Annotated in this window: 40 protein-coding genes, 2 tRNA genes and 1 pseudogene (1 of these 43 running past the window's edge); 30 read left to right on the top strand and 13 right to left on the bottom strand. The window is 54.5% G+C overall.

Features of this window, described 5'->3' with window-relative positions; all coding sequences use genetic code 11:
- The 3 genes and pseudogenes from TRESADRAFT_RS16600 to secA form a co-directional block, all read right to left on the bottom strand.
- Nucleotides 1-1,531, bottom strand: the 5' portion of a protein-coding gene (locus TRESADRAFT_RS16600; protein ID WP_002703727.1) for a DNA methyltransferase. 1,298 nt of this gene lie to the left of the window's left edge; 1,531 of the gene's 2,829 nt are visible here — the first part of the coding sequence; its start codon is at nt 1,529-1,531; its stop codon lies off the left edge, out of view.
- A 317-nt stretch (nt 1,532-1,848) separates the two neighbouring features.
- Complete coding sequence (locus TRESADRAFT_RS16815) at nt 1,849-1,968, bottom strand: SEC-C metal-binding domain-containing protein (RefSeq protein WP_425358242.1); 120 nt, start codon at nt 1,966-1,968, stop codon at nt 1,849-1,851.
- 218 nt (nt 1,969-2,186) lie between these two features.
- A pseudogene (gene secA / locus TRESADRAFT_RS05760) lies at nt 2,187-4,695 on the bottom strand (preprotein translocase subunit SecA); the annotation flags it as partial.
- 123 nt (nt 4,696-4,818) lie between these two features.
- Here secA and TRESADRAFT_RS05755 point away from each other — a divergent pair.
- From TRESADRAFT_RS05755 to TRESADRAFT_RS15005, 23 genes are all read left to right on the top strand, one after another.
- Entirely contained in the window at nt 4,819-6,036 is a 1,218-nt protein-coding gene (locus tag TRESADRAFT_RS05755) for an LIC_12708 family protein (RefSeq protein WP_002703723.1), read from the top strand.
- Between the two features lie 10 nt (nt 6,037-6,046).
- A complete protein-coding gene (locus tag TRESADRAFT_RS05750) occupies nt 6,047-6,646 on the top strand; it encodes a hypothetical protein (protein WP_002703721.1) in 600 nt (199 codons plus the stop codon).
- Nucleotides 6,647-6,681: 35 nt separating this feature from the next.
- Nucleotides 6,682-7,182: a hypothetical protein gene (locus TRESADRAFT_RS05745; protein WP_002703720.1), complete on the top strand. Its 501-nt coding sequence runs from the start codon at nt 6,682-6,684 to the stop codon at nt 7,180-7,182.
- Between the two features lie 962 nt (nt 7,183-8,144).
- Nucleotides 8,145-11,741, top strand: a complete 3,597-nt coding sequence (locus TRESADRAFT_RS05740; protein ID WP_002703719.1) for a hypothetical protein — start codon at nt 8,145-8,147, stop codon at nt 11,739-11,741.
- 85 nt (nt 11,742-11,826) lie between these two features.
- Nucleotides 11,827-16,212: a leucine-rich repeat protein gene (locus TRESADRAFT_RS15010; RefSeq protein WP_002703718.1), complete on the top strand. Its 4,386-nt coding sequence runs from the start codon at nt 11,827-11,829 to the stop codon at nt 16,210-16,212.
- A gap of 657 nt (nt 16,213-16,869) precedes the next feature.
- Nucleotides 16,870-17,571, top strand: a complete 702-nt coding sequence (locus TRESADRAFT_RS05730) for an iron-sulfur cluster assembly scaffold protein (protein ID WP_002703717.1) — start codon at nt 16,870-16,872, stop codon at nt 17,569-17,571.
- A 24-nt stretch (nt 17,572-17,595) separates the two neighbouring features.
- Nucleotides 17,596-18,633, top strand: a complete 1,038-nt coding sequence (locus TRESADRAFT_RS05725) for a GGGtGRT protein (RefSeq protein ID WP_002703716.1) — start codon at nt 17,596-17,598, stop codon at nt 18,631-18,633.
- Between the two features lie 206 nt (nt 18,634-18,839).
- On the top strand, nt 18,840-19,586 hold the full coding sequence (locus TRESADRAFT_RS05720; RefSeq protein ID WP_002703714.1) for a DUF4912 domain-containing protein: 747 nt from the start codon (nt 18,840-18,842) through the stop codon (nt 19,584-19,586).
- 188 nt (nt 19,587-19,774) lie between these two features.
- On the top strand, nt 19,775-21,394 hold the full coding sequence (locus TRESADRAFT_RS05715; protein WP_002703712.1) for a 1,4-alpha-glucan branching protein domain-containing protein: 1,620 nt from the start codon (nt 19,775-19,777) through the stop codon (nt 21,392-21,394).
- 50 nt (nt 21,395-21,444) lie between these two features.
- Nucleotides 21,445-21,519: transfer RNA gene (locus TRESADRAFT_RS05710), tRNA-Val, on the top strand.
- Between the two features lie 8 nt (nt 21,520-21,527).
- Nucleotides 21,528-21,600 (top strand) — tRNA-Gly (locus TRESADRAFT_RS05705).
- A 442-nt stretch (nt 21,601-22,042) separates the two neighbouring features.
- On the top strand, nt 22,043-23,182 hold the full coding sequence (locus tag TRESADRAFT_RS05700) for an FIST signal transduction protein (RefSeq protein ID WP_002703711.1): 1,140 nt from the start codon (nt 22,043-22,045) through the stop codon (nt 23,180-23,182).
- 1 nt (nt 23,183) lies between these two features.
- Entirely contained in the window at nt 23,184-24,071 is an 888-nt protein-coding gene (locus tag TRESADRAFT_RS05695) for a methyl-accepting chemotaxis protein (protein WP_002703709.1), read from the top strand.
- Between the two features lie 4 nt (nt 24,072-24,075).
- Nucleotides 24,076-25,263: a hypothetical protein gene (locus TRESADRAFT_RS05690; protein WP_002703707.1), complete on the top strand. Its 1,188-nt coding sequence runs from the start codon at nt 24,076-24,078 to the stop codon at nt 25,261-25,263.
- 181 nt (nt 25,264-25,444) lie between these two features.
- Nucleotides 25,445-26,824, top strand: coding sequence for an SH3 domain-containing protein (locus tag TRESADRAFT_RS05685; protein ID WP_002703705.1), 1,380 nt, complete (start codon nt 25,445-25,447; stop codon nt 26,822-26,824).
- Between the two features lie 79 nt (nt 26,825-26,903).
- Nucleotides 26,904-28,595 carry a dihydroxy-acid dehydratase gene (gene ilvD, locus TRESADRAFT_RS05680; protein WP_002703704.1) on the top strand — a complete coding sequence of 564 codons (1,692 nt, stop codon included), beginning with the start codon at nt 26,904-26,906 and terminating at the stop codon, nt 28,593-28,595.
- Nucleotides 28,596-28,798: 203 nt separating this feature from the next.
- A complete protein-coding gene (locus TRESADRAFT_RS05675) occupies nt 28,799-29,671 on the top strand; it encodes a YitT family protein (RefSeq protein WP_002703702.1) in 873 nt (290 codons plus the stop codon).
- A 69-nt stretch (nt 29,672-29,740) separates the two neighbouring features.
- On the top strand, nt 29,741-29,914 hold the full coding sequence (locus TRESADRAFT_RS16220) for a hypothetical protein (RefSeq protein ID WP_002703700.1): 174 nt from the start codon (nt 29,741-29,743) through the stop codon (nt 29,912-29,914).
- On the top strand, nt 29,915-30,232 hold the full coding sequence (locus TRESADRAFT_RS05670) for an ATP-dependent Clp protease adaptor ClpS (RefSeq protein WP_002703697.1): 318 nt from the start codon (nt 29,915-29,917) through the stop codon (nt 30,230-30,232). It begins immediately after the preceding gene.
- A 3-nt stretch (nt 30,233-30,235) separates the two neighbouring features.
- A complete protein-coding gene (locus TRESADRAFT_RS05665; RefSeq protein WP_002703694.1) occupies nt 30,236-32,530 on the top strand; it encodes an AAA family ATPase in 2,295 nt (764 codons plus the stop codon).
- Nucleotides 32,520-33,239, top strand: coding sequence for a leucyl/phenylalanyl-tRNA--protein transferase (gene aat / locus TRESADRAFT_RS05660; protein WP_002703692.1), 720 nt, complete (start codon nt 32,520-32,522; stop codon nt 33,237-33,239). The genes TRESADRAFT_RS05665 and aat overlap by 11 nt, the downstream gene beginning before the upstream one ends.
- A gap of 65 nt (nt 33,240-33,304) precedes the next feature.
- Nucleotides 33,305-34,315 (top strand): M23 family metallopeptidase, encoded by a 1,011-nt coding sequence (locus tag TRESADRAFT_RS05655; RefSeq protein ID WP_159100035.1) that lies wholly within the window; start codon nt 33,305-33,307, stop codon nt 34,313-34,315.
- Between the two features lie 3 nt (nt 34,316-34,318).
- Nucleotides 34,319-35,209, top strand: a complete 891-nt coding sequence (locus tag TRESADRAFT_RS15005) for an FHA domain-containing protein (RefSeq protein ID WP_002703688.1) — start codon at nt 34,319-34,321, stop codon at nt 35,207-35,209.
- A 310-nt stretch (nt 35,210-35,519) separates the two neighbouring features.
- Here TRESADRAFT_RS15005 and TRESADRAFT_RS05645 read toward each other — a convergent pair whose 3' ends face one another.
- From TRESADRAFT_RS05645 to TRESADRAFT_RS05635, 3 genes are all read right to left on the bottom strand, one after another.
- Nucleotides 35,520-36,110, bottom strand: a complete 591-nt coding sequence (locus TRESADRAFT_RS05645) for a 3'-5' exonuclease (protein ID WP_141607194.1) — start codon at nt 36,108-36,110, stop codon at nt 35,520-35,522.
- A 182-nt stretch (nt 36,111-36,292) separates the two neighbouring features.
- The gene (locus TRESADRAFT_RS05640) at nt 36,293-38,074 is read right to left on the bottom strand and encodes a phospho-sugar mutase (protein WP_002703684.1); all 1,782 of its coding nucleotides are present in this window, start codon (nt 38,072-38,074) and stop codon (nt 36,293-36,295) included.
- 50 nt (nt 38,075-38,124) lie between these two features.
- Nucleotides 38,125-39,978 carry a phosphoglucomutase gene (locus tag TRESADRAFT_RS05635; RefSeq protein WP_245534332.1) on the bottom strand — a complete coding sequence of 618 codons (1,854 nt, stop codon included), beginning with the start codon at nt 39,976-39,978 and terminating at the stop codon, nt 38,125-38,127.
- A 330-nt stretch (nt 39,979-40,308) separates the two neighbouring features.
- On the opposite strand from TRESADRAFT_RS05635, the gene mnmA reads away from it, so the two are divergent.
- The 3 genes from mnmA (at nt 40,309) to TRESADRAFT_RS05620 (ending at nt 45,338) form a co-directional block, all read left to right on the top strand.
- Nucleotides 40,309-41,472 (top strand): tRNA 2-thiouridine(34) synthase MnmA, encoded by a 1,164-nt coding sequence (gene mnmA / locus TRESADRAFT_RS05630; protein ID WP_002703682.1) that lies wholly within the window; start codon nt 40,309-40,311, stop codon nt 41,470-41,472.
- Between the two features lie 128 nt (nt 41,473-41,600).
- Nucleotides 41,601-42,758 carry a lipoprotein TP_1001-related protein gene (locus tag TRESADRAFT_RS05625; protein WP_002703681.1) on the top strand — a complete coding sequence of 386 codons (1,158 nt, stop codon included), beginning with the start codon at nt 41,601-41,603 and terminating at the stop codon, nt 42,756-42,758.
- A 276-nt stretch (nt 42,759-43,034) separates the two neighbouring features.
- The gene (locus tag TRESADRAFT_RS05620; RefSeq protein WP_002703680.1) at nt 43,035-45,338 is read left to right on the top strand and encodes a peptidase U32 family protein; all 2,304 of its coding nucleotides are present in this window, start codon (nt 43,035-43,037) and stop codon (nt 45,336-45,338) included.
- Between the two features lie 111 nt (nt 45,339-45,449).
- Here the strand turns inward: TRESADRAFT_RS05620 and TRESADRAFT_RS15000 are convergent, their stop codons facing one another.
- Both TRESADRAFT_RS15000 and TRESADRAFT_RS05610 read right to left on the bottom strand, forming a co-directional pair.
- Nucleotides 45,450-45,917 carry a single-stranded DNA-binding protein gene (locus tag TRESADRAFT_RS15000; protein ID WP_002703679.1) on the bottom strand — a complete coding sequence of 156 codons (468 nt, stop codon included), beginning with the start codon at nt 45,915-45,917 and terminating at the stop codon, nt 45,450-45,452.
- 187 nt (nt 45,918-46,104) lie between these two features.
- On the bottom strand, nt 46,105-48,063 hold the full coding sequence (locus tag TRESADRAFT_RS05610; RefSeq protein ID WP_040842358.1) for a hypothetical protein: 1,959 nt from the start codon (nt 48,061-48,063) through the stop codon (nt 46,105-46,107).
- Between the two features lie 106 nt (nt 48,064-48,169).
- Between TRESADRAFT_RS05610 and TRESADRAFT_RS05605 the strand changes: the two genes are divergently transcribed.
- The 4 genes from TRESADRAFT_RS05605 to TRESADRAFT_RS05590 all read left to right on the top strand — a co-directional run bounded on the left by TRESADRAFT_RS05605 (nt 48,170) and on the right by TRESADRAFT_RS05590 (nt 52,869).
- Nucleotides 48,170-49,339 carry an SLC13 family permease gene (locus TRESADRAFT_RS05605; protein WP_002703676.1) on the top strand — a complete coding sequence of 390 codons (1,170 nt, stop codon included), beginning with the start codon at nt 48,170-48,172 and terminating at the stop codon, nt 49,337-49,339.
- The gene (locus TRESADRAFT_RS05600; RefSeq protein WP_002703675.1) at nt 49,336-50,670 is read left to right on the top strand and encodes an MATE family efflux transporter; all 1,335 of its coding nucleotides are present in this window, start codon (nt 49,336-49,338) and stop codon (nt 50,668-50,670) included. The genes TRESADRAFT_RS05605 and TRESADRAFT_RS05600 overlap by 4 nt, the downstream gene beginning before the upstream one ends.
- Nucleotides 50,671-50,874: 204 nt before the next feature.
- On the top strand, nt 50,875-52,026 hold the full coding sequence (locus TRESADRAFT_RS05595; RefSeq protein WP_002703674.1) for a pyridoxal phosphate-dependent aminotransferase: 1,152 nt from the start codon (nt 50,875-50,877) through the stop codon (nt 52,024-52,026).
- Between the two features lie 150 nt (nt 52,027-52,176).
- Nucleotides 52,177-52,869, top strand: coding sequence for a metallophosphoesterase family protein (locus tag TRESADRAFT_RS05590; protein WP_002703673.1), 693 nt, complete (start codon nt 52,177-52,179; stop codon nt 52,867-52,869).
- A 65-nt stretch (nt 52,870-52,934) separates the two neighbouring features.
- Here the strand turns inward: TRESADRAFT_RS05590 and TRESADRAFT_RS05585 are convergent, their stop codons facing one another.
- The 5 genes from TRESADRAFT_RS05585 to TRESADRAFT_RS05565 are packed head-to-tail and all read right to left on the bottom strand — an operon-like array spanning nt 52,935 to nt 57,013.
- Nucleotides 52,935-54,017, bottom strand: a complete 1,083-nt coding sequence (locus TRESADRAFT_RS05585) for an NAD-dependent epimerase/dehydratase family protein (RefSeq protein ID WP_002703671.1) — start codon at nt 54,015-54,017, stop codon at nt 52,935-52,937.
- 1 nt (nt 54,018) lies between these two features.
- Nucleotides 54,019-54,825, bottom strand: a complete 807-nt coding sequence (locus TRESADRAFT_RS05580) for a glycosyltransferase (RefSeq protein ID WP_002703670.1) — start codon at nt 54,823-54,825, stop codon at nt 54,019-54,021.
- Nucleotides 54,822-55,616, bottom strand: a complete 795-nt coding sequence (locus tag TRESADRAFT_RS05575; protein WP_002703669.1) for a hypothetical protein — start codon at nt 55,614-55,616, stop codon at nt 54,822-54,824. Before TRESADRAFT_RS05575 ends, TRESADRAFT_RS05580 begins: the two co-directional genes overlap by 4 nt.
- A complete protein-coding gene (locus TRESADRAFT_RS05570; protein ID WP_002703668.1) occupies nt 55,606-56,142 on the bottom strand; it encodes a haloacid dehalogenase-like hydrolase in 537 nt (178 codons plus the stop codon). Before TRESADRAFT_RS05570 ends, TRESADRAFT_RS05575 begins: the two co-directional genes overlap by 11 nt.
- The gene (locus TRESADRAFT_RS05565; RefSeq protein WP_002703667.1) at nt 56,135-57,013 is read right to left on the bottom strand and encodes a glycosyltransferase; all 879 of its coding nucleotides are present in this window, start codon (nt 57,011-57,013) and stop codon (nt 56,135-56,137) included. The genes TRESADRAFT_RS05570 and TRESADRAFT_RS05565 overlap by 8 nt, the downstream gene beginning before the upstream one ends.
- Nucleotides 57,014-57,671: the final 658 nt, after the last annotated feature.

Genomic DNA, 57,671 nt, shown 5'->3' with positions numbered 1-57,671 from the left:
GCGCCGTGCCGTCCACCTGCGTAGTGAAGCCCGCAAACAGTCCGCCGATGTCGTTGTTGCCGTCTTGCGGTTTCAGCGTCTTCCAGTCCGTTCGGAGCGCGTTGCCTTCCACAATAAACGCGTTCGTCGTCAGTGGCAAAAAGTCGATGTTCTGGCTCAAAATCGCTTCGGTTTCGGCAATCATCTGGCTTTCGGCAATCCACAGCGCAGTTTTGGCAACGGTTACGGCAAAGTCGTTGATTTCGATGCCAAAAAACTGGTTGATGTGCACTTTTATGAACTCGTCAAAGCCAAGAACTGTTTCGCCATTGTTCAGAATCGAGATGACGCGGTTTTCAAGTCGTCTGAGCGAAAGGTATGTTTCTGTGAGGAAGTTGCCCGAACCGCAAGCGGGGTCAAGGAACTTCAAAGAGCCGAGTTTTTCTTGAAATTTCAGCAGTTTGTCCGTTTTGGCTTTTGCTTGTTTTGTGTCGCAAATTGTTTCAAGCTCTTTTTCAAGGTCGTCCAAAAACAGCGGGTCGATGACTTTGTGAATGTTTTGAATGCTTGTGTAGTGCATTCCGCCCTTGCGCCTTGTTTCGGGGTTGAGAGTGGACTCAAAGACTGCGCCGAAGATTGTGGGGGAAATCTCGCTCCAGTTGAAAGGCGCGCACTCTTTCACGATGACGTCTATTATCTCTTTCGTGAAGTTTGGGATTTCGATGTTCTCGTCTTTGAACAATCCGCCATTGACGTAAGGGAACGGCTTTAGTGTTTCGTCGTATTGGTCGCGCTCGGCTTCTTTTGTGTCGAGCGCCTTGAAGAGCTCAATCAAGCCCTTCCGCACGTTCGGCAGGTTGAAGCTCTTGAGATAATCCTCGAAAGCTGTCCGTGTTGCGAAAAGTCCAGCGTCCTCGGCATAAAGGCAAAAGACGATGCGGACGCAGAGGATATTCAGGCTTCGAAGGCTTTTTTCGTTTAGCTCTTTGTACTGTGGCAAGATGGCAGAATAGAGCTTGTCGACGAGTTTTCCCGCCTCAATCGAAAGCGCTTCTTCGCGCCTTATGTTCTCGTTCTTCTCGTCAATCAAAAACTGCAATCGATAATATTCTTTGCCCAAGTCTTTCAGGAAAATCTGCTCTGCCTCTGCTTCAGGCGTTTCAAGGTCGTAAACCAGAAATTCGGCAAAATTGCAGACAACAATCCATCTCGGCTTTTCGCTCGCCTTCATTTCGCTAACGTATCGCTTTGCCTGCTCGAACGGGGTAAGAACTGCGCCGTCTGACTGCTCATATGATTTGTGCAAGTCGATTTTTGCGCCTTTTTGCTCAATCAAAACTTTTGTGTCTGCGATATAAGCGTCGATGTAGCTTGTGTGGCTCAATTTTACGCGCTTTTCAAACTCGATGTAATTGGCAGGGCTTACAATGCCGAAGACATCGCCCAGAAGTCCAATCCAAAACCGCTGCGACTCCTGTTTTTCGTCGCCCTTGTCTTTCCAAAAGTCCGCGAACTCCGCCGCAGCCTTTCTTTGCTCACTTTCAGTTTTCATAATGCAATCATATCAGACCCCTCAAAAAAAATCCCCGCCACCACTGTTGATACGGCATCGGTATCATCGTTGATATAGCAGATTAACCAGAAAAAATTGTGGTGGCGTTACGAAAGCCGTCCGGAATGACCGGGTGGAAGCCAATGAATAATGCGGGCAACAAAAAAGCACGGGCAAAATACCCGTGCCTTCAAAAATCCCTTTTTCAGGTCATCGCAAATCCCAAGGCAAGCAAACCCTTGCAGGGGAGGAACTCCGTTCCTCCCGCGCCCGCTCCGGAAATCGGATGACCCTACTCAAGGAAAGCGGGCGCCAGCCTACCGACCGTGGCAGTTCTTGAATTTCTTTCCCGAGCCGCAGGGGCAGGGGTCGTTCCTGCCTATCTTGTCGGTGGGGCGGATAACCTGCACAGGGCGTCCCGTCGAGGCTCCCGCCATCGTCCGCGCCGCCTGCTGCTTGGCGTTGTCCATCAGCTTGCTCGCCGCCTGCGCCTGCTGGCTCATCGACTGCGCTTCCTGATGCTGCGCCGACATCTCGCGGATGAGGCCCTTCTGCTGCAGCTTCATCACCATCTCGGGCGTGAGCTGAACCTGGAGGCTCCTCGTCTTGAGGATGTTCCCCACGACGGTCAGGCGGATTTTCTCGATAGCGTCGTCGAATTTGTTGAACCCGTCGATTTTGTATTCCGTGAGCGGGTTCTTCGAGCCGTACGAGCGGAGGTGGACCGCCTCGCGGAGCCCGTCGAGGTATTCGAGCTGGTCGAGCCACGTGCTGTCGATTTCGCGGAGGTACTTGTAACGGATGAACCTGTTGAACTCGCTCTTTCCCGACGGCGCCTCGTCGCTGTCCTCAAGCGCGCTCTGGAGCTTCGCGAGCGCGTCGAACGACTGCTCTCGCGACTTGATTTCCGTCTGGATGATGGTGTTGACCTTCTCCTCGTCGAGCTCCTCGGGCGGAAGTTGGAAGCCGAACGCCTCGCGGATGTTGTCGAGTATCCGCTTCTGCGCGTCCTTGTCCTTGCGGCTCCTGTCGTACTCGGCGAACCATGAGGCGACGTATTCCTTCGCGGTGTCCGTTATGCGCTCCGCCAAATCCTCGTCGGTGAGAATCTCGTCGCGCTGCTGGTAGATGAACTCGCGCTGCTCGTTGAGGACGTCGTCGTAGTCGATGAGGTTCTTTCGTATCTCGAAGTTGCGCTCCTCGACCTTCTTCTGCGCGTTCGCGATTCCCTTGTTGAGCCACGGGTGGTCAATCGGCTCGCCCGGCTGCATTCCGATTCTCGTCATGATGTTCTTCATGCGGTCGCCGCCGAAGAGGCGCATGAGGTCGTCGTCCATGCTGATGAAGAATTTCGAGCGTCCCGGGTCTCCCTGGCGTCCCGAGCGCCCTCGCAGCTGGTTGTCGATGCGCCGCGACTCGTGCCGCTCGCTTCCGATGACGTACAGGCCGCCGAGGTTCTTCACCTCCTCGTAGTCCTTCTGCCAGTTCTCCCTCTCGATTTTGAGCGCGCTCTCGTACTGCTCGGGCGTCGCGTCCGTGCCGCACCGCTTTCTCGCCCTCATCTCGGGGCTTCCGCCGAGCTTGATGTCCGTTCCGCGTCCCGCCATGTTCGTCGCGACGGTGACGGCTCCCTTCGCGCCCGCCTCCGCGATGATGAGCGCCTCGCGCGCGTGGTTCTTCGCGTTGAGGACCTCGTGCGGGATTCCCTTCCGCGTCAGGAGGTTCGACAGGTGCTCCGACTTCTCGACGGAGACCGTTCCGACGAGCACGGGCTGTCCCTTCTTGTGCGCCTCCTCGATTTCCTTCGCGATGGCGTTCCATTTGTCGCTCTCGTTGAGGTAGACCTCGTCGTTCTCGTCGATTCTCGCGACGGGCTTGTTCGTCGGGATGACGACGCAGTCGAGCTTGTAGATTTTGCTGAACTCGACCGCCTCCGTCGCCGCCGTTCCCGTCATGCCGGAGAGCTTGTCGTACATGCGGAAGAAATTCTGGAACGTGACGGTCGCCATCGTGCGGTTCCGCTGCGCTATCCTGACGTGCTCCTTCGCCTCGATCGCCTGGTGGAGGCCGTCGGAATACCGGCGCCCCTCAAGGATGCGCCCCGTGAATTCGTCGACGATTTCGACCTTGCCGTCGCGGACGACGTACTCGACGTCCTTCTCGTAGAGCACGTGCGCGCGGATTGCCTGCGTGAAGTAGTGAACCCACTCGAAATTCTGCTCGTCGAAGACCGTCGTGTTCGGCTCGATGAGGTTGTGCGCGTGGAGGATTTCGTCGATTTTGTTCATTCCCTTGTTTGTGAACGACACGCGCTTCGACTTCTCGTCGATTTTGTAGTCGCCCTTGAGCGCGGCGCGCTCCTCGGGAAGCATCTCCACCTCGTCGGGGTAATCCTGCGTCTTGGGGTCCTTCTCCATCTCCTCGAACAGCCCGACGTACTTGTCGACCTCGTAGAACTTGAACGTGTCGTCGTCGCCCTGGCCGGAGATGATGAGCGGCGTCCTCGCCTCGTCGATGAGTATCGAGTCGATTTCGTCGACGATGCAGTAGTTGAACCCGCGCTGCACTTTAATCGACATGTCGTTGACCATGTTGTCGCGGAGGTAGTCGAACCCGAACTCGTTGTTCGTTCCGTATGTGATGTCGCAGTTGTAGTTCATCTTGCGGACGGCGTTGTCCATGTTCGAGAGTATTTTCCCGACCGTCACGCCGAGGAAGCTGAACACTGGGCGCATCGTCTCGGCGTCGCGCTCGGCGAGGTAGTCGTTGACGGTGACGACGTGGACGCCCTTTCCCGTCAGCGCGTTGAGGTACGACGGAGCGACGGCGACGAGCGTCTTTCCCTCGCCCGTCTTCATCTCCGTAATCTTGCCCTGATGGAGGACGATGGAGCCCATCACCTGGACGTCGTATGCCCTCTCACCCCTGACCCTGAACGCCGCCTCTCGCGCCACGGCGAAGGCTTCCGGCAAAATATCGTCCAGCGACTCGCCCTTCGCGAGACGCTCCTTGAAAATCTGGGTCTGTTTCGGGAAATCATCGTCGGCAAGCGATTTCGCCCATTCTTCCTTGGCGTTCACCGCGGCGACGATTGGCTTCAACTTCTTCACATCGCGTTCGTTCTGCGAACCGAATATGACTGACAAAACTTTATCTAACATAATGTTAGCCATAATAATTGAAAACATGAGCAACGTCGAGGGCAGAGGCTGCCTTTCGGGGATTGCCGCGCAAGATTGAAAACCGCGCCCTTAATCGGTATCCTTTTCGGAAAAACGGTAAAAATAATGGAAAGGAAAAACATTTCTAAGATAGCGCTCGCCCTCCTTGCCGCGCTCGCGTCGTCGTCCTGCTCCCGGCCGGAGAAAATCGCGTCCGTGAGCGAGAACGATTTGTTCACGCTCAATTACGGCAACTTCGAGGACGAGCTGAACGTGTTCGACCTGGCGTCGGCGGGAAGCATAAACACGTTCATGACGATGCGGGATGGCTTCTTCTACATCGCGAACGGCGAGTCCAAGCGCATACTCGAGCTCAATTCGTACGGCGACCTGTTGAGCCTCTACTACAACGAGGACTCGATGTACAACCTCGACTTCGCCGACGAGAATTCCGGGAATTCGACGAAGAAGGCTGTCTCGTATCCGTTCAACAAGCTCGGGCCCGTCGCCGTGGACGCCGACAAGCGCCTCTACGCCGTGGACACGCTCCCGCCCGAGCGGCACGAGATGGACGAGGAGCGGCAGCTGCTTCTGAGCAACATCGTCCTGCGCTTCGACTCCGACGGGAAATTCATCGACTACATCGGGCAGCAGGGGCCGGGAGGCACGCCGTTCTCCTTCGTCAAGGGAATATACGCCACGAAGGACGGAGAGCTCGTCGTCGTCTGCTGCACGAACGGCGGGTTCGACGTCTTCTGGTTCGGCACGAACGGGTTCCTCCTCTACCAGCTTTCCGTGAACGAGGACAACGTCCCGAAACTGCAGCGCGACGGCGCGGAGGGGAGCGCGCACCTTTCGATAGAGAACGTCGTCCCCGACTTCAGCAGCCACAAGGTCTACCTCAAAATCGACTACTACGAGGATTCCATCGACTCCGACCTCAAGGTGCAGTCCGGAATCGACTACGCGAAGACGATGCTCTATCCGCTCGACGTCACCACGGGCGCGTACGAGGACGGGTTCGACATTCCGGCTTACGAGTATTCCTCGAGCGAGGGGCTGTCGCAGGAAATCGAGACGATTCCGTTCGACTTCCTCGGCGTCACGGAGAACGGGTGGTTCTTCTTCATGATTCCCGTCGACGACGGCTATCTCGTGCAGATGGTGCAGCCTGACGGGCAGCGCGTCGTCAAGCGCCATCTTTCAGTCGATCACGGGCGGATTCTCTACCATTCGATAGCGCTGAGCGACAGCGGAATCGTCAGCGGGCTTTTCGTGCGCCGGGAGAACGCCGAGGTTGTCTGGTGGAGAACGGATTCTCTCATAGCTTCGTTCGGAAGCTGAGGAGGCGGCGATGGATTTTTCCGATATTCCCGAGGGGCACGCCGACGGCGAGGAGCCTCTCGTCTTCCATTACAGCAGGGAGCGTCGCCTTGAGCATGCCCCGCAGATTGTGCGCGACTACTACGACGGGAAGCTCACGGCGTTCCGTCCGGGGCTGTTCAAGGCGCTCGTCGCGACGAAGGCGAACCGCTTCATGCTCTTCGCGCTCGTCCTGTGCTTCTGCGTCGTCCTCTTCAACGCGTTCTTCGGCCCCAAGGAGAACGCCGAGACGTACAGGGGAATCCCCCTCGTGCTGAAGACGTTCCGGTTCGCGGAGTCGTCCGCCGGGGAGGTTTTCGCGGTCGTCGAGGTTGGCGACGCGGAGAAGCGGTACGCGGATTCGTACGGGAACGGCAACGAGGTCGTTATCACGGCTAAATTTAGGTTCCTAGATGTCGATAATCAGATAGTCCTCGACGAAGCGGAGAAAACCGCCGTTTATTCCGGCGGCAAGATGAGCCTCGGCGTCAAGGCGCAGGATTTCGAGCTTTCCTCCGTGGAGGCGCTGATACTGCTCCGAAACGCCGGCATCGACGCGAGCGTTTCGCTGAGGTCGAAAATATCGAGGTGACGGCAGAGCCGCCGCCTGTGCCAGGAAATCGAAAAATGTTGCAGTTCTACTTTCTTTCTGTTTTGCTGAATGTCCTCTGCGGATTCGTGCTTGTCTATGCCGCCGCGAAATCAAGCGCGCGGAATTCCGCCATGTACAGTTCCGACGACGGGGACGATTTCTTCAACAGCATTGACGGCGACACCCCGTTGCCCGATTCCGAGACGGATGAGCGCCTGCGCCCGTTCCTCTCCTTCCTCAACGACTCGACGTTCAGGCTCGTCCTCGGCTCCGTGTCGATGCTCGTCGGCTTCATAAAGCTTTTCTATTCCGTGCGGAACGACATCGCCGTGCTCGGCGATTTGCTTCCCGCTCTCGCAGGTCTTTGCGGCGGTTCGTGCCTCCTTTTCGATTATTTCGACGCCCGCTCCGAATTCGGCCTGTCCATCCCCGAGCCGCTTGAGAACGTCATCGTCGGCGGACGGCGCTACATCGGCCTGTTCTGCATCGTCGCGGGACTCCTCCATTTCATATTCCCGAAAGTGATTCTTCTGTAAGGGGCGCTTGCGACATTCACGCGTTCTGAGTTCGGCTTGGTTGGAGCAAGCGCACGCAGCACGTGCCGGGGGCACGTGTGCGCCTTGGTGGGGGTTGCGCGCGTGTGTGTGGATTTTGTCGTTCTAAGTTTGTTTTGCGGAGTTTCTGCGTTCCAAGTTCGGCTTTGTTGGAGCAAGCGCGCGCAGCACGTGCCGGGGGCACGTGTGCGCCTTGGTGGGGATTGCGCGCGTGTGGCGGTGGTTTTTCGTTCCAAGTTCGGCTTGCAGGGTTTCCGCGTTCTAAGTTCGGCTTTCATGGAGCAAGCGCACGCAGCACGTGCCGGTGGGCACGTGTGCGCCCGGATGGAATTGCGCGCGTGTGGGGGGATTTTTGCGTTCTGAGATTTTGTTTGCGTGGATTTTCCCGTTCTAAGTTCGGCTTTCATGGAGCAAGCGCACGCAGCACGTGCCGGGGGCACGTGTGCGCCCGGATGGGATTGGCGTGCGTGGGGCGGTGGTTTTGCGTTCCAAGTTCGGCTTGCGGAGTATTTTCGTTCTGAGTTCGGCTTGCGGGGTATTCCTGCTCTAATGGGAACGATGTTCCTGCTCTAATGGAAGTGGCGTTCCTGTTCTAATGGGAACGGCATTCCTGTTCTAATGGGAACGTCGTTCCTGCTCTAATGGGAGCGTCGTTCCTGCTCTAATGGGAGCGTCGTTCCTGCTCTAATGGGAGCGTCGTTCCTGCTCTAATGGGAGTGGCGTTCCTGTTCTAATGGGAACGATGTTCCTGCGTTTTTGCTTCGTCTTATTGGTGATGTTCAGAAAGGCGCCGCCCGGTTCTTTTGTTGCGAAACTCGAATCTCTCGCTTCCATACAATGCGGCGAATAATTTCGTGGCGGGGAGGGGGAGCCGTTTTTTGGTGCGGTGTGGTAGAATAGGACGGGTTTTGTGTTGGCTTCCATTAAAAAAAGGGGAATCGATTATGAAAACGTTCCGGAAATTTTTCGGCATTTTGGCTGCCGTCCTTTCATTTTTTGCGGTGTCGTGCGCGCTTTTTGGGGATGAGGAAAGTGGCGTTGAGGAATCGGCGGGGGCGCTGACGGCATCCGTGAGCGGGAGCGTCTCCCTTTCTGGGGCGGCGCCGGGCGCTCTCCGGAGCAGTGCGGCGCGGACTGCGCTTCCGTCGCTGGGCGAGGAAATCTCGTATTCCGTGGAGGCCTCGGACGGGGAGATAAAGTACACCGCCGATGTCGATGCGGAGAATCTCACGTTCTCGTTCGGCGACCTTGCGGTTGTTGAGGGCGGGACTGAGTACACGATTACGGCGACGGGAAAATCAGGCGGCGTGGCAGTGCTTTTTGGCAAGGTGACGGAAACGCTTCGTCCCGGCGACGCGTTTTTCTGCGAGGTTCCCGTAAAGCCCTATATGGACAGCGGGACGGGGAACGTCAGACTCGAAATAGACGTCAGCGAAACTGAAATAAAGTCGTGCGCGATAGAACTTGACGGCGGCTCCGTTTCATCTTGCCCCGTAGATTCCGACGGGAAAATCCTTTTTGAGAAGACGCTTGATTCGGGATGCTACGATGCGGTTTTCAGCTTCTACAGCACGGCGGATTCATCATCCGCGGATGGTGTTCTCCTCTACGAATTCCGCGAGTCCGTCCACGTCTGCAAATCGCTTGTGACGGATTCGTGGTTCGGCTCGTCGGCGTACATCACCACGGACGGGGAATGCGTGATAACAAAAACGCTCGTCGATAAGTTCGCGCTTTCGAGGATTTACGTGTCGTCGAAAAAATCGGACAGCAAGGAGACGGGGACGCGCGCGGAGCCGTACAAATCGGTTGCCCGTGCGATGAATGCGCTCCTTGATAAAGATACCGACTACACGATACTCGTCGACGGGGAGCTTACGGGCGCGCAGACAATCCCGGATACGCTCAAAAAAGATGGAACTGGCGCATATAAAGCCAAGTCTCTCACAATTTCCGGGGCAACTGGAAATACAACAGACAGCTTGAAAGGCGGATTTACTTCAAGCTCAAACGGAACGACGCTCAAGATTCTTACCGACGTTCCCGTGACAATCAAAAATCTAAAAATCACCGGCGGATATGCGGCTTCATCTTCTGCAGGCGGCGGCGGTCTGTATGTTAAGGGTGATGTCACGCTTTCGGAAGGCGCGCTTGTTTCAGGAAATTACACCGCTTCTTGTGGCGGCGGAATCTACAACGATTCTAAAACACTTACGATTGAAGATGGTGCGGAAATTTCTGGCAATTACGAGAAGGGCGTTTCCAACTGCGGTGGAGGCGGTATTTTTAACTATAAAGGAACTCTCATAATCAGCGGTGGAGTTATAAAAAACAACAGCGCGGACCATGACGGCGGTGCGATTTATACTAAAGAAGGGACCTGCTACATTTATGGTAATACCCTGATTGGAAAAGATGTTACTGCTGCTCCGGGTGAATGGTACAATGGAAGTAATAAGGCAGAAAACGGGGGCGCAATCTGTGTTAATGGTGGTAATGTTTATATTGGCTACAAAAACAACAACGGAACGGCATCGAAAGATGATGAAGCCAGTGTAAAAGTTACGGGAAACGCCGTAAAGTCGAGCAGCTCAAAGGGCGGCGGCATTTATGTTGCGGCGGGAATCGTACAGATTGCAAAAACCAGTGTTGGGTTTAATTATTCTCCAAAGGATGGGGGCGGAATTTACACTACAGGAACTGTTCGCCTTATGGAAGACGCCGTGATAAAGGGAAACAAAGCTTATAGTTATGGCGGAGGCGTTCATGTCAATAAAAAAGGAAGCCTCAGCATGGCGGGCAACTCAATTATCGGCGGAAGTGAAAGTGGAGAAGCAAATACGGCAGCTTCTGGCGGCGGTGTTTATGTTGCAAGTAATAGTACGGTTACTGGAGATGAAGCAACTGTAACATTCGGAGTGTCAGGAGCTTCCGTAAGTCCGTCTATTACCGGGAACTCTGCGACAAGCGGCGGTGGTGGTGTGTATATTGACAATTTTGGAGCTACATTCAATATGCACTCAGGAACTATCAGCAACAACAAGGTTGTCACCGGAACAACTGGTGGCGGCGGTATTGAGATTAGCTACGGAACTTTCAACATGGAATGTGGAACAATCAGTGGTAACAAAATTGAAACTCCGGGTACTTCTGTTCTTGGAGGAGCAGTTGATGTCAACGTGGGTGGAAAATTTAATATCAAAGGCTCTGTCTCAATTCCTTATGGCGGAGAAAAATACAATAATGATGTAAACCTTAGAAGCAACCCGATTACGATTACAGGGGCAATTACTTTATCGGAAGGTGAAACTTTTGTTGCCGCTATTATTCCGCAATCATACGCAACGAGTACACAAGTGTTTGAAATTGTGGAAAATCCAAATCCTATGACGACTCTTTCGAGAGCAAAAAATAAGTTCTCATTAATTCAAAAAGATGGTGAATCATGGTTCATCAATAATCAGGGGTACCTGCAAGTCGGCACTTTGGTACAGTCTGCAACAGATTTAATGAATAACTTTGCAAATATTAACACTATGACATCTGAACAAACTGCTGATTTATACATAGTTTTTGATAGAGACATCGATATCAGTTCTGAAACAAATTGGATGCCGATTGGTTATGCTTCAAACTCTGCCGAAAGTGAAGGAACTGATCTTGTGGAATTTAAAGGCACAATAGACGGCAACGGACATACACTTACCATAAGTGACAATCAGTCAAAACGCTTTTCGGCTTTATGTTACACTAATAATGGTGTAATACAGAACATAAAGATTAAATCTACAAAGACAATCGCTTTCAATACCAATGCACCGCATTTTAATTTTTCTGGTATTTGCGTGAATAACAATGGTATAATTAAAAATTGCTGGAACGAAATAGACTGTGAGGGAATTACATTCGAAGGTTGTGGTGGAATATGTATAACCAACAATGGGGTGATTGAAAATTGCATAAATACTGGCAGCATAACTTCTACATTCCATACGAATGGTTGGGGCGGCATATATCAGCCGGCTGGTGGTATTGTAGGTACTTTGACTGGTAACGGTGTAATAAAGAATTGTGTGAATTACGGAACTGTAAAAGTTCCAAAGAAATTTGATCATCCAGACGGATTATCTGGCTTAGCAGGAGCTATAGCAGGCTATTCACCATCGGACGGGAATATCATTCAGAACTGCTATTGGCGTTATAATTGTGTAAGGTCAAATGCAACTCAATCATCGGAAGGTAAATTTAATACAAGCGCAACAGATGATTTGAACTGGATGATTTGTAAATCTCAGAATTATGATACCACTCAAATACGAAAAGGTACATTTACAGGTAATGGCTCTTTCGCAGCAAACAATAACGGAACTCTTACAGCCGCAAGCGCAGATGACGCCGGAACTGCCCAGACACTGCAATACGGCACGAATTTGCTTACCGCGCTGAACAGCTTTGTCAGCGACAATCCGGATGACGGCATTTGCGAGTGGAAGTCCGGCTCATCTTATGCCGCGATACTGGAGTGCTTCAGCGACGACTGAGGCGCGGAGGGGGAGTTGTTTTGGGCACGGTGTGGTAGAATAGGATGGGTTTTGTATTGGCTTCCATAAAAACGGAGAAATGGTTATGAAAACGTTCCGGAACTTTTTCGGCATTTTGGCTGTCATTCTTTCATTTTTTGCGGTGTCGTGCTCGCTTTTTGGGGATGAGGAACATTCTGCGGAGGAAAACGTCGTCGAGCCGGCGCTGACGGCATCCGTTCGTGGGAGCATGGACGTTTCCGGGGCGGCACCGGGCGTTTTTCGGAAAAATGCCGCGCGGACGGCTCTTCCATCGTTCGGGAGCATCTCGTATTCCGTCGTTGCTTCGGGCGGCGGAAGGAGGTACGAGGCGTATGTCGATTCGGAGAATCTCTCGTTCTCGTTCGACGAGCTTGCGGTTGTTGAGGGCGGGACGGAGTACACGATTACGGCGACGGGGACTGTTTCGGGAAGCGAGGTTGTTTCCGGAAGTTGTGCCGTCACGCTTCGCCCGGGCGACGCGCTCGTCGAGGACATAACCGTAAGGGGTGCGGCTTCGGAAAGCGGGAAAGTGAACCTGACGATTGTCGTGTCGGGGACAAGCATCGAATCGTGCAAAATAAGCGGGGAAGGGTACTCCGGAAATTGTGACGTTTCCGGCGGGACGATAACGTGGAACCCCTCCGACAATGTTCCTTCCGGAACGTATACGTTCGGCTTTTACGACGCGAATGCTGTTCTCCTCTATGAATTCCGCGAGTCCGTTCAGTTTTACGGCGGTCTTGTGACCGACGTGTGGTTCGGCTCCTCCCCGTACATCGCGGACGGTGAATGCGTGATAACGGAAGAGCTCGTCAAGAAATTCGCGCTCACGAGGATTTACGTCTCCGAGACCGGAAACGACGGCACGGGAAGCGGAACGCGGGCGAAACCGTACAAATCGATTGCAAAGGCGACGTGCGCGCTCATGGATTCCGCTACCGACTACACAATTGTCGTGGACGGAACGCTGACGGGCAATCAGGAAATCACCGATACGGTGACTTCGGAGAAAGCAAAGTCGGTTACGGTTCAGGGCGCGAACGGAAGCGGAACCGACATCCTCGACGGGAACAATTCCGGCTCCGTCCTCACGATAAAGACGAATGTTCCAGTCACAATCAAGGACATCAAAATCACGAGGGGAAAGGCTGAATTCGGCGGCGGTATCTACATTGGGGAAGGGGCGGACGTGACGCTCGAAAATTCGGAAGTCAGCAAGAACAAGTCGTCAAAGTACGGCGGCGGGATTGCCGTCTTCTGCGGCATCCTCACGCTGAAAAACAGTTCCGTAAATGAGAACAGCACGACGACTCAAACTCAAGGTGTCGGCGGCGGAATTGCCCTTTACGGAACTGAAACTGCTGAGGCGAAACTCACTATGGAGGAAGGTTCCGTCATAAGCGGAAACAATACATACCAGAACAAAAGCGGCGGCGGCGTGAGCCTGTATAACGGAAAAACGTCGTTCACAATGAACGGCGGGCTTATCGAAAAGAACACTGCCTATGCCGGCGGCGGCGTTGACGTGTGCAACGGCTCGTTCACCATGAAAGGCGGAACTGTTTCCGAAAACACCGCGACGCATTCCGGTTCCGGCGACATTGTCGGCGGCGGGGTGAATATCCGGGGAACTGGTTCCTTCTCGATGGAAGGCGGCACGATTTCCGGAAATACCGCAAAAGAAGGCGGCGGCGGCGTTGCGGTTCATAGCGGGTTGTCTTTTTCGATGAGCGGTTCTGCTTATATTCCGTATGGCGGAAGCAAAGGCAAGAATGACGTGATGCTCATCGACGCCGACACGCTCATCACGATTGGCGGCGCGCTCACTCCTCCTGCGGCGGCGACGGACTCTTCGGGAAAAACAACCGTCGCGACGATAACGCCTGAATGGAATCGCGGAAAATCTGTCATAAAAGCTGGCGGAACGGTAACCGACGTTTCTGCTTACAAAAATTATTTTGGGCTTTCTGAAGATGGGTGGCTTTTAAAGCCTAATGCCGCTAATACGGATTTGCTCATCGACGCTCCGATATATGTGAAAAACAGCGGAAACGACGACACGGGAACGGGAACGAAGCAGAATCCGTACAAGACGCTCGAAAAAGCGTGCGGGCAGCTTTCGGACGGCGGCGTCGACTACACGATTTACGTTGACGGCGAGCTTACTGGCGTGCAGGTAATCCCCGATACGGTGACTTCGGCAAATGCAAAGTCTGTTACGGTTCAGGGCGTGAACGGGCTTGACGAGAGCGGAGTGCCGAAGGACAAAATCAACGGGAACAATTCCGGCTCGGCGCTCACGATAAAATCGGGCGTTTCCGTGACGATAAACGAGCTTGCGATTACGGGCGGAAAAGCAGGACGCGGTGGCGGAATCAATATCGCGTCTGACACGACCGTCGTTCTTGACGGCGGGACTGCCGTCAGCGGAAATTCCGGAGAGCGCGGCGGCGGAATCGCAGTCGGAGGGCAGAGCTCGACTGTCGGCGGCAAACTGATTCTCAAGAACTGCAAGATTCACGACAATTCGGCGGACGGTTGTGGCGGCGGAATCTTCTGCGAGGACGGCGGAAAAACGGTGGAGGTCGAAATATCCGGGGACTCCGTGGAAATCTACAGCAACAAATCTGAAAACAGCAATGATGACGGATGGCGCGGCGGCGGCGGTATCCGTGTCGGAAATCGCGGGAAAGTAACGATGAACGGAGGAAAAATTTACAGTAACAGCGTGAAAACGAAAGGCGCGGGCGTGAGAGTGAAGGGGACGAGCGCCGTGTTTATTATGAACGCCGGAGAAATTTACGGAAATACCTGCAACAACGATGGCGGCGGCGTCTGGAGTGAAAATACGTTCACCATGTCCGGCGGAACGATAAGAGGCAACTCTGCTTCAAACGGCGGCGGCGTTTACATGAACGGCGGAACGTTCACCGTGAAGGAAGATGCCCAAATTGATGGAAATACAGCCTCGACGACCGGCGGCGGCGTTTATACGAACGGCGGAACGTTCACCATGACGGGAAATGCCCAGATTGTTGGAAATTCAGCTCCGACCGGCGGCGGAGCTTACGTTTTTGACGGAACGCTCGACATGCAGGGCGGAAAAATCGGGACAAGTGCCAAGCCGAACACGTGCAGTGCTACAGGTAACGGAGCGGGCGTTATTGTGCGTTCTTATGCTACTGCGATATTTAAAATGAGCGGCGGCGCGACGGTCGCAAAAGAAAATGAAGTATATCTTCCGGGGACATCTTCTATGATAACTGTCGCCGGAACATTGTCAGGAACTGCCCCAGTCGCGATGATAATGCCTGCGAGCTACACTGCAGACAGGCAGGTTCTTGGAGGAACGGGAGTAAGTGGCGGATACAAGAAATTCGCGCTTGAAAAAAAAGGCTACTACATCGACAGTGAGGGAAAAGTTCAGGAAGGTTATTTTGTTACTGCGGCAAATGCTTCAAGCACGATAACAAGCCTTACAAGCTCTGCAAAAATTGTCATCGACGGTTCAATTAGCACAACTCAGTTTGCTAGCATAAAAGCAGCTCTTATTGCACTGAATTCTAGTAATGAAAATATCAGGGTCAATCTTGATTTGTCAAAAACGACTGGTCTTACAAGCATTCCTGCAAATGCGTTCTGCGATAGCGGCGGCTGCAAAGCTCTTTCTTCTGTTGCTCTGCCAACTACAGTTACTTCATTAGGAGAAATGGCTTTCAGCGGATGCAGTAACCTTACATCTATTACAGGTTATACAAATGTGACAAGTTATGGTAAAGAAGCCCTGGCATCTACAAAAATTACAAGTTGGAATTTTCCATCTGGAACCACGACTATTTCAGAAGGACTTTTTTGGCATACAAATCTTTCTGATGGTGTCACAATTCCGAATACGGTAACAACAATTGGCGATAAGGCATTCAACTGTTCATATCTTCCAAGCATTTCTATTCCGTCTTCCGTACAGACTATTGGAAGATTGGCATTCAACTACTGCAACTTCACGACTCTTACTATTCCTAATACTGTAACAACTATTAATGAATACTTGGCCTCAAACTGCTATAACCTTACTACAGTAACGCTTCCAAATAACAGTTCGGTCACAACTATACCAAAAGAGGCGTTCAGTGAGTGTGACAAGCTGACTACAGTAAATTATTACAACAATATAACAGAAATTGGGGATAAGGCATTCTATAAATGTGAGTCGCTTACTTCGTTTACAGTAAAGACAAATGTCACAAAAGTTGGAGCAAACTTCCTTAACGCCTCTGGGGTAACATCTATTACATTTGAGGTTACAAGCGGCTGGAAAGAAAAAAATGGGACCGTGGAAACAAGTATGGATGCTTTTTTTGCAGACCAAACAACTTTAATAAATGCGCTCAAAGGAACTTTGGGAACGTACGGATACAGTTCTGGTAATAGTCATCCGTGGATCAGGTAAATTGGCTTTTTGCATACATGCTACGCTTCGTGGCATGTATGCTGATGATTTATTTTGTCTGTGCTTTTACTCGAAAACACGGATGACGGTATTTGCGAGTGGAAGGCCGGCTCGTCTCATGCCGCGATACCTGAGTGCTTCAGCGACGACTGAGGTGCGGAGGAGCGTGAACAAAAGGCGGCGTGCAGCCGGGTCGGCACCGACAAGCAGGCGCTTTCTGCCTCAGCGAGTCTTGATTCGGAATCCACGGAACACGGATGCGGAGGATGTCGCGGAAGGTATGCTCATAAGGTGGCTGAGCGCAGCCGAAGCCCGCTCGTTGCCCCCGCACGTGCTGCATCCGCTTGCCCCGACCAAGCCCAATCTTAGAACGCGGAAACGCCGCAAGCAATATTTAGAACGAGAAAACCCCGTCCCACGCGCGCAAACTCACAACGGCGCACACGTGCCCCTGCACGTGCTGCGTCCGCTTGCTCCAATAGAGCCAATCTGAGAACGAGTAAATGTCGCAAGCGGATTTTTCTGAAATATATTTTGACTATTCCGCACCGCCGTTTTTTGTTGTTGATTGTTTTTTCTCAAGAAAGCCTATATACTTCCCCGTTGAAACAGTCTCTGTAGAGGCTCTGTAAGATTCATTATTACTAGGAGATTCCTATGAAGTACACTGCAGAAGTGGAGCACATGTGTCCGCTCGCGAAGGGCGCGTATCACGGTCCCGCTCCGATTCCGGAAGAAGGTGAATGGGTTCAGGCGAAGAAAGTCGAGGACATTTCTGGCTTTACGCATGGTATCGGCTGGTGCGCACCGCAGCAGGGCGCGTGCAAGCTCTCGCTCAACGTGAAGGACGGCATCATCGAGGAGGCTCTCGTCGAGACAATCGGCTGCTCTGGCATGACCCACTCTGCCGCCATGGCGAGCGAAATCCTCATCGGAAAGACACTTATCGAGGCATTGAACACCGACCTCGTCTGCGACGCCATCAACACGGCTATGCGCGAGCTTTTCCTTCAGATTGTCTACGGACGCACCCAGAGCGCGTACTCGAAGGACGGTCTCAAGGTCGGCGCTTCTCTCGAGGATTTGGGAAAGAACCTCCGCTCGCAGGTCGGAACGATGTTCGCGACACGCAAGACAGGTCCCCGCTACCTTGAGATGACGGAGGGATACGTCGAGACATGCGCGGTCGACAAGGACAACCAGATTATCGGCTACAACTGTATCAACTTCGGAAAGCTCATGGACGCTCTCAAAGCCGGCGTTGACCCGAAAGAGGCAATCGAGAAGGCACGCACGCACTACGGACGCGTCACGGCTGACCAGGGCATGGTCAAGCTCATCGACCCGCGCAAAGAGTAAGTCAGGAATACGGAGGAAACAGGTATGTCATTGTTTGAGGATTACGAAGGCCGCATTCCGCAGGTCAACAAAGCTCTCAAGGAATATGGATTCAGCGAAGGCGAGAAGGGCTTGAACGAGGCCCGCGACCTCTGCAAGGCTCGCGGATTCGACCCCTATGAAATCTGCCAGTCAACGCAGCAGATTTGCTTCGAGGACGCGAAGTGGGCTTATGTCCTCGGTTCTGCAATCGCAATCAAGGAAGCGGAGAAGTCCGGCGACAAGACCGGCTCAACAGCCGCCGCCAACATCGGAAAGGGACTCCAGGCGTTCTGCTTGCCGGGTTCTGTCGCCGACGACCGCAAGGTCGGTCTCGGACACGGAAACCTCGGCGCCCGCCTTCTTTCCGAGGAGACGCAGTGCTTCGCGTTCTTGGCTGGCCACGAGTCATTCGCCGCTGCTGAGGGCGCAATCAAAATCGCTGCCAACGCCAACAAGGTCCGCAAGAACAAGCTCCGCGTCATCCTGAACGGTCTTGGAAAAGACGCCGCGCAGATTATCAGCCGCATCAACGGATTCACATACGTCCAGACAAAGTTCGACTACTTCAACGGCGAGGGAACTGACAAGGCTCTTACAGTCGTGAAGGAAGTCCCGTACGGAAACAACCCCGACCGCCTCATCGTCAAGTGCTACGGCGCCGACGACGTTCGCGAGGGTGTCGCTATCATGTGGCACGAGGATGTCGACGTTTCCATCACAGGAAACTCAACGAACCCGACACGCTTCCAGCATCCTGTCGCGGGAACGTACAAGAAGGAGCGCTTGCTCGCGGGCAAGAAGTACTTCTCTGTCGCTTCCGGCGGCGGTACGGGACGCACGCTGCACCCGGACAACATGGCTGCGGGCCCGGCTTCTTACGGCTTCACTGATACTCTCGGTCGCATGCACTCTGACGCCCAGTTCGCAGGCTCTTCATCTGTTCCTGCTCACGTCGAGATGATGGGCTTCATGGGAATGGGAAACAACCCGATGGTCGGTTGTACGGTTGCGTGCGCCGTCGCAGTTGCGGGCAGCTTCTAATTCTTTTTGAGTTTTAGATTTCTGTAGTAGCGAAAAATGCGGGGCTTTTCCAAGTTCCGCATTTTTTTTGCGGGAATCGGGGGGCGCGGCCGGAATTTATGGAAACTTTTTTGATTGCGGCGTCCCGATTTTTTTTCTTGACAAATTCTAAAACGTGTTTTTTCAGTTGATTTTTATGATGATTTTGTCGAGAATATACACGAATTATGGAATCGAAGTTATTATCACGGTCTTACCTTGAGACGCTTTCATCCGCAGACCTTGTCTCTCTGGCGGAAACTTACGGAATCGACATTCCCGACGATTTGAGCAGGAAATTCGTTATCGGCGAGCTGCTCGAATTCGCGGAGGAGATGGCGCAGGACAACGGCGAGGAGAGCAGGCTCACCGACATACAGGAGCTCAGCGACGAGGAGTCCGAGTCAATTCCGGAATCCCTGAAAAGCGCGCTCAGGAACGACGGCTCCGACGATGCGGGGCTTCCTTTCTCGTTCAACGAGACCGAGATTGGTGTCGTCTTCAAGAATCCCGTTTGGCTGTACGTGTATTGGGACATAAAGGCGAGCGACTTGAGGCGGCTCGGGGACGATATCGATTTCGAGAAATTCGTCGTGCGCGTCTCTTATTTCGACGCGTTCGATTCAAAGTCCCCGACGGAGAGCTTCGACGTCCAGGTGTCGGAGAACGACAGGGACAAGTTCATAATGCTTTCGGCGAACAAGCCGTCGTCGTCCGGAAAACGGTTCGTCAGGGTTGACCTCGTCGCCGCCTATTCGGACGGGAAGACGGACAACCTTGCCATATCGAAGAAAACCGCGCTTCCGTGCGGGAGCGAGCTGCTCGGGAACGCGCGTCCCGGTCGCGACGTCGAGCTTCCGCCTGTGATGGAGCTTTCCGGCATACGAAAAATCCTCCATTCGCATTACGAGGTTCACAGGGAATCGTTCGCGTGAGCGTCCGTCCTTTTGGGTCCGCTGCGGTTCGAAATGGTTGCCCGGCAGATTTTGCCGGAGCCGTGGCGGGACCGCTCGTTCTACGGTAATTTTTGTCCCGGGGCTGAAGTTTCCGGGCATATGTAATAATAATGCCGGGGCGTTTCGCGCTTTCCGGTTATATAAAAAAATGAAATCGGGGTGAAAACATGTCTTCCAAGAATCTCGTTCTACTTGTTGTCGCGCATCAGGCATACATACGGCATACAGATGATGAAAATAAATACGGGAGGGAGAACGACATCCTTTTCAGCTCGATATCGGGAACGTATATCCCGCTTCTCAACATGCTGAACGGCTTTTCCGAAAGGAAAATCGGCTGCAAGATTTCGCTCGTCCTTTCCCCGACGCTCTGCTCGCTCCTCGTCGACCCGGTCGTGCAGGGGCAGTACGTCTCCTGGCTTGAGAGGCGGATTGCGCTCGGGAAAAAGGAGGTCGTCCGGTGCGCGGGCGACGAGGGGCTTCTTCGCAACGCGCGCGCTTCCCTCGGGAAGGCGGAGCGCGACCTCCACGATTTCTGCGACGTGTACGGGATGGACCTCGTCGGGGCGTTCTCCGCGCTTTCCGAGGCGGGCGAGATTGAGCTTCTGGCGACGTGCGGGACGTATGCCTATCTCCCGCATTATGCCGACCTCCCCGAGGTTTTGAACGCGCAGGTCGAGACCGGGCTTTACGCGCACAGGCGTTTCTTCAACTCGCTTCCCGACGGATTCTATCTTCCATATCTCGGGTACTGCAGCGGAATCGAGAATGTCCTCCGCTCCTACGGCATGAACTATTCCCTCGTCGATAACCACGGTTTCTTTTTCAGCAGTGATAAAATCGAGAAGGGAATTTTCGCGCCCGTCAGGTGCAGCAAGATGAATCCGCTAGCGTTCTTCGCGCAGGATTCCGACGTTTCCGGCGAGATTTCCGCGTTTTCGATGAACCCGTGTTACAAGGATGTCTCCGACGACATCGGTTTCGAGCTTCCTTCCGGCGATTTGGCGGAATTCCTTCCCGAAGGCGCGGCGCGCATCCCGACGGGATTCCAGTACCGCGCGCGCTCTTCTGCCGTCTATGATGCCGAGGAGGCGTGCAGGCAGTGCGCAGCCGATGCCGAGGCGTTCGTCTCCGAAAAAGCCGCGAAGCTGCGCGAGGCGGAGCTGATGCTCTGCTCGGAGGGAAAGAACAGCTCCGCGTCGCTCGTCTGCACGATTCCCGCGGATATGCTCGGCAGAAATTGGGCGGAGGGCGTCGATTTCCTCTCGGACGTAATCGAGAGCCTCTCTTCTCGCCAGGACATTTCGGTATGCGGCTGCTCCGACATACTCCGCTCGATGAGGCGCGAGAAGCAGGAAATCCAGATTGCATCCATCTATCCGTGCGCCGACACGGGCGACGGCTTTGCCGAGAACCATCTCGACAACTCGAATGCGTGGATGGTCCGCTATGCGAGGAAAATGTGCGAGCGCATGATAGACATATCCGACAGATTCCCGAACGACACCGGGCTGAAAATACGCCTCCTCAACCTCGGCGCGAAGGAGCTGCTCCTCTCTCAGAGCGGGGAGTGGGCGGAGATGGCTCACGACAGCGATTCGGATGACGACGAGGCGAGTTTCGGCGAGTATGCCGCGTCGCGCGTCGAGGAGTGCATAAAATCGTTCATAATCGTCTACGATTCGCTCGGCTCGAACACTGTCAGCACGGAATGGCTCACGAACCTTGAGCGCAAGCACAACCTTTTCCCGTGGATGAATTTCAGGATTTTTTCGCCGAAAAAGTGATTCGGCTATTGACGAAAAAAAAACTATGGTATATAGTCTTTTTCGTTCGAGCGTGGTTAGCTCAGCGGTAGAGCATCGCCTTCACACGGCGGGGGTCATTGGTTCAAACCCAATACCACGTACCATTTTTTATGCGGCAGTCATATAACGGCTCATTATCTCAGCCTTCCAAGCTGATGACGAGGGTTCGACTCCCTTCTGCCGCTCTGAAAAGCACCTGTTAATCGGGTGCTTTTTTTTTGCTCTGGCCGCATTTTTGTTGGGCGCATGTTTTCTCGTGTCGTCCCCGAACGTATTTCTTCCGATTTTGATTTTGTCATGCTGAACTTGTTTCGGCATTCATGTGTCAGCGTTCGTAGATTCTGAAGCAAGTTCAGAACGGCGCTTTTCAAGGCAACCGGCCGTATTGGCGGCTCCCCTGACAGAACCTTGAAAAAAAAGCGCGTCTTTTTTTTTAAAAATGATTTCACCTGTGCTAGAATTATCCCGGTCGGAACGTCGCTTTTGTTCAACCGGTGCGGCGCATTTTCCGCGCGATAAAAAAAAGTTCTCATAATAAAAATCGTGTTTTTGAGGCGGATTTTTTGTCTGCCGAAAATCTTTCGCGTCTCGGGGCGTCGTTCCGTTTCGCGGCGAGGAGTGCGTTTTATGGAGCAGGAAGTTGTCGTTTCAAGACGGCCTGACGTCAAGTCCGCCGTCGATGAGCTTTGCGGGAAGTTGAGGCAGCGGCCGGATTCCTACCAGGCTGTTATTTTCATGGCGGCGATACGGTACGATTTTCCGGAGCTGTCGCGGGAGATTAAGGAGCGGTTTCCGAATTCCGAGGTAATCGGGACGAGCACGGCGGGGGAGGTGACTCCTGACGGGTTCGCGAACGATTCGGTCGTCCTCACGACGATGCGCGATTCCTCGACGACGGTGCGCGCCGTCCTGGTGGAGCACGGGAGCCGGTATCCCGTAGCCAGCAGGCGCGCGATAGAGGACGCCCTCAGAAACTGCGGGATACGGATTAACGACCCGAATTCGGGAAAGGATGCGTTCGCGCTGGCGTTCATAAACGGGGTTTTCAACGCGGAGGAGACGATTCTGTCGAATTTCTATTCGATAATCGGAAACGACAATTTTCCCCTCGCAGGCGGGACGGCGGGATTTACGGGGAGCGAGCCGCGCACGTTCGTCTCGTGCAACGGGAAATCGACGCAGGACGGGGCCGTCTTCCTTTTCGTGAAGACGCGGTGCGTTTTCGACATCAGGCAGGAGGATATATTCAATCCGACCGGAAAATCGGTAATCGTCTCCGAGTCTGACGTCGTCAACAGAATTATATCGAAATTGGACGGCAAGCCGGCGAAGAGCGTGTACGCGGAGAAGCTCGGCGTGAGCGAGTCGCAGGCGGAGGACATGACGTTCGAGAACCCGTTCGGGCGTTTTTTGAACGGGGATATTCACGTCGCCGCGCTTGCCGGCTTCACGCCCGACAAGAAAATCAGCCTTTTCGCGCGCGTCGTCCCGAATTCGACGCTTGAGATAATGCACATCGGAGACCCGCTCGAAAAATGCGAGGAGACGTGCCGGGGAATACGGGGCGTCGTGCGGAACCCGAAGTTCGCCGTCATGATGACGTGCATAACGCGCACCCTCGCGTTCGGGCGGATGAAGATTTCGGACAGCATAATCAGGAAATACAGGGAGACGTTCCCCACGTTCGCGGGGTTCTCGGCTTACGGTGAGCAGCTCGGGCGCATCCATTGCAACCAGACGCTCGTTTGTGTCGTTATAGGAGACTGAGATGAATTCTACGGAACTTGTGAAAAGCGGGCTCGACGTCGTTTCGTCCCTCGTCGCGTATTTGGCAAAGGACGCTATGGGGGCGGAATTCCTCGGGCAGTATATAAAGTCGAAGAATGTGCAGGACTCTACGGCGGCGAAGCAGAAGGCCGCGCTGAACAAGCTCATCGAGTCGTCGAAGATGATGGACGACGACACGAAGGCGCTTTCCGACAACGCCGGGCGCAACATAGAGCGGCTCGGCAGGGTGTACGAGGAGATTGAGAACCTCCGGAATTCCGTCCAGCGCATCGAGGAGGAGCACAAGCGGTACGTGGAGAAATTCAAGGTGCTGCACAACGAGACGAAGGACATCGTCGCCCTCATCGAGGCGATACAGAACATATCGGAGCAGACGAACCTGCTTTCGTTCAATGCGTCAATCGAGGCGGCTCATGCCGGGACTGTCGGCGCCGGTTTCAGGATAATCGCGAACGAGGTCAAGAAGCTCGCGGGAAACACGAAGATGACGACCGAGAAGATAAAGGCGGAGGTCGACAAGCTGAACAAATCCATCGGCGAGCTTGAGTCGGGGACGGTGAGCAACGCGGAGTCGCTCAACGGGCTGCGGCACGAGGCGGACGAGACGCTGGTGCGGTTCGACAAGGTCCGCAAGATGAATTCGGAGAACAACGCGAACGTGGAGAAAATCGGGCGGAACATTTCGGCGAACGTGAAGGACATCAACCAGATGATAAAGACCGTGCAGGAGGCGGAGGACGCGAGCGGGAACACCGTGAACCTGTTCGCCTCGTGCGCGTCGAAGAACCTCATGCTGTTCAACGACCTCTATTCGTTCGCGTATGAGATAAAGGCCGTTCTGGAGGATTTGGGAAACGACGGACGTTGAGAACGTGGAGAAGATTCTGTCGGACGTGTTCGGCGTGGAAAAGCGCATAAAGAACAGGCTGAACACGAACGGCTGCATCGCTCCGCTGAACAGGAAGCCGCTCGGCTATTTCGCTTACAATTTTCTCAACAGGCTCGGCAGGCTCCGCGACGTTTTTTCGGGGAGCCCGTCTGAAATCGACTGCATCTGCGAGCGCGTCAAGAACATCGCCGAGGCGAAGAACCACCAGTGGGCGGGGCCGTACTCGGAGCTTGTCGCGCTCGATTTTTATTCCCAGTTCTCCGAGTTCTTCCCGGTCTCGTACATAAACCTGCTGAGAATAGCCGACCACCGCCAGTCGATTCCCGCGCTGAACGGGCAGAAGGAGGTTATCGATATCGACCTCTGCCTCCATTTCCGCACCGAGCGGCTTTTCACCGACGTGAAGTCGTTCAACTGCATCCACCTCCAGATATTCGACCAGATTTTCGAGGAGATTGAGGATTTCGCGCGGAAGACGCTGGGGCGGAGCGTGCTCGTCGGCGTGGACAACCTTTCGGAAATCGATTACAGCGAGGTGAAGAACAGCCTCGGGGCGGAAAAGCGCTCCATACGGCGGGAGCTCAAGCGCGCCGTATCCGAGGGCAGAAAATCCGTCGCGTACTGCTCCGATTCGGGGCTCCGTTTCGACTTCAAGATAAGCTACGCGACGCCGTCATCCCCGTTCCTTTCGACCGTCAAGGAATATTCGCCGTATGCTATGGCGGAATCGTACAAGTTCAAATTCCTCGATTACGGGAACAAGCTCGTCGACAACGAGTATTCGCTCATAACGATTGTGAGGAACCCGTGGTTCAACGCGGAGACGGTCGATTTCGGCGATTTCAACAACATATTCTACCGGAGCCTTTCGAGGCGGACGTTCATGGAGCTGCTGCGCATCGATTCCGAGGCGCGGGAATTCTCCCGCTCGTACGCGTCGTCAGCCGTCCGCGTGAGCGACGTTTCGAAAAGCCTCGCGGGAATCGTCTTCATCGACGACAATTCGCCGTCATGCCGCTCCCAGGAGGGGCTTTACTCGGCGTACATATACCTGAACCCGAACTACGCGGCGAAGGAGCCTCTCACTATACGCCGCGTCGAGAAATATTTCCGCAACAAATTCGAGGTTCAGATAAAGGACTTCGACGATTTCAAGTGGGACAATTATTGAGCGTTTTGCAGGGCGGATTCCGTTTTCAGTGCTTGCCGAAAAATGCCGATACTGAAATGTGTCCGGAAGATTCTGTTCCGGGCGCGTTTTCTTGAGATGCGGCCTTTGTCCTGCGGTTTTGCCCCGCCGGAACTGTCCGCCGCTTTTTCCGCGACCATTTTTTTTCGGAGTTTTCTTTTCTATGAACCCATATTTCAGAATTGTCAGAGTTGCTGCGGCAGTCGCCGCCCTTTCCGTTCCCGTTCCGTCTTTTGCGGGAGGCTCTCGCTTCGTCCGCACGGCGCCGTCCGTTTCTGCGGAGATGCTCTCGCCTTCGTTCTGGGAGTCGCTCGACAAAAAGGCGGGCGAGGTAATCCTCTCAGCCGACGAGATTCTCGCAGTCGGAAAGGAAGCCGCTTCCGCCGCGGAGAATGACGAGATGTCGTTCTTCCATTACGCGTCGGGGCGAAACGGTTCCGTCACGCAGTCGGCGCTGCTCGCTTTCCTCGATGCGGATGTCCCGGAGCGGTGCTACAAGGACGGCGATGTCGTTCCTGACGACTTGCGGAAGCGGCTTTCCGCTTCGAGGAACCTTTCGGCGGTCGGGGAGTCGAACCCCGTCTCCTACGGCGTGATTCTGAGGCGCGGGAATGTGAGGCTCTTGCCGACGGACGAGATTCTCACGGGCGAGGAATTCGCGCTGTCGCACGACATTCTGCAGGCGGGCATCGTCATGATGAGCGAGCCTGTCGTCGTCCTCCATTCGACTGCTGATTCGTCATGGCATTTCGTCGTGTCGGCGACATGCCGCGGGTGGGTTCCCGACGAGAACCTCGCGTTCTGCCACAACTTCGCGGAATGGGACAAATGCAGGAACCCCGCCGATTTCCTCGTCGTGACGGAAAGCCGTTTTTCCCTCGACCACGACAGGCTGAACGCGCGCATTTCCGGCGCCGAGCTTTTCCTCGGCACGAAGCTCGCGCTCGTTCCGTATGCCGAATGGGGCGAGTCCGCGGAGGGAAGGGAAGGGTACGACTGCTACATCGTCCGGATTCCCGACAAAAGCCAGGGCGGATTCCTCATGTTCTACAACGCGTACGTTCCCTGTTCCCGCTCCGTCTCCGTCGGCTACGTTCCCTACACGCGCGCGAACCTCCTGCGCATATCGTTCTCGTGCCTCGGCGAGCGGTTCGGCTGGCGCGGCATGTACGGCGCGAGGGATGACGCGCAGTTCGTGACGGAGCTTTACCGCGTGTTCGGGTTTGACGTTCCGCGCTCCGTTTCCGGCATCGCGGCTATGGACGTCCCGACAATCGGAATGAGGTCGTCGACGTCCGCGCACAAGAAATCGCTTTTGAAATACGTTCCGGCTGGCTCCATCCTCGTCGCCGGAAATCGCGTCCTCCTCTATTTGGGAACGTACGGGGGCGAGCAGTACGCGCTTTCCGCGTCCGAGTCGGATATCCTTCCCGGCGGCAGGACGGCGAGGACTATGGGCGTTTCCGTCCTGCCGCTCTCGGCGGGTATTCCTTCCGCGGGGACGCTTGCCGATGAGATTTCCGCGGTGAAGGTCATGTACTAGGCTTTCGTCCTGCTTCTTTATTTTTATGCGAATCGGCGCTACACTGCTCGGCATCCTACAAAAAGAATCGAGGTACAAAATGGCCAAGAAGTCTGACAATGCATGCAAGGGCACCGCGCGTGCGCCGCATCGCTCGCTTTTCTACGCGTCGGGATACACCGACGAGGAGCTGAACCAGCCGCTCGTCGGCATCATCTGCGCGAAGAACGAGCTTATTCCGGGACATATCGAGCTTGACCGCATCGCCGAGGCTGTGAAGGCGGGCGTGCGCATGGCAGGCGGGACTCCCGTCGAATTTCCTGCCATAGGAGTCTGCGACGGAATCGCGATGGGGCACGAGGGGATGAAGTATTCGCTCGTGACGCGCGAGCTTATCGCCGACAGCGTGGAATGCGTCGCGAAGGCGCACCAGTTCGACGCGCTCGTGATGATTCCGAACTGCGACAAAATCGTCCCGGGAATGCTCATGGCTGCTGCCAGGCTTGACCTTCCGACAGTGTTCTGCTCGGGCGGACCGATGATGCCGGGCCATCTTCCCGGAAACGACGCTTCGAACCCGTATTCCGGAAAGAACCTTTCCCTCACCGACATGTTCGAGGCCGTCGGCGGGCTTGCCGTCGGCAAGGTCACGGAGGAGCAGCTCCGCGAGATGGAGAACTACGCCTGCCCGGGTTGCGGCGCCTGCTCAGGAATGTTCACCGCGAATTCGATGAACTGCCTCACCGAGGTGCTCGGTCTTGGTCTCCCGGGGAACGGGACGATTCCCGCCGTCACCGGAAGGAGAATCCAGCTCGCGAAGCACGCGGGCATGGCCGTCATGAACATGTACAGGAACGGAATCACCGCGCGGAAGATGATGACAGCCGCCAACTTCCGCAACGCGCTCGCCGCCGACATGGCGCTCGGCTGCTCGTCGAACACGATGCTCCACGTTCCCGCGATAATGCACGAGGCGGGGCTTTCGCTCGACCTGCACGAGGTCAACGAAATCTCCAACCGCACGCCGAACCTCTGCCACCTTGCGCCCGCCGGCCACACGTTCATGTGCGAGCTTGACGACGCGGGCGGCGTCCAGGCCGTTCTCGCGGAGCTTGCGAAGAAGAACCTCATCGACACGAGCCTCATAACGGCGACGGGAAAGACGATAGCGGAGAACATTGCCGGGGTCAGGAACCGCAATCCCGAAATTCTCCGTCCGATAGAGAATCCGTATTCCGACAACGGCGGAATCGCCGTCCTCTTCGGAAACCTTGCCCCCGACGGCACGGTCGTCAAGAGAAGCGCATGCGCCAAGGAGCTGATGAACCACACGGGGCCTGCGCGCGTGTTCGACGACGAGAGCGCCGCCATGGATGCCGTGCAGAAGGCGCAGATTCATCCGGGCGACGTCGTCGTCATCCGATACGAGGGCCCGAAGGGAGGCCCGGGAATGCGCGAGATGCTCGCGGTCACGGCGGCTCTTGCGGGGCAGGGGCTCGACAAGCAGGTCGCGCTCATCACCGACGGGCGCTTCTCCGGGGCGACACGCGGCGCCTCGCTCGGTCACTGCTCACCCGAGGCCGCTGTCGGCGGTCCCATCGCGCTCGTCGAGGAAGGCGACATGATTACGCTCGACATCAACAACTACAAGATTCACCTTGACGTGAGCGACGAGGTGCTCGCGGAACGGCGCGCGAAATGGGTCGCGCCCGAGCCGAAGGTGAAGAGCGGCTATCTTTCCCGCTACGCGAAGCTCGTCTCAAGCGCGGACAAGGGAGCCGTCCTGAGCTGATTTGATTCCGGCGCTTGTCCCCCTCCGTCTCGGATTTTCCTGTGGCGGAGGGGATTTTTTTTGCTCTGTCCAAGAAACGATGGGCTGAATCAATAGCTCCCGCGAAATTCCTTCGGCTGCGCCCGGGCGCTTTTTCCGGGGCTCCCTGCGTGCCCGTGCGATTTGCGGCGACGAAAACGGTTTTTCCTGTTATATTTGTGTTCATGTCGAAACTAAAACTGCGGTACGAGTCGAAGCGGCTCGTGCTTGTCCTTATCGGGGCTGTCCTCTTCGCGCTCAATATCGATTCGTTCGTGCGGAGCGCGAACCTTTTTCCGGGCGGATTTGCCGGCGTCGCGCTCCTCGTCCAGGAGGTGTTCGGGAAATTCTTGGGGATAAGCGTCCCGTACTCGGTCCTTGCGTATTCGCTCAACGTCGTGCCGATAATAATCGGCTTCCTGTACATCGGGCGGAAATTCACGGTGTATTCTATTGTGATGATTGTCGTCTCCGGCTTCTTCACCGACCTTTTCTCGGGGATTACGTTCCTTTCGCTGACGAGCGACACCATACTCTGCGCCGTTTTCGGCGGAATCGTGAACGCCGTCGCGATATCGCTCTGCCTCTTCGCCGACTCAAGCTCGGGCGGGACGGATTTCATCGCGATATACGTATCGGAGCGCACGGGGAAATCCGCGTGGAACTACATCCTCGCGGGAAACTGCGTCGTCCTCGTCGCGGCGGGAATCCTTTTCGGCTGGGACAAGGCGCTGTATTCGATAATATTCCAGTACGCCTCGACGCAGACGCTGAACGTCGTCTACAAGCGCTACTCCAAGACGACGCTACTTATCGTCACGGACAAGCACGCCGAAATCTACGACGTGATACGGCGCCTGACGAACCACGGCGCGACGGTTTTCGAGGGTACGGGCGAATTCTCGCAGCAGAGCCACAAGATGGTCTACACGGTCGTCTCGAGCGACGAGTCTGGCAGGCTTGAGCGCGAGATACGTGGCGTCGACCCGAACGCGTTCATAAACGTCCTCCAGTCGAAGGAAATCGTCGGGAAATTCTTCAAGCGCCAGAACGATTAGCCGGCCCGCAGAAACGGCGGGAGACGCCCGCGTGTTTTCCGACTCGGCGCAAATCCGTATAATAGAGACATGACACAGACATTTGCTGATTGGACGGCGTACGATGATTGGCTCATAAAGAACTACAACGAATTCGCCGTCTTCGAGCTCAACGAGAACGATGACCACACGGTCACGGCTCAGTACAGGGAAAAAAATCTGGATGCCGAAAAATCCGGAGAAAAAAAGAAGGAGGACAAATAAATGGACGGCGATGGGAAAAACAGCTTCGGCATGGACGATTCGTCCGATGTCTCCGTCGATTTCGAGCTTCCTCCGCGGTTCAAGGTCGTTTTCTTGAACGATGACTTCACGACGAAGGATTTTGTCGTGTACGTCCTCATGAAGGTGTTCCACAGGTCGGAGGCCGATGCCGCGATGATAATGGAGAAAGTCCACAAGACGGGGCGCGGCGTTGCGGGCGTGTACGATTACGACATGGCGGCGACGCGCGCGCAGATGGCTATGAGTGCGGCGAGGGAGAACGGGTTCCCGCTGAAATGCAAGCTTGAGAAGGAGTAGCCGATGGAAGAGCATGAGGAATTGTCACAGATAATGAAGGAGTCTTACTCCGATGCGAAGAGCTCCAATTATGAATTCATAACGCCGGAGCAGGTTCTCCTCCATGCGCTCGGCAATGTCCGCGTGCTCGGCGTCCTCGAAAGCTGCCAGTGCGACATTCCTTCTCTCAAGGACGGGCTGGAGAAATACATCGCGGAGAACGTCTCGAAGGATGCGGAGGCCGCTTCCCCGATTCCGTCTGTCGCGATGAAGGAGATTTATTCGAAGGCGCTCGATTCCGCGATATATTCCGATCGGAAGACGTTCGATATATTCGATTTCCTCGTCGCCATGATTTGCGACAGCAGGATTTTCTGCTCGTACATGCTGAAGCGCTCCGGCGTCGATGTCATGGAGCTTATGGAAAGCATTTCCGATGCCCGCCGCCTTGAGGACGGGACGGATGCGGACGACGGTTTGGACGGGGACGATTTCGAGGATATCGGGGAGGGGGAGGAGCCGTTCTCCGAAGTGCCGTCCGGCGGAAAGCGGTCGCTCGCCCGTTTCGCGGTCGATATGACATCTCGCGCCGAGAAAGGCATGTACGACTCGATAATCGGTCGCGGCGCGGAGATTGAGCGGACGATAGAGGTGCTCTGCCGCAGGACGAAGAACAACCCGATTCACGTCGGCGATGCCGGCGTCGGAAAAACCGCGATTGCAGAGGGGCTCGCGCAGAGAATTGTCGCGGGCAACGTTCCCGAGCGGCTCAGAGGATACAAAATCTACTCGATTGAGATGAGCGCGCTCCTTGCCGGGACGAAATTCCGCGGGGATTTCGAGTCGCGCATACGCGGGATTATCGAGGAGATAGAGAAAATCGGAAAGGCAGTCCTTTATATCGACGAGATTCACACGATTGTCGGCTCCGGCGCGGGAGGAAACAGCCCGCTCGACATGGCGAACATCCTCAAGCCGGCGCTTTCGCGCGGGAATGTCCGCGTCATGGGGGCGACGACGTTCGAGGAGTATACGAAGTTCATCGAGAAGAACCGCGCGCTTTCACGCCGGTTCCAGAAAATCGACGTCCTCGAGCCTTCCCGCGACGATGCCGTGCGGATTGTCCGCGGGATAAAGGAGCGCTACGAGGAATTCCACGGCGTCGCTTACAATCCGTCCGCGCTTTCCGCGGCTGTGGATCTTTCCGTCCAGTATCTTCCCGACAGGAGGCTTCCTGACAAGGCGATAGACGTCATCGACGAGGCGGGCGTTTTCGTCTCGCTCAACAACGAGCGCCGCACGTCTCGCCGTCCGCGTCCGCGCGTGTCGGAGGAGACGATTCGGAAGGTCGTGGCGAAGATGGCGCGCGTTCCCGTCGAGCGCGTCGGCGAGGGTGAGAAGGAGCGCCTGCGCGATTTGGAGGGGGCGCTCCGCTCTCGCATATTCGGGCAGGACGAGGCTGTCTCTCGCATTTGCGTCGCAGTGAAGAAAGCCCGCGCAGGGTTCCGCGACGAGACGAAGCCCGAGGCAAGTTTCCTGTTCGTCGGTCCGACCGGCGTGGGAAAGACGGAGCTGGCGAAGTCGCTCGGGGACACGCTCGGACTTCCGCTCGTGCGGTTCGACATGAGCGAATATCAGGAATCGTACACGGTGAGCAGGCTTATAGGCTCGGCTCCTGGCTATGTGGGGTACGACAACGGGGGGCTGCTCACCGCCGCCGTAAAGAAGTCCCCGCATTCAATCGTGCTTTTCGACGAGATAGAGAAGGCGCATCAGGATATATACAACATCCTCCTTCAGGTGCTCGATTACGGGACGCTCACGGACAACCAGGGGCAGAAGGCCGATTTCAGGAACTGCATAATCATATTCACGAGCAATGCCGGCGCGCGCGATATGGAAAAGGGGCAGGTCGGATTCGACTCGGGGATTTCCCGGGCGGGGAACGACGACGCGTCCGTCAGGGAGGCGGTCGCGCGGGAATTCCCGCCCGAATTCAGGAACAGGCTAGACGGAATCGTCGTGTTCCGCCATCTCGAGCCCGAAATTGCCCGCAGCATCGCGCGCAAGGCGGTCGGAAAAATCGCCGCGAGGCTTTCCGCCCGGAACGTGCGCCTCTCCGTTTCCGACGATGCCGTCGCGCTTGTCGCGGAGAAGGGCTACAGCCGCGAATTCGGCGCGCGCAACATCTCCCGTGAGGCTGATTCGCTTGTGGCATCCCCGCTTGTCGACGAGGTTCTTTTCGGCAGGCTCAGCAGGGGCGGCGAAGTGGAGGTTTTCGCGTCGGGCGGCAAGATGGTGTTCTCGTATGGAAAATGACGTGATTGACCCCGGAAGAATTCTTCCGTTCAGGAGTCCCGTCGATGAGCATGGGGGAATCGTCGGAATTTCGGATGACATATCCATGCAGCGGCTCTATTCGGCGTACATGCAGGGCGTTTTTCCCTGGTTCGATGAGGATGACGGGGAGCCTGTCGTGTGGTATTGCCCGCCCGTCAGGTTCTGCATGGACAGCCGCGATTTCCATGTCCCGAAGAGCCTCAGGCGGTTTCTCAAGAAGACGCCGTTCACCTACACGATGGACAACGATTTCGCCGCGGTGATTGACGGATGCCGGAGAATGGGCCGGAAAGGGCAGGACGGGACGTGGATAGGGGACAAGATGGTCCGCGCGTACTGCCGCTTCCACGAGCTGGGGTTCGCGCACAGCGTGGAGGCGTGGCATGACGGAAAGCTCGCCGGCGGTTTCTACGGGGTGCTCATCGGGAGCGTGTTCTGCGGCGAGAGCATGTTCACCGTGGAGAGCGGCAGCTCGAAATCGGCGTTCGCCTTGTTCGCGGATGCGTTTTTCGCGTCGGGCGGCAAGCTGATAGACAGCCAGGTCTACACCGACAACATCGCGCGCTACGGGGCGAAGGAAATCATCCGCGACGAATTCCTTTTTATGGAGCGAGCCTGCCTCGCCGTTCCACTGTTCGCCGATATAAGGCAGGAATTTTCGCGGGTCTGCGGAGGTGTGCGCCCATGAGCGGAAAGAATTTTGCTTTTCGGCGGCTGTTTTTTCTAAGGTTTCAGGCCGATAAATACGATGATATGAAACGTCTTTTTAAAAATGTTGCTTTTTCACTCATCTTTGGAGGAATCTCGCTCGCGATTGCGCCGGCGGATACCGTCCATATTGTCAAGAAAGGCGAGACGCTCTATTCAATAAGCCGGCTCTACGGGGTTTCTGTCGATGCGATTCGTGATGCCAACGGGCTTTCCGGAAACAACGTGCGGGTCGACCAGAAGCTTTCCGTTCCCGACCCGGCTCCCGCGCAGGCGGCGGAGAGCGCCGAAGAGAGCGCCGTGCATATCGTCCAGAAAGGCGAGACGTTGTATTCGATAAGCCGGCTCTACGACAGGCCGATAGACGACATAAAAGCCGTGAACGGGCTTTCCGGAAACAACGTCATGGTCGGGCAGAAGCTTTCGATTCCGCCTCTCTCATCCGGCGGGAAGAATTCCGCCCCTGCCGAAAAAAAAGACGCACAGGAGGCGCGCGCCCCGCAGAAGGACATTTATTACGTGGTGGAAAGCGGCGACTCGTGGCTTGGAATCGCGCGCGACCACGGGCTTTCGTTCTCGGAAATTCTCGCGCTGAACAATGCGGACGAGAACACGATGTTGCGGATAGGGCAGCGCGTCAAGGTCGTCAACGTCCCCGATTTGGACGACCCCCATATGTATGACACGAAAAAAGGCGATTCGTCGCTCGTCTGGCCCGTCAAAGCCTCCGAGGTGACGTATGTCAGCGGGAAGGTCAACGGTGTGATGCTTTCCGCAAAGAAAAACGAGCCGGTGAAGTCTCTCTGTTCCGGAACCGTCCTCGTCAGCGGCGTGTACCGCGGGTTCGGCAACGTCGTTTTCGTGAGGAGCAAGAGCGGTCTCATCTATTCGTATTCTGGACTCGGCCGCACGACCGTCTCGAAAGGCGATGTCGTGAATTCCGGCGCGGAGATAGGGACTGCCGGCATAGACCGTTTCAGGCAGCAGCCGTGCGTATACCTTATGGTCTTTCAGGACGAGCGGAACATAGACCCCGCAAAGGCTCCCCGCGGATAGCATATGGGCTTTGAAGGTTTTTCCGTCGGCGATTACGCCCTCGTCTGCGATTCCCTCGATGAATTTGTTGCCCAGTCGGAGCTTGACGTCGTTGCCATAACATCCAGAATCGAGGAGTGCAGGAAAACGATTTCAATTCTGAAGGAGGACCTTTCCGAGAAGCAGCGCGGAATAAAGGACGCCCAGAAAAGGCGGAAGGTGCTCCTTTCGGCGATGGCGGACGGGCGCGAGGTTTCCCTTTCCGATGAGGAGGTCGCCGTCATCTCGGAGCGGAAGCCGCCGTCAGGCGGCGACGGCGAGTCGTGCTTCGTCTTGTACAACGGAATCGGCCGCTCGTACACGATTCCGCTGACGATCGGCCGCGACATCGACAATGCGCTCGTCATCCCCGACCCGATGGTGAGCCGGCGCCACGCGCGCCTGTTCTTCGAGGGCGGGTATCTTTTCGTCGAGGATGTCGGAAGCAAGAACGGCCTTTTGGTGAACGGAAAAAGAGTTCCTCCCGGCGGCAGGGCAATCGTTTGCGACGGAAGCGTCATCCAGATTGGGAAAAGCGAATTCTCCGTCGGCGGAAAGGATGGCGGGAATATCGCGGAGCCGAAGCCGTCCCGCGAAAATCCGGCGTTTTTCGTTTCCGGCGGCATCTCGTCCCCGATTTCAAGCGCCCAGACGTCAATCGGGCGCTCCTCATCGTGCGGTATCGTCATCATGGACAAATCCGTATCCCGGAAGCACGCCACGATTATCCGCGTCAACGGCCATTATTTCCTGCGCGACGACGGAAGCTCGAACGGCACGTTCGTCAACGGCCACCGCGTCCCCTCCGGAAAAGCCGCCGAAATTTTCTCCGGCGACGAACTCATGCTCGGCTCCGTCCCCGCAACCGTCCGCTGAAAAATCCCCTTTCTCTCCGACAAAGCCGAACTTAGAACGCGGACTGGTTTGCAATCGCAGACACTCCCGAAGCGGTAGGAACGCGCCCGCGTTCCGGCGAACGATTGCTCCGACAAAGCCGAGCTTAGAACGCGTGCGGGTTTGCAATCGCAGACACTCCCGAAGCGGTAGGAACGCGCCCGCGTTCCGGCGAACGATTGCTCCGACAAAGCCGAACTTAGAACGCGTGCGGGTTTGCAATCGCAGATACTCCCGAAGCGGTAGGAACGCGCCCGCGTTCCGGCGAACGATTGCTCCGACAAAGCCGAGCTTAGAATGCGGACTGGTTTGCAATCGCAGAAAGCGCCCTCAGGAAAATTTCCTTGCAGACGCGCGCGTCGTCTTCCGCCCGGTGCGCGCTGACGATGTTTATGCCGAGCGTCTCCGCGAGGAACGGCTGGTTCCAATGCCCGAACGTTGGGAACGTCCTTCTCGTCAGCCGCAGCGTGTCAATCGAATCGTTCTGGAGCGTGCCCATGCCGAGCCGCATGAGCTCGTGGTTTATGAACTGAAGGTCGAACGGCGCGTTGTGCGCGATGAGGATGCATCCCTTCGAGAATTCCATGAATTGCGGTATGACGGTCTCCGCTGTTGGCGCGCCTGAAACCATCTCGTCCGTTATGTTCGTAATCTGCGTGATGAATGGCGGAATCGGCTTTTCCGGGTTTACGAGCGTCCCGAATTTTCCGTTCTCGCCGTTTTTGTCGAACCGTATCGCGCCGATTTCCGTTATGCGCTCGCGCTCGGCGCATTTTCCTGTCGTTTCCGTGTCGAGCACGCAGAACTGTGCCCCGCTCTCAAAAAGCCTCGGATAATCGGCAAAATCGCAGAGCAAATGGTAATTTTTTGGTTCCTGAATCATGCCGAGAGTATATCCGAAATGGCTTTTTCCGTCATAAACGTTTTTCGTCGCCGGGCATAGAAAAATCCCCCGCATTCCGCGGGGGATTTCCCTTCTGAAAGAAATTGCCCTGGCCGCGATTTCTGAATCGCCTCCGACAAGGCGCATCAGCTTTTTTGCGGTCAGTGCAGAAGAATTAATCGTTATGCCTGCTCAAGCACCTTCTTGATGTCCGCCTCGATGGCGTCGCAGACTGCTGCCGAATCCTTCTTCGTCGCGGCGAGGCAGCCGTCGCATTTTGCTCCGCCGACTTCCGTCCTCGCGTTGATGTAGAACTTTATCTTCGGCTCCGTTCCGCTCGGGCGCGCTGAGACGACCGTTCCGCCCTCGAGAATGAACTGGAGGACGTTCGACTTCGGAAGGGCAATCTTCTTCTTGTCGCCCGGGTTCTCCGGGTTGAACGAGACGCTTTCCTGGATGTCGCGGATTTCGACGACCTTCTTTCCGCCGAGCGTCTTGAGCCCGTCGTTGCGGAGGCGAGCCATGATTCCCGCCATGACTTCCTTTCCTGCCGAGCCGGGGAAGTACTGGGAGATTGCCCTGTCCTCGAAGAATCCGTATTCCTTGTACATGTCGTCGAGGTGCTCAAGGATTGACTTGCCCTTGCTCGCCCAGTAGAGCGTCATCTCGGCGCACATCGCCGCGGCTGAGACGCCGTCCTTGTCCATGACTTCCTTCTCGATTTTGTAGCCGTAGCTCTCTTCCATTCCGTAGACGTAGGTCTCGCTTCCGTTCTTCTCGAACTCATCCTCGACGGCTGCAATCCACTTGAAGCCGGTGAGACATTCGTGCATCTTCACGCCGTACTTCGCGCAGATGTAATCCGTGAACGGAGACGTGACGATTGAGCGGATGGCCGCTCCGTTCGCGGGAAGCTTTCCGAGCTCCTTGCGAGAGAGGAGGACGTACTCGCAGAGGAGCGCGCCCATCTGGTTTCCCGAGACGAGGACGAATTTTCCGTCCTTTCCGGGGAATGCCGTTCCGAACCTGTCCGCGTCGGGGTCCGTTGCCATGACGCAGTCCGCCTTCTCCTTCTCCCCGAGCTCGACGGCGAGCTTGAGTGCGGGCGCTTCCTCCGGGTTCGGCTTCTCGACTGTCGGGAACGCCCCGTCGGGCTTCCTCTGCTCGGGAACAGTGATGACGTTCAGGCCGAGGTCGCCGAGGACTTTCTCGACGTGCATCGCGCCCGTTCCGTGGAGCGGCGTGTAGACGATTTTCACCGAGCCTGCCTTCTCCTTTATCAGCTCGGGGCGGAAGAGCTGCGCCTTGCACATCGCCCAGAATTTCTCGTCGATTTCCTTGTCGATGAGGACGAGCTTTCCGGATTTGATTGCCTCTTCCTTCGATATCGTCTTGATTTCCTTCACGGCGTTCACTTCGTCGATGATGCCGGCATCATGCGGCTCGATGACCTGCGCGCCGTTGTCCCAGTACGCCTTGTAGCCGTTGTACTGCGGCGGGTTGTGGCTCGCCGTGACGACGACACCTGTCTGCGCCTTGAGCTCGCGGATTGTGAATGAGAGCTCCGGGGTGGGGCGGAGACCCGTGAAGAGGTACGCCTTGATTCCGTTCGCGGCGAGTATGAGCGCCGTCGCCTCCGCGAAGACGTCGCTGTTTTTGCGGCTGTCGTACGCGATGACTGCCGAGAGCGTTCCGTCCTTCGCCTTCTCGGGGAATGCCTTGAGGACGTAGTTCGCGAGTCCCTGCGTCGCGAGGTTGATTTCGAGCGTGTTCATGCGGTTCGTTCCGCCGCCCATGACGCCGCGGAGCCCGCCCGTTCCGAATTCAAGCGTCTGGTAGAATCTGTCCTCAAGCTCTTTCATGTCGCCCTTAGCGACGAGTTCCTCAACTTCCTTGCGGAACCTTTCATCCTTTTCGTCGGCGATGTATTTTTTCGCGCGCGAAAGAATCTCTTCCTTTTCCATAGTTCTATCTTCTCCTTGTAAAAAATAGTTTTCGAATTGTGCGTTTTTTTTCAGATTGCGTCGGCTTTCAGGAGCATTTTCGTCTCCCATTCAAGCAGCTTCCGCTCCGCCTGTATGTAGTCCGGAACCGCGGAGCTGACGTCTGCCATCACGCGGAACACCGGCTCGGTTCCGCTTCCGCGCATCCATATGAACGCGAGCGGTTTTCCGTCGCCGCCCTTGAGCAGAATCTTGAGTCCGCCGCGCCCGCTTTCCGAAAAGTCGCCGATGCCGCGCTTTTCGTCCGTTCCGTTCGTCGCGACCGCCTCGTATGACTCGAAGCCGTATTTCTTTTTGAGGGTGTCCTTCTGGGCGTCCCACTGCGCCTCGAACACTTCCTGGAACCGTTTCTTGAGGGTTGCCTGGTCCTCGCTCTTTATCTTGAGGATTGCGCGCTTCTCGCTGACGCCTGTCGTGGCGTATTTCGGAATAGTGTCGAGGACGTCGATGAGCGTGAAGTCGTTCTTGCACGACTCGTATTTGTCCATCTGTCCGCTCGCCTTGCACCAAAGGTGGAACAGCCCGTCGCCGCGCTCGCTGTCCTGTATGAATATGAGCTTGAGGAGCGCGAAAAGCGTGTTGAGCGGATCGCGGACGGCAGCCGGGTGCGTGATGTTCCCGCCGTTGGAGCCTTCCCCGAGAATGCGCACGGTGTACCCCTCGTTCCGCTTCTCGCGGGCGAGGTTGACGACGTTCGCCTCGCCGACCTCCGCGCGGAACACGCTCGCGCCGAATGCCGCGGCGATGTCGTCAATCCTCATCGACGTGGGGCAGTTTGCCGCGACCGCGATTTTTGTTTCCGTCCCGCCGTTTGTGTTCGGCTGAAGGGCGCCCCCCGATGACGGCCTGTCCGGAAGCGATTCGTTCATGTATATCGTGTACGCAATCTCGGAAAGCACGGACAGCGCGAAGACGTCCTGCGCCTTGAGAACCTCCGCCTTGTTCGTGCGCCCGTTCCACACCACGAAATTTCCCCTGTCCCCGTCGCAGTCGGGCATGTAGCCAATCTTTATGTCCTTCCTGCCTTCCGCCTGGAGCCGCTCCATTTCCGATGCGACGTAGACGAGGTTTTCCGGCTCGGGGATAATCTCGTGCGCAATCTGCCCCGGCCTGTTGTTTATCGCCATGAAATTCATGCCGATTTCGCGGAGGAACGAGGAGTCTATCGAAAGCGTCCTCGCCGAGCCGTTCATGTCGCAGACGACCCCGAGCGGGTTTTCCGAGACGAACGCGCGCACGAGGGCGAAGAATTTGTTCTGTTTCGGCAGGATGTCCGTCCCCGAAATCGTCGTCTTCGCGAACGAGCGGTAGATTGAGGTTGCCTCGCGCATGACGGCGACGCTTTCCGCGAAAACCCACTCGAGGTCGATTTCGGAGCATTTCGACATGACCTCCGTTATCCGTTCCCCCGCGTTGTTCTCGTCGCATTTCGCCTCGAACGCCCTGATGAGGGACGCGTTCTCCTCCGCGGAGAGGACGCCGCCGTCGTTCAGCCCGAATTTTATTCCGTTGTGGCCGATGGGGTTGTGGCTCGCGGAGATGTAGACGAACGCGTCGGCCGTGTGCGCGTATGCCATAATCTCCGGCGCCGCGATAATCCCCGCGTAGCTCACCGCGATTCTCCTCGCCATGAAGACGCGGAGCATCGTGTCTGCTATCTGCGGTCCTGTCGGCCGCGTGTCGATTCCGAGGATTATTGCCGGGTTCTGCCTTTTCGCGAGTATGTAGTCGGCGAATGTGTCTGCGGCAAGCGCCGCGATTATCCTGTTTTTCTCCCCTATGTCGGGGAATGTATCTTTCTCGTCGCCGGAGGAGGCGAAGACTTTGCGCCATCCCGAGGGTGATAGAATCATGTCATGTTTCATATGCTTCATTGTAGCATGGAAGCGTTTTTTTTGAAAACGGCATGAGCGGAGAATCGTCGGCGCGTCGCACGGGTGAGGAACAGGGCAACCGCATTTTTGCTCGTTGTGGAGCGTGGCCTGTGCCTCTTTAGATAAAGAACGACGGTTTTCATCACTTCGCCTATGGAAAATGGTGCAATGCGGTTTCCCCCGGATGCGTGGACGAATCACTATCAATTCACTAGGAAATGTTGTAGAATCCACACGGGATTCGGGCACGTTTCGGGGAATTCGTTTCTCCGTGCTCTGATGCGCCTGCCCGCCTTTTTTGTTTTTCGGGAGGATTTTTTGATGGAATATGTTGATTTGGATATGCCGCGCGAGGGCGACACCGTTGTCGTCGGCCTTTCAGGCGGCGTCGACTCGACGCTGACGGCAGCGCTTTTGAAGGAGAAGGGATGCCGCGTCATTGGGGTCACGATGTCTCTTTGGAAGGGCGACCTTCCCGAGCTTCCCGACGGAAAAACCTTGAGAAGCTCCTGCTACGGGCCCGATGAGCTTGAGGACATCGAGCAGTGCCGCGCGTTCTGCGAGAAGTCCGGAATCGAGTACCATGTGATAGACGTCAAGGAGGCGTACCAGAAGCGCGTAATCGATTATTTCAAGGCGGAATACAGGGCGGGACGCACCCCGAACCCGTGCATACGGTGCAATTCTGTTATAAAATTCGGTGCCCTGCTTGAGGGGGTCGCCGGCCTTGGAATCGACTTCGATTATTTCTGCACGGGCCATTACGCGAAAATCGTCCGCCCGTCGTCCGGTTTGTGGGGAACGGATGCCCGTCCCGCGATGATATCGTGCGCGCGCGACGTGTCGAAGGACCAGGCGTATTTCCTCTATAGGATTCCGTCTCCCGTCCTCGAGAAAGTGCGCTTCCCCCTCGGCTTCACTGAGAAGCGCGACGTGTTCGAGATGGCGCGCGCGCGCGGGCTTGCTGCGGCCGAGCGCGCGGAGAGCCAGGATTTCATCCCGCCGGAATATTTCGAGCATCTTTTCAAGGACAAGCCGAGCGTTCCCGGCGACATAATCGACCTCGACGGGCATGTTCTCGGACGACACCGCGGAATCGAGCATTACACGGTCGGGCAGAGGAAGGGGCTCGGGGTCAGCTCGACGCGCCCGCTCTACGTCCATTCGATTGACGCGAAGCGGAACGTCGTCGTTCTTGCCGACAATGACGACCTCCTGTGCCCGTCCCTCATCGCCGACGATTTTGTCTGGGCGGGGGGAGCCGAGCCTTCGGGGCCGTTCGACGCGATGGTGAAAATACGCCTCGCGAGCCGTCCGGTGAAATGCCGCGTGTCGGAATTCCGCGGCGATGACGGTAATTTTTCGGGCAAGGCGTGGCGCGTAGAATTCTCCGAGCCGCAGCGTGCGGTCGCTCCCGGTCAGTCTGCCGTCCTCTACATCGACGGCGCGATTGTCGGCGGCGGAATCATCTCGCGCCCCGAGTGAGCCTCCGCCGGCATGGAAAAAGTGCCGCCCGTTGTTTTTCCAAAAAAATAACACGAATTTATCTACGCTTTTTGAAAAAAACGGCCTCCCGCGAAGAACTTCTGTGCAGAAGAACTAAGGAGGTTCATATGAAAAAAGGTTTTGTCAACGGCGGCATCCGCGCCGCCATCAGGTTCGTCGCGAGCGTCGCGCTTTTTTCCGGGGCGGCGCTTATGCCCGTGCTGCCTGTTTCCTGCAAGTCGTCCGATGACGATGAGCTGAAAATAGAGGGCGAGACGACCGGAAGCGCGAGCGAGGACGGGAGAATAACGTCGCCGAAAGTCGTCGCGTGCTCTGCCGTCTCCGCATCCGCCGTGCAGGTTTCTTTTTCGAGGAAAGTTTCCGTCGAGGGGATAACCTTCACGGATGCTGACGGGAGCGTTTTTTCCATAGCTGGCGACAGCGTGTCGTTCGACGATTCCGGGCTTTGCGCGCGGATTGCGCTTCCCGTCTCCACGGATGTCGGCTCTAGCTACAAGCTGAGCATGACCGTGTTCGATGCCGACGGGAACTCGCAGTCATACGAGCAGGAGTTCTACGGCTACAACGCCATGCCCGCGCGCCTTATCCTGAGCGAGGTTCGTACGGAATATTCAAAGGATAAATATTGCGAATTCGTCGAGCTTTTTGCTTTGCGTGGCGGAAATATATGCGGGCTTACGCTCGACACTGCGACGATAGACGGCAAAGACTCATTGTTCCCGTTTGTCTTTCCGAGCGTGAATGTGTCCGCGGGTGATTACATAACCGTACATATGCGGAATTCTGGAAATGTCGCGGGCGCTGTTTCTGAAATTTCGGATAAGACTGCGGCGAAAGCAAAAGACAGTTCCCCGACTGCATGGGATTTATGGGTTTCAACTGATGACAAGCTTGTCGGCAAAAATGATATTGTCCTGCTGGAGGATGGCGATTCCAATATATTGGATGGGATAATAATGTCGCAGTCCTCTAAAAAAGAATGGTCGCAAAAGCAGAGGAAAATATGCGAGGAGCTTTTTTCAATCGGAATTTGGAAATCGGGCATCGAGATTTCAGATGTCATCCATACGGACAATACGGCGCAGAACAGCACCGTTTCCCGCCAGAATATCGCGGAGCTGAGCGGGCTGTATCTTGGAAAAGACGATATTCCGGATTTTATTCCGACAAGAACGGAGGATTGGATTGTTACAAAAAGTGCGGACAAAAAAAATCCGGGCGCAACACCAGGGCTTCCGAACAGCAGTGTCAAAGCCGGAAATTAGGATAGGCAATTGCTTGCGCTGCATGTCTGAACACGTATGAAGTTTTGACCTGCTCGGAAAAGAATTTTCAGGCAGGTCGATTTTGAACGCGTGAATGTCCTCAAAAAGCGACGCCGTCCGGGCATCTTTCCCGGGCGGCGTCGCTGTCGTTTTTCTGCGCGTGCGTGTGCGGAATGGCGTCTCGGAAAATGGCAATTTATCGCCAAATCTGATAGATTCTTTTTGAGACAAAAAGATAAGAAAAGAGTTTGAATATCATTTTAGAGAGGTGAAATCATGTCGGAATTATTGGCGCCTGCGGGCAACATAGAGGCATTGGATGCCGCGATTGGCGAGGGCGCCGATGCGGTATATCTCGGTTTGAAGAGCTTCAACGCGCGGCTCCGCTCGTCGAACTTTGCGTGGAACCAGTTCGAGGCGGCCGTTTCGTCGCTTCACAGGCAGAACAAGAAGATTTACGTTACCGTCAACACCGTGAGCGAGGAGCGCGACCTTGAGCGGCTCTACCGTTTTCTCGGGTATCTCAACCGCATCGGGCCGGACGGGCTTATCGTGCAGGATTTCGGCGTCGTGAGGATGTGCCAGGAATTCTTCCCGAACCTTGAGCTGCACGGCTCCACGCAGATGAATGTCGAGAGCGCTGCGGGCGTGAACCTACTCAGCAAGGAAGGCCTGAAGCGCGTCGTCGTCGCGCGCGAGCTCGGGCTTGAGGAAATCAGGAAGATAAAGGAGAACACGAGCGCGGAGATTGAGATGTTCATCCACGGCGCGCTCTGCGTCAGCGAGTCCGGACTGTGCCTTTTCTCAAGCTATCTCGGAGGGAAGAGCGCAAACCGCGGTATGTGCACCCAGGCATGCCGCCGTTTCTACACTGCGGACACGAGCGAGGGCGAGCGGCAGGGATTCTACTTCTCCCCGTGCGACATGCAGCTCATCGAGAAGATTCCCGATTTGATGGAAATCGGCGTGGAGTCGTTCAAGATTGAGGGTAGGATGAAGAGCGCGGAGTACGTCGGCTCCGTCGTCGCGGCCTACAGGTATCTCATGGACCATTACAAGGAGGACAGGAAGGGCGCGCTCGCGACGGCAAAGCGCCTCCTGTCAACGGATTTCGCGCGCTCGAAGACCTCCTACTGGTACAATTTCAAGACGAACGAGGAGGGCGTCGAAAAAGCCGGCTCCCTCATACTCAACCCGAATCAGGCGGGCGGAACGGGAATTTACCTCGGGAAGATAGACCGCTTCGAGCAGGCTACAGATGAGGCGAAGCAGCGCGCGGCGGAGGCGGCCGGTCCAGATGCGGCCCCCGAGGATTACCGGATTGCGTTCGCGCACCTTTCCGGCGGAAACTACGACCCCGATCCGGGTGACTCGATACGCCTCCATCGCGCGGACGATACCGGCCGCGTTAGCCATAAGGTCAGGACTGTCTGGTTCGACGAGGACGGCACGCGCTTTATCGACGTTCCTGTCGGGTTCCGCCGCGGCGACGAGGTCTATCTGCTCCAGACGAAATCCATGTCGAAACGATACCCGCGCGTCCTTCCCAACGACATCGGGAAATTCCGCCAGCAGCCGGGCGCGGAGGTCCTTCCCGTGCTCGACCTGACGCCCGTCCAGAAAAACGAGCTTTCTTATTTTCCGGCGGGGCTGTACATCCAGGTTTCGACCGTCTCCGATGTTTTCGTCGCCCAGTCGAAGAATCCCGTGCGCGTGATACTTGAATTGAATTCCGGCACGGTTCGCGACCTTGTCGAGAAAAAGACCGCGCTTCCCCTCTCGAAAAAGCAGGTGATAATCTCGCTCGACCCGTATTGCCCGGCATCGAAGGAGGATGACGTCGCGGAGAACATAAGGAAGCTTGTCGAGGATGGGTTCAGGACGTTCGTCGCGAACAATGTCGCGCATATCGGTATGCTCAGAAAATACCGCGCCGATGGCGTGAACGTGATTGCGGGGCCGTATCTCTATACGTTCAACCGATGGGCGGTGTCATGGCTTGAGAACCAGAATATCGGCGCGTTCATAACGCCGCTGGAGAATTCGTGGGACAACATAAAGTCGACGTTCGAGCCGTCCGTGCGCGAGCGCGTGATGATTACGGTCTACGCGTATCCGGCGCTTTTCCGCATGAGGTTCAGGCTTCCGGCTGATTACGACTTCACGTATTTCCGGGACAAGGAGGGAATGGAATTCAAGGTGCTTTCCAATTCCGACGGCTCGCTCGTGATGCCCGAGGCGCCGTTCTCTGTCGCGGACAAGGTTGAGACGATAAACCGCGGCGGCTTCTCGAGGATTCTCCTCGACTTCTCGCACACGACGCTCTCGAAGCAGGAGCTCAAGCTCGTCTCGTCGTCGATGGCGAAGCAGCAGCCCATACAGGACGCGTCGCGCTTCAACTGGAAGGACGGCTTTTACAATCCGGAGAAGATTGAGGAGTACAAGGCGATGAACGAGCGCCAGAACGAGCTGAAGGCGATGACGAAGTTCGACAAGAATTTTTCCGGGAAGGGAAGGGGCCGGAACGGTCCCGCTCCCCGCGGAAATGCTCGCGGCGGAAGGCGCGGAAGAAAAAGCTGATTTCTGTATAACCGGCGGTTCTGCCTGCCGGAGCTTTTGAATGCGCCTATGCCATGCGGCGGAAGCCCGCGCTGCCGGAAAAGACAGCGCGGGCTTGTTTTTTGTGGGATGTTAGAATGCCGCATCCGCCTCATCGACCGTCAGCGAGTCCGTGGTGTCGTTCATCCGGCGGGTCATGTCGAAAATCTCGTTTTTCGTCGCCTCCTCCTTGCTCTTCGCCTCCTCGGCATTGTCCTGCGTTTTTGTCTGCCGCTTGAGATAGTCGACGTGCGCCGCGACGATGAAATTCCGGGAGGCCTGCTTGCCGTCGCTGTTCTTCCATCTTTCCTGCTTCAGCCTTCCGATTACGCGGAGCGGCACGCCTTTTTTTCCGTTCTTCACCAGATTCTGCGCGTTCGCCTCCCCGAACACGTGCACGTCGTAGAATCCGACCTCCTCCGCGAAATTGCCCTGCCTGTCCTTGTAGTAGTGGTTCACTGCCAACGACACGACGCAGAATTTCGTACCCCACGGCTTCTCCCGTATGGAGACGTCCCTGACTACGTTTCCCTCGATGATTACCTGGTTAAGTGCACCCATAAAAATGCCTCCTTGTTTTTTTTCGCGGCGTTTTTGCGCCTCGCATATAAGTTCTTCACGGCTCGCGCTTTTTTTCAAAAAAATCAGGATTTTCCCGATTTTTTTCCGTTTTTTCTCCGGGCAAAAAAAACGCCGTCTTGAGGCGCGCTTTTGCTTCAAGACGGCGGGTTCCGAATCCCCTTCGGCGCTATTTCAGCGACTCGAGCTGGGAATACGTCGGAAGATTCTTCACGAGCTTTATTATGTAGAGCTGGATGTACCGTTCGAGCGCGTCAAGTTCCCCGATTTTCATGAGGGCGGGCGTTTTCGTGAGCGTCGAGGCGAGGCTCCTGATTCTTTCGATGGTGAATCCCGACGGGGACATCGTCCTGAGCACGGTCCTCATGTAGTCGCGGATAAGGACGTTCACGTCCTCCGTGAGGTTCGTGCGGCTTTCCCCGAGCTTTTTGTTCCAGATGTGCTCGTATGACTCGAGCTCCCTGTCGAGGGTGGATTTCTCCGAGACGAGGTTCTTCTCAGCGGAGCGCGCCGCTTCCTTGAGCTGGATTTTCCGCGAGATGTTCGAATTCTTCGATATCATCGCGTTCGTCTCCATGTTCTCGAGGCTTTCCTTCGACTCCTTCTCGTGGTACTGCTGCGCCGATGTCTTCGGCTTTATGTTCCGCCTGCGCTTCGGCTGCTTGAGCATCATCTTCGCTATCCACGAGATGACCGGGAGCGTGTACCAGAACGGGAGCTTTATTTTCGAGTCGGTGAGGATTTCGTGCCTGTTCATGAGGAGAAGCTCGCTGTAGGGGATGAGCTCGCCGTTTGCGAAGAGCGTCACCTTGTCGGCATCCTCGTCGCCGAATTTCTCATACGTGAGGAGCGGGAGGAACGATGCCGTGAGGAGCGAGTAGAGGACGGGCGACTGCTCGCGGACTTCCTGCTGGAGCCTCGCCTCGAACGCCTGCTGGTCGTGCATCTCCGGGAGCGAGCCGAAATTCTTGAGGACGATGTACCAGTGGTCCGTAATCGTCCGCCTGACGACCTCGCGAGCCTCCGTGCAGAGCCTGATGACGAGCTGGAGAATCTTCGACTTGAAGATGAAGTATTTCTTTTCGTCCTCCATCTTGAATATGAGCAGGTCGGGAAGTGAATGCGCGTCCCCGCCCGTCGATTTCTCGTGGAGCCAGTCCTTCAAATCCTGCTCCGAGTATTGGCTGAGGAGCGGCTGCCCCTTCGAGTCGACGAACGTCGTGATGTCGTCGTAGGTGAAGTAGTACGGCGGCTTGTTCAGCAGCTGGTCGAGCGTCTTGAGCGCGGTGTCCCTCTTCGACTTGTCCATCGCGCGGCTCTTGAAGTAGTTCGCGGCAATCTCCGTAATCATTATCGCCTGAATCGTGGAGATGTCCTCCTGCGTGTAGTCCTTCACCTTCTTGTAGTCCTGCTTTATGAAGTAGCAGAGCTGGTGCCAGAGGTAGAAGTCCTCGCTCGACTGGCTGAGAATCTCTATCGCGTGGTCGGGCCTGTCCACGAACCTGTTGAAGAAATTCTTCGCGGTCAGCTCCTTGCCGGGGTTCGTTCCCGTGAGCTTCTTGAGGAAATAGTCGTGGTATCCTTCCTTCTTGAGCATGTACTGGACTTTCGCGAGGCTGTTCTCCACGAGCCCCTTCACCTCCACGTTCGACGGAAGGATGATTATCGGCTCGTCGTTCGGGAGAATCAGCCCGTAAAGCGTCCTGTCGTTCAGCTCCTGGTTGTCGAGGAATTTGTAGAGGATTGAGTCCGCGCTGTCCGTCGTGACGATTGTCTTCGGCGTTATCTTCGGAAGGTCGGCAATCGTGGGGAACGGGAGGTTCGGCGTCGCCTCGATGTCCTTGTACCGCTCGGCGAATTTGTCGACGAAGTACGGGACGACGTTTATCATCTTCTTCTCGTTCGCAAGCTCCGTTATCGCGACCTGCCTCGCCGAGATGAGTTTCTCAAGCTCGGGAAGAAGAGATTTCACCGTGTCCTCGATGTAGCAGGAGAGCGACGGAAGCTCCTCGAGGTGGTGCTCGGAATATTTTTTCAGATATGCGCAGAATTCACCAAAATCGACGACCCCGCTTTTCTGTTTGGAGGCGAAGAATTTGAGAATCGAAAGAATGTTTGTAGTTGCCATGGAACGCATTTTACCAAAGGCTTATGAAAATTGATAGTTCTCCGCCGCCAGTCTTGCCCGACTTTGCTTCTTTCTCAAAACGTCCGCAATTGGTATAACTTGTGTCATGTCTTTTGAAAAATCTTTGATTACGGGCTTCTTGAGGAAGCGCGCTGTTTTCTGCGCCTCTTTCGCCGCCGCCGTCGCGTCTTCGTTCATCGTGCCGCCGTCGTCCGCGTATCTGTCATATATCGATTGGGATACGCTTTTCATTCTTTTCGCGCTCATGGCCGCGGTGTCCGGGCTTGAGTCCTGCGGCATCTTCGGGAAGCTTGCCCGCGCCATATGCTCCCGCGCGAAGTCGGCCCGCTCGCTGTCGCTCGTCCTCGTCCTCATGACATTCTTCTTCAGCATGCTCGTCACGAACGACGTCGCCCTGCTTGCGTTCGTCCCGTTCTCAATCACGCTTCTCTCTGGGCGGATTTCCGCGCCGCGCCTCGCGTTCGTCGTCGTCCTTCAGACCGTCGCGGCGAACACGGGAAGCATGCTCACACCCGTCGGGAACCCGCAGAACCTCTTCATATTCAACAAGACGGGAATGTCCGCGCTCTCCTTCTCGGCGCTGCTCCTTCCGTACTCGGCGCTCTCTCTCGCGCTTCTTGTGTCTCTCGTCATCGCCGCAATTCCCCGCGACAAGGATTCCCGCAGAATCTGCTCCGACGCGTGCCTTTCCGACGTCGCCCCGTTCGAGCGACTCGCTGAATTCGGCGGCACGTTCAGGGTGAGGCGCCGCCTTTCCCTGATGTACGCGCTCCTTTTCGCGCTGTGCATCCTTTCCGTCGGGCGGCTTGTCCCGAAATGGGCGTCGGCGCTTTCCGTCCTCGCGTTGTGCGCCGCGTTCGACAGGGCCGCTTTCAGGAGGGTGGACTGGTTCCTGCTCCTCACGTTCGCGTCGTTCTTCGTGTTCTCGGGGAACATCGCCTCGATACCTTCGCTGCGCGCGTTCCTCGGGGAGTCGATGCGCGGGAACGAGCTTCTTGTGTCGCTTGCCGTCAGCCAGGTCGTCAGCAACGTCCCCGCGACGCTGATGCTCTACAATTTCGCGGCCGATGTCGAGGGGCTCCTGCTCGGCGTCGATTTCGGCGGGCTGGGGACGCTCGTCGCCTCGCTCGCTAGCCTGATTTCGTTCAACATCTTCACGGCGAGGAACGGGCGCGCGCTTCTTTTCATCTCGATGTTCACGGCCGTCAACGTGCTGTTCCTTGCCGCGCTCCTTTCCGCGAGGTTCGTCGCATGAAGGGCCGGATGGATATGGTCAGCGGGCCGCTTCTGGGGAAAATCCTCGCGGTCGCGCTTCCGCTCGCGGCGACGAGCATCCTGCAGCAGCTGTTCAACTCCGCGGATTTTGCCGTCGTCGGGCGGTATGTCGGAAGCGAGGCGCTCGCTGCCGTCGGCTCGAACGGGCCTATCATAAACATCATCATAAACCTCTTCGTCGGCATGAGCGTGGGCGGAAACGTCGTCGTGGCGACGCTGATAGGGCAGGGGAAGGAGGACGAGCTTTCCGATGCCGTGCACACGATAATGGCGGTTGCCGTCGCGGGTGGCGTCGCGCTCATCTTCGCCGGGATTTTCCTGTCGCGCCTGATACTCTCGTGGATTTCGACGCCAGACGACGTCATGCCGCTTGCGACCGAGTACCTGCGCATTTTTTTCTGCGGGATGCCGTTCAGCACGTTCTACAACTTCGGCTCGGCGATTCTCAGAAGCAAGGGCGACACGAAACGGCCGCTCGCCGCCCTCATCGTCTCGGGGATAGTGAACGTCGCGCTCAATATGCTTCTCGTCGTCGTTTTCAAGATGGGCGTCGCCGGGGTCGCGCTTGCGACTGTCGCGGCTCAGGCGGTCAGCGCGACGATGGTCTGCTTCTTCATGATGGGGGAGAAGGGCGCGATGAAGTTCAGCTTCCGGCGGCTTTCGTTCAGGAAAAAGCATCTTTTGTGGATGATGCGCGTCGGGCTTCCCTCCGGCGTGCAGGGGATGGTCTTCTCGTTCTCGAACATCTGCATACAGTCGGCGATAAACACGTTCGGCTCGCAGGCTATGGCAGGCTCGGCTGCGGCGCTCAACTACGAGTACTACACGTTCTTCGTGACGTCGGCATTCTCGCAGACGGCCGTCACGTTCACCAGCCAGAATTACGGCGCGCGCGAATTCGGGCGGTGCAGGCGCGTCGCGTTCCTCTGCCTCGTCTGCGGGACGTTCCTGACGGCTGTTGAGGCGGTGGCGTTCTCTGTCTTCCGCGAATTCTTCATGGGCGTCTACACGGACGATCCCGTCGCGCTCGACTATGCGGTCAGGAGGACGATGTGCGTCGAATTTTTCGAGTACATGCCGGGAATTTACGAGATACCCGCCGGATGCATGAGGGCGCTCGGCGTGTCGATGCTTCCGTCCGTCATAGTCCTCATCGGCTCGTGCTTTCTGCGCCTCCTTTGGATACGGTTCGTCTTCCCGTCGAACCGCTCGTGGGAGCTCCTCCTTTCGATTTATCCGCTCACGTGGGTCATCACGATTGCCGCGATGGGAATCGCGTTCTTCGTGGTTATGAGGCGCCGCCTCCGCTAGTGATGGATGCAGGGCTCATGTTCATGGAGTTTGCCCTGGCTTGGGATGGCTGAGGGGTGGCAAGCACATCCGCAAAAAAGTAGAATAGACGCGCCCGCAACAGGATTTCCCAGGCGAATCCTGTTCGCGCAATCGTCTTTTGAGGCAAAGCCCGGCTGAATGGAATCCGGACGGGCGAAAACAAAAAATCGGAGAGTGTGAGAAATGGTATCGAACAGAATGGAGAACCTTCACCCGTATGTCCCGGGCGAGCAGCCGAAGGACAGGCAGTACATCAAGCTGAACGCGAACGAGAATCCGTATCCGCCGTCCCCGCGCGTAATCGATGCGGTCTGCGGCGCCGTGCGCGCCCATCCCGAAAAGCTCGGCCTCTACCCGGACCCCGACTCGTCCTCGCTCAAGGCTGCAATCGCGGGGATGCTCAACAGGACGGGAGGCGTTCTCTGCAGGGCTGACGTCGACGAAAAAGGCAACGTCTCCCCCGCAGCACAGGACAGGATTCCGTTCGAGGTGACGCCCGACATGATTTACTGCGGGAACGGCTCGGACGAGGTGCTCAGCTTCGTGTTCTACGCGTTCTTCGGCTCCGACCGCGAGCTTGTCGTTCCCGAGCACACGTACAGCTTCTATCCCGTCTATGCCGGATTCTACCAGATTCCGCTCGACCGCGTGCCGCTCAAATCGGACTGGACGCTTGACGTCGAGCGGATGATAGGCGACGCGACCGCGCGCGATTCCGGGACGATTTTCGCGAACCCCAACGCGCCGACGGGAATCGCGCTTTCCCGTGCCGAGATTCGCGATATGATACGGCGCGCGCCGAAGGACAGGGTTTTCGTCGTCGATGAGGCGTACGTCGATTTCGGCGGAGAAAGCTCCATCCCGCTCCTTGCCGAATTCGACAACCTAGTGATTGTGCGGACGTTCTCGAAGTCGCTCTGCGGTGCGGGGCAGCGGCTCGGGTTCATCGTCTCTAGCCCGAAACTCGTGAATTACGTCACGACGGTGAAGAATTCCCTCAACCACTTCCCGATAGATTTCGTCGCGCAGACAGCGGGAATCGCGGCATGCGAGGACGCGGCGTATTACGTCGGCTGCGCGAAGAAGGTTGTCTCCGTCCGCGAGTCGTTCTCCGCATTCCTTCGCGAGCGCGGTTGGGAGGTAATCGGGAGCCGCACGAATTTCGTTTTCGTCAGAAAGAACGGCGTCCGGGGCGAGGAGACATACCGCGCGATAAAGGAGCGTGGAATCCTCGTCCGCCACTTCTCGACGCCGGGAATCGAGGATTTCCTCCGCATAACGATAGGGACTGCCGCGCAGATGGAGGAGCTCAAGTCCGCGATGGAGAACATCTGAGCCGCGGAAACTGTTTTTGCGCAGTCCAAAAATCGCGCTGATACGAAAAAGTGTCGTGCCGGACCGCTTTTGCGGAATCCGCCCGGCACGGCAAAGCCTGAATCGGCTGTTTTTACGGGCAATAGCCTATAAAATATATGGAGGTTTTTGATGAAATTTCTTGTTTTGTCCGACATACACGGCAACGTCGCGAACATCGACGCCCTTGACGGCGAATTCTCGTCCTGCGATGCCGTGATTTTCGGCGGCGACTTTGCCGCGTTCGGGAAAAGCGAGACGGGAAAGCCCGTCCTCGAAAAACTGCTTGAGAAGCACGGGACGATTTTTTCCGTAATCGGGAACTGCGACGAGCCGTCGTTCCTCGACGAAATCGAGTCCGCGGACATTTCCGTGGAGCGGACGCTTGCGTTCCACGAGGGGCTTGCGTTCGCGGGTGCGGGCGGCGGCACGCGTTTTTCCGGCGACACCCCGAACGAGCGCGACGAGGAGGACATCCTTTCCGACTTCTCCCTTGTCGATTCGTCTGCGGAAAGCTGCGCCGATGAGAACGGCAAGTGGAATTCGCTCGTCCTCGTGATGCACAACCCGCCGAAGGACACCGACTGCGACATGATTCCCGGCGGAATCCACGTCGGAAGCGCGCTCCTCCGCTCGTTCATCGAAAAATACGAGCCGGTCCTCGTCGTCACCGGCCACATCCATGAGTCCGCAGGAATCTCCCGCGTCGGCTCGTCCACCGTCGTCAACCCCGGAAGCCTCGCCGAAGGAAAATACGCCGTCGTCGAGCTTGACAACGCCGGCGGCACGTGGAGCGTCAAAAGCGCCGAGCTCAAGTCGCTCTGATTTTCCGTGGCAGGGGAATAAGAAGAATCCGTGCGCGGCTGTTGCCGGTGCGGGTCCTTCTTTTTTTACTCGCAACTGAACGTATGCCCGCGTACCTTGTTCACAAACTCGTAGTCAATAGTCTGCTTTAGCCCCTGCTCCAGAGCAACAGGCGGCACGAAATCAGTTTTCTTGATATTTGAACCAACAAAGTATGTGTTTTGTGTGAACTTCTTTACTCGGATTGCACTAATCGGGAACTTGCGACGAGTTATAAATGCAAGCAAATCAAAGCACATTCCGCCAAAGTATGCCAACCAGTATGGAAAGTGGAACAACTTTGTCTTATTCTTTCCAAGACATTTATACACATCAAGAACAAGATGGTTCATGTCGTAAGCAGGTTCATCGCAGTAGTTGTAGAGATGTTCACCAGCTTCTGTATCGTGAGAAAGTTCGTATTCAATAAATGCTGCCACATTCTCTACATAGTTCATGCTCTTTTTGTTTGTGCCTTTGCCAACCATAGGAAAATGACCACTTGCAATCTGGCGAAGAAGATTATAGACATTACCGCGGTTCTGCTCGCCAAAAATAACAGTTGGGCGAATGATGACTGCATTGTTTGAAGGATTTTCTTTGAGCCAATCACGGTATTTACCCTCAGCAAGATATTTTGTGCGACCGTAATCGTTGAAATAATTGATTTCTCCTGTTTCATCAGTTCCAATTGGAGCAAATCCATAGACAGCTACAGAACTTGTAAAAATGATTTTCTTAATTCCAAGCTCCGAACAAGCCTTGCAGATATTTTCACTTCCCTGCACATTTACTTCGTCATACAAAGATTTTGGTGTAACATCATCGCGGTGTTCCGCTGCAAGATTTATTACAACATCACTACCCTTCAAAACATCAAGAAGTGAGTGCATCGGCATTGCTTTTACAGCTTCGTCATGTTTTCCTGGAGCAGAAGCTGCATCTGTTAGACTTTCTGGATAATCAGCAGTTTCATTCGGTGCATTTCTTATATCACATCTTACCCATAAATCAGAATATGTGACAGATTTTCTTTTATCTGCAATTTTTACTGTATGTCCGCTTGCAAGCAAACGCTTAACAAGTCTTGTTCCAACAAAACCACTTCCACCAATTACTGTGATTGTCATTTTAACCTCGCAACAATTTATATACTAATTTTAGTAAGCCTTTCGGTAATAAACGCACAGGAACACGTAACAAGATAAGTTTCCTATATTCACTTTTAGAAATAAAACCTGTTTTAAACTGTCGTTTTAAGAAGAATATCTCGTGCTTAGAATAAGCAAGTCCATGTCTTCGTCCAATCATATCATTACCAATTCTTGCCTTTACAAGTTTTTCTGGAATATTCTTAGATAAGAAACCTTTTTGAATTACTCTGATCCATAAATCATAATCTTCAAAATATGGAACTTTTTTATAATTTCCGCTTTCAATAACAGCAGATTTCTTAAACATAACAGCCATATGATTGAAAGCATTCCTTTTTTTTAAATATTCCTTTATTTCTGAATGTTCCAAAGGTACAATTCTAGTACTTACAATCGTGTCAGGATTATCGTTAAATTCATCAATATATCCACTGAGAAGAGCAAGTTCAGGTTGTGCTTTAAACTCATTTAATTGTTTTTCAAATCTGTCTGTATAGCAAATGTCATCGCTGTCCATTCGGGCAACGAGTTCTGTTTCCACAAACTGCAAACCGTAATTGAGTGCGTGAGCAAGTCCTTGATTCTGCTCATAGCCGACTACTTTAAGCGGTAGTTTTGACTGCCACTCTGAAATTACAGTTTCGAGTGCTGATGTAAGAGTGCCGTCTTTGACCAAAACAATTTGAACTGGCTGCAAAGTGTTATCTGCAATGGACTGCAAAGATTGCGAGAGAAAAACGGGATTATCACGACGGTAGACGGATTGAAGAACAGAGAAAGTCATTTATTGCACTCCTTATTCGTATTAGAAATATTATGCATTAGGAAGACAGCTAAGCGATATATAAAGAAGCAAAAACAAAATATGACTGTAAAAGATTCTATTTCTCGTAATTGATATAAGAATACAGCTAAAAAACTACAAATCAACGAGGTAAAAAATTGTATGAAATCCAAGAACTTATCATATTTCTTAACTGCATGTTTTATAAAAAAGCACAAAAAACGGGGTAATGGGAACATACAAAATAAAAGTATGTATGCAAATTGATTATTCCAAAGTGCAAATGGCAAAACTGGAATAACATATTTTGAAAGATTTAAAAGCAAGTTTGCAATAAAACGAAAGCCATTTCTATAATGATTATTCACGCAATAAGCAAAAAGCAATAATAAGCAGCCCAAAATCATTGTTTCAACGGAAATTGAAAATAGAAATCGCAAAGCAAAAGAAAATATAATCAAGAAAAAGCATCTTACGCCTGCTATTAAGATTCCATCTTTATAAAAAAACTCTCTTTCACTTTCAGTTAGACGAATTGTAGGTTTTATCTCATGCAAAATTGTGATAGCGTCATTTATCATATATCCGAATTCGTAGCAATTGAACATTGCAAGATAAGCAATTGCATAGGTAATAAAGAATTCTGCTGACAATGAAATACCATCACTAACTAAAAATGCTAAAGGAGGTAAAAAATCTGTAAGCAAGAATGGTATAACAGTGAATCGACCTGATTTTCTTGTATGAAATCGATACAAAAGAGGCAGAAAGAAAAATGAATTACTCAACATGAAAACCTCTTTCTATAAAAAAAAATTTATTTCGCTTATTGGCGACGATATAATAGTCATCTGCATCAGAAAGCAAATCACAATCTGTCTTATTGTCAGTGCAAACAAAAAGAGATTTATAATCATAAGTTTTTCTTACCGTTTCGAGTTTTTTGTTTTCTTGTGCACAAAGATATTCACAATTTAATCGTTCTGCAGCTTTTTCTACAATTATTTCACGAGGAGCGTTAGATACAATAAGGACGAAAAATCCATTTTTGCGTTTTTCTTCTAACAAACGCACAAACTGTTCATCAAAAGGAAATGTCACTGTAGAAATATACTCATCAGTTACTGCTGAAAAATAACGATTTCGTAACCATATAGCAAAAAAAGGGACTATTTTTGCTATGAATTTATACGAAAACGATGTCCAAAACTTAGTTTTGTAATACAAATTCAGTAGTTCATAATGAGAATTTACAGACCATAAAGTTCCGTCAAGGTCGAAAACCGCAAGTTTTTGTATATTAATTAAATCATTCATCTTTTTTCTCGTTCCTATAAAAAGAAATTGAACCTTTTTTGTTTCTAAAATAATCTGCAAATGCTTTTTTTACATAGGTAATTCTTTCTGCCTTATTATTAAAAAGAATAAAATGTATAAAAGGTCGAACTGTAATCAATAATAGAAGGTTAATGCGAAATTTAAATGGGACATATCTTTTTTTTAGCAAATACAAGCTATCCCGAGTTTGATAATAACTTCTTGTGGCATGCCATTCATATATTCTTAAAAATCCTATTTTCTTTTCGCCATTTCCGAGCGTATGATGCAAAGTAACAGCATCTGTCATACAACATAACTTTTTATGTGCAATGAATCGCCAACATAAATCCCAGTCTGCCATATCAAGAAAGATATCTTCGTTCCAAAAGCCAATTGCTTTTAATTCTCCGTAACAAACAAGCATAGAAGATGTGATAATGCTTGTTACCTTGTAAGAATGTTCTGACAATTTTGTTTTCTGATGAGGTATCTCAACTTTTCCACTGCTTGTATTAAAATACACTGGTCCAAGACAGCCTACTGCAAAACCTCTATCTTCAATTTTTTTGTATTCGTCACAAAGAATACTTATATGACCATCCGAAATATGAGAATCTTGGTCAAAAAAGATTATAAAATCATCATCATTAAACAACTTTTCTTTGAGTACACGATTAAATGCAGCCGATAAACCAAGATTTTCCCCAAGAAAGATATATTCAGCATTTTTTACAGGAGAGAATTGGGCAGAATTATCAGTATTGCTATTGTCAAGAAGATAAACCTTATCAACTTGAGCAGAAAGAGCAAGCATATTATCTGTAACAGATTTGTCTGGATTATAAATCGTAACCAAAGCGTATATCATATTGACATTCCTTTATTTTCTAAGGTATAGCCCCACATATCGCAAAAACTTAGTTCTGCATTTTTTATGTATAACAACTCTATTACTAGGTAAATTCAGCAATGCAATTATTGCCATCATCTCTGTCGTATCAAAGCAATAAAGTATTTTGCATACAGATATTACACGAACGCGGGCTTTAGGAAAATCGCCTGCGATTCATTTTCCCGTTCTGAGTTGGCGCTTGCAGATTTTTTCGCGTTCTGAGTTCGGCTTGGTTGGAGCAAGCGTTCGCCGGCACGCGCGGGTGCGCGTACCTACCGTGGCGGAAATTCGCGCTTGCGGTTCATTTTCGCGTTCTGAGTTGGCGCTTGCAGATTTTTTCGCGTTCTAAGTTCGGCTTGGTTGGAGCAAGCGTTCGCCGGCACGCGCGGGTGCGCGTACCTACCGTGGCGGAAATTCGCGCCTGCAGATTTTTTCGCGTTCTGAGTTGGCGCTTGCAGACCTTTTTCGCGTTCTAAGTCACGCCGCCGCCGATTCCTGTTCCGAAACGTCGGCGGGGAAGATGAAATGCTTGAGCATCATCGAATTCGCGTCGAACACATATTCGAGCCGCTCCAGGTTCGATGGGCTTGCCGGGTCGCACGGTTCCCTGCCGCTGAAGTCGACAATCGAATCC

This window comes from Treponema saccharophilum DSM 2985 (assembly GCF_000255555.1).
In the GTDB taxonomy this organism is placed as follows: Bacteria; Spirochaetota; Spirochaetia; order Treponematales; family Treponemataceae; genus Treponema_D; species Treponema_D saccharophilum.
Note: the sequence above shows the minus strand (reverse complement) of the source record. Positions and strands in the feature narration are given on the sequence as shown.

What these genes read in the sequence shown, in the direction of transcription:
- TRESADRAFT_RS05565 (WP_002703667.1), bottom strand. Translation starts at nt 57,013, where the DNA reads ATGATATACGCTTTGGTTACGATTTATAATCCAGACAAATCTGTTACA.
- TRESADRAFT_RS05635 (WP_245534332.1), bottom strand. Translation starts at nt 39,978, where the DNA reads ATGAAACATGACATGATTCTATCACCCTCGGGATGGCGCAAAGTCTTC.
- TRESADRAFT_RS16815 (WP_425358242.1), bottom strand. Translation starts at nt 1,968, where the DNA reads ATGGCGGGAGCCTCGACGGGACGCCCTGTGCAGGTTATCCGCCCCACC.
- TRESADRAFT_RS05585 (WP_002703671.1), bottom strand. Translation starts at nt 54,017, where the DNA reads ATGACAATCACAGTAATTGGTGGAAGTGGTTTTGTTGGAACAAGACTT.
- TRESADRAFT_RS05730 (WP_002703717.1), top strand. Translation starts at nt 16,870, where the DNA reads ATGAAGTACACTGCAGAAGTGGAGCACATGTGTCCGCTCGCGAAGGGC.
- TRESADRAFT_RS05580 (WP_002703670.1), bottom strand. Translation starts at nt 54,825, where the DNA reads ATGACTTTCTCTGTTCTTCAATCCGTCTACCGTCGTGATAATCCCGTT.
- TRESADRAFT_RS05670 (WP_002703697.1), top strand. Translation starts at nt 29,915, where the DNA reads ATGGACGGCGATGGGAAAAACAGCTTCGGCATGGACGATTCGTCCGAT.
- TRESADRAFT_RS05570 (WP_002703668.1), bottom strand. Translation starts at nt 56,142, where the DNA reads ATGAATGATTTAATTAATATACAAAAACTTGCGGTTTTCGACCTTGAC.
- TRESADRAFT_RS05725 (WP_002703716.1), top strand. Translation starts at nt 17,596, where the DNA reads ATGTCATTGTTTGAGGATTACGAAGGCCGCATTCCGCAGGTCAACAAA.
- TRESADRAFT_RS05590 (WP_002703673.1), top strand. Translation starts at nt 52,177, where the DNA reads ATGAAATTTCTTGTTTTGTCCGACATACACGGCAACGTCGCGAACATC.
- TRESADRAFT_RS05595 (WP_002703674.1), top strand. Translation starts at nt 50,875, where the DNA reads ATGGTATCGAACAGAATGGAGAACCTTCACCCGTATGTCCCGGGCGAG.
- TRESADRAFT_RS05645 (WP_141607194.1), bottom strand. Translation starts at nt 36,110, where the DNA reads ATGATTCAGGAACCAAAAAATTACCATTTGCTCTGCGATTTTGCCGAT.
- TRESADRAFT_RS05640 (WP_002703684.1), bottom strand. Translation starts at nt 38,074, where the DNA reads ATGGAAAAGGAAGAGATTCTTTCGCGCGCGAAAAAATACATCGCCGAC.
- TRESADRAFT_RS05755 (WP_002703723.1), top strand. Translation starts at nt 4,819, where the DNA reads ATGGAAAGGAAAAACATTTCTAAGATAGCGCTCGCCCTCCTTGCCGCG.
- TRESADRAFT_RS05700 (WP_002703711.1), top strand. Translation starts at nt 22,043, where the DNA reads ATGGAGCAGGAAGTTGTCGTTTCAAGACGGCCTGACGTCAAGTCCGCC.
- TRESADRAFT_RS05620 (WP_002703680.1), top strand. Translation starts at nt 43,035, where the DNA reads ATGTCGGAATTATTGGCGCCTGCGGGCAACATAGAGGCATTGGATGCC.
- TRESADRAFT_RS05600 (WP_002703675.1), top strand. Translation starts at nt 49,336, where the DNA reads ATGAAGGGCCGGATGGATATGGTCAGCGGGCCGCTTCTGGGGAAAATC.
- mnmA (WP_002703682.1), top strand. Translation starts at nt 40,309, where the DNA reads ATGGAATATGTTGATTTGGATATGCCGCGCGAGGGCGACACCGTTGTC.
- TRESADRAFT_RS05720 (WP_002703714.1), top strand. Translation starts at nt 18,840, where the DNA reads ATGGAATCGAAGTTATTATCACGGTCTTACCTTGAGACGCTTTCATCC.
- TRESADRAFT_RS15010 (WP_002703718.1), top strand. Translation starts at nt 11,827, where the DNA reads ATGAAAACGTTCCGGAACTTTTTCGGCATTTTGGCTGTCATTCTTTCA.
- TRESADRAFT_RS05625 (WP_002703681.1), top strand. Translation starts at nt 41,601, where the DNA reads ATGAAAAAAGGTTTTGTCAACGGCGGCATCCGCGCCGCCATCAGGTTC.
- TRESADRAFT_RS05715 (WP_002703712.1), top strand. Translation starts at nt 19,775, where the DNA reads ATGTCTTCCAAGAATCTCGTTCTACTTGTTGTCGCGCATCAGGCATAC.
- TRESADRAFT_RS05740 (WP_002703719.1), top strand. Translation starts at nt 8,145, where the DNA reads ATGAAAACGTTCCGGAAATTTTTCGGCATTTTGGCTGCCGTCCTTTCA.
- TRESADRAFT_RS05605 (WP_002703676.1), top strand. Translation starts at nt 48,170, where the DNA reads ATGTCTTTTGAAAAATCTTTGATTACGGGCTTCTTGAGGAAGCGCGCT.
- TRESADRAFT_RS15000 (WP_002703679.1), bottom strand. Translation starts at nt 45,917, where the DNA reads ATGGGTGCACTTAACCAGGTAATCATCGAGGGAAACGTAGTCAGGGAC.
- TRESADRAFT_RS15005 (WP_002703688.1), top strand. Translation starts at nt 34,319, where the DNA reads ATGGGCTTTGAAGGTTTTTCCGTCGGCGATTACGCCCTCGTCTGCGAT.
- TRESADRAFT_RS05665 (WP_002703694.1), top strand. Translation starts at nt 30,236, where the DNA reads ATGGAAGAGCATGAGGAATTGTCACAGATAATGAAGGAGTCTTACTCC.
- TRESADRAFT_RS05655 (WP_159100035.1), top strand. Translation starts at nt 33,305, where the DNA reads ATGAAACGTCTTTTTAAAAATGTTGCTTTTTCACTCATCTTTGGAGGA.
- TRESADRAFT_RS05745 (WP_002703720.1), top strand. Translation starts at nt 6,682, where the DNA reads ATGTTGCAGTTCTACTTTCTTTCTGTTTTGCTGAATGTCCTCTGCGGA.
- ilvD (WP_002703704.1), top strand. Translation starts at nt 26,904, where the DNA reads ATGGCCAAGAAGTCTGACAATGCATGCAAGGGCACCGCGCGTGCGCCG.
- TRESADRAFT_RS05750 (WP_002703721.1), top strand. Translation starts at nt 6,047, where the DNA reads ATGGATTTTTCCGATATTCCCGAGGGGCACGCCGACGGCGAGGAGCCT.
- TRESADRAFT_RS16220 (WP_002703700.1), top strand. Translation starts at nt 29,741, where the DNA reads ATGACACAGACATTTGCTGATTGGACGGCGTACGATGATTGGCTCATA.
- aat (WP_002703692.1), top strand. Translation starts at nt 32,520, where the DNA reads ATGGAAAATGACGTGATTGACCCCGGAAGAATTCTTCCGTTCAGGAGT.
- TRESADRAFT_RS05695 (WP_002703709.1), top strand. Translation starts at nt 23,184, where the DNA reads ATGAATTCTACGGAACTTGTGAAAAGCGGGCTCGACGTCGTTTCGTCC.
- TRESADRAFT_RS05575 (WP_002703669.1), bottom strand. Translation starts at nt 55,616, where the DNA reads ATGTTGAGTAATTCATTTTTCTTTCTGCCTCTTTTGTATCGATTTCAT.
- TRESADRAFT_RS05610 (WP_040842358.1), bottom strand. Translation starts at nt 48,063, where the DNA reads ATGGCAACTACAAACATTCTTTCGATTCTCAAATTCTTCGCCTCCAAA.
- TRESADRAFT_RS05675 (WP_002703702.1), top strand. Translation starts at nt 28,799, where the DNA reads ATGTCGAAACTAAAACTGCGGTACGAGTCGAAGCGGCTCGTGCTTGTC.
- TRESADRAFT_RS05685 (WP_002703705.1), top strand. Translation starts at nt 25,445, where the DNA reads ATGAACCCATATTTCAGAATTGTCAGAGTTGCTGCGGCAGTCGCCGCC.